This window comes from Chryseobacterium sp. YR221 (genome assembly GCF_900176315.1).
GTDB classification, from domain to species: Bacteria; Bacteroidota; Bacteroidia; order Flavobacteriales; family Weeksellaceae; genus Chryseobacterium; species Chryseobacterium rhizosphaerae.
The window spans coordinates 115,344-173,014 of sequence record NZ_FWXM01000007.1 but is presented as its reverse complement, the minus strand read 5'-3'; the positions used below and the strand labels follow the sequence as shown (position 1 = coordinate 173,014).

Genomic DNA, 57,671 nt, shown 5'->3' with positions numbered 1-57,671 from the left:
TCATTACTCGTTCTTCCGGAGGTATAAAAGGCTGCTTCATCCGGAGATTCCAGTGCATTGAGATGTCCTGCTATTTTTTTAAAAGCCTCATCCCAGCTTATCGGTTGGTAATGAGTAGCTCCTTCCGGCAAGTACATGGGATCCGTAAGTCTTCCCATCTTGCCGATCTCGTAGTCGTCCAGTTTTGCCAGATCAAATACAGAATTTTCTTTAAAGAATTCCGGGGTAACTCTTTTGGTTGTCGCTTCTTCTGCGAGAGCCTTAGCCCCATTTTCACAATATTCACCAAGAACCGAACGTTCATCATCCGGATCCGGCCAGGCGCAGCTGGGGCAGTCAAAACCACCCATCTGATTCATTTTAAATAAAGCCCTCATCCCTCGAATAGGGGCTTTTTCTTCAAATAAATCACTAAAAGCAGCTAATACTGCAGGAATTCCGGCAGCTGATTTTTCAACATGTGTAAGTTTTAGATCAAGTAATCTGTAAGGATTTTCTGCCTGAGGCTCATTCTTAATTTCCTTTTCTATTTTATTGTTATCATGTTCTTCCATCGCCTTTTATTTTTTTGGGTTAGCATTTCATATTTGGATTCGGATAATTATCACTCTGATCCTCTATGGTATTATCAAGGCATACAAAGTCTTTTTCTATCAGGAGCTGAACTTTTCCGCTCAATCCGTCGAAACCCACCCTATCTGTAGTAGCCAGTTCTTCTACCATAAAACCTGGAATTTTCATTACAATTCTATGCTCTACAAATGCAGCTGACAGCTGTTGTTCATCTGTTTTTTCAACAGTATATATAAATGGGTTGTCTATAAATTGTGTGGTGCTGGAGATTATTCCATTTTTGTGCAATTCCGTAACCTCCGATTGGGTAATTCGGAATCTCACGGAATTATCTTTTATTCTTATTTTCATATCAAATTTTTAATTTCAAAATTAGTCCCCGAGTGATAGATATTAAATCTGTTGTCCCGAAGGAACCCAAGTAAAGTGATATCAAACTCTTTTGCCAGATCTACTGCGAGACTGGAGGGAGCTCCTATTGCTGCAATAACCGGAATACCTGCCATTGCCGCTTTCTGAACCAGTTCAAAACTTGCCCTTCCACTTAACACTAAAATTTTATTTTTCAATGGCAGCTGGTCAGTGAACACAGCATATCCTATCAATTTATCCAGTGCATTATGCCTTCCTACATCTTCCCGCACGGCAAGAAGATTACCTTCCAGATCAAAAATGCCTGAAGCATGTATTCCCCCTGTGGCACTGAAGTTATCCTGAAAAGATTTTAGTTTCTCTGATAATTGATAGATGGTTTCCAGATTGAGGATAATTTTTTCTTTTTCCAGTTTATGGAAAGCACTTACGGTGCGTATTGATTCGATGGATCCTTTTCCACAAACTCCACAACTGGAGGTGGTATAGAAATTCCTGTCAGTTTTCATCAGCTGTGGAACAAATCCTTCTGCAAGTTCAACGATGATCACATTTTCACTGGTTCTGGAACATGCCTCCTGAGCATGCTGTACATTTCTGATCTGCTTTGGGTCTTCAATAATCCCTTCCGTATATAGAAAACCGGCTGCCAATTCCCTGTCATTTCCGGGAGTTCTCATGGTAACGGATAGGTTTTTCGTCTCCCTGTAGGATTCTGATCCGAATGAAATCCTGATTTCCAATGGTTCTTCCACTGAAATATCATCCGTATAGGGAAAACTTGTGTTATCCTTAACTTTGATAATCTCTATCTTCTGTACTGAATTATATTTCAAAGTATTGATTTTCATCTAACAAGAAGTATTATAGTAAATATACGAAATTTTATTCCTTACCATTACGGATGTGCAGAAACCCATTCATCTCCATCTTCAAAAATTTCTTTTTTCCAGATCGGAACTTTTTGTTTTAGGGTATCAATGATATACCGGCAGGCATCAAAAACTGCCTCACGATGTCCGTCATTGACAACAATGATCACTGCCGCATCACCGGGATATAGTATCCCTATGCGATGGTGAACCACTATATTGCGAACGGAAAACAGAGCAGCAGCTGCGTCGGCTATCTTTTGCATTTCCTTAATCGCCATAGTTTGATAACATTCAAACTCCAGGCGGACAACAGGCTTTTCTTTGGTCCTGTTACGAACGGTTCCTATAAAAGTGGCTGTTCCTCCGCTGCCCAGATCATGGGCAACCTCTAAACAGTCAGCTATATTCAGTGCCTGGTCGGTTATTTTTATATCAATCATACTTTTTATCCACCGCTTACGGGAGGGATCACTGCTATTTCGTTAGTACCTGTTATGATGCGGTCATCATCCGCATATTCTTCATCCACAGCAATAAAATAAGATTTCAGTTTTCTCAGCTGTGGAAAACGGTCTTCCAGAATATCTTTTAGCTGTCCGACATTCAAGTCTTCTGTGGTTTCTATTTCCATGTCCGGTGTTCCAAAAATATCTTTTGCTATTCCGAACGCCAATATATTAAGTTTCATTTTTAAGTGGGGTTTACCAGTATTTTATTAAAACATTTATTCCCGCTACCAGAACAAGCACAGCTGTCACTCTTTTTATAACTAAGGGGTTCCATTTGAGAGACATTCTGGAACCTATCTGTCCACCGATAAAAACGGCCAGACATAAACTCAGAATTCTAAAGAAGTCCATATCTACGGATAGTTTTGTGAGCTGTCCGAAAATTCCTGATATGGAATTAACCAATATAAAAAAACTGGAGGTGGCAGCAATTTTTCTTGGGGTATCCCACTTCAGCAGATTAAGCAGTGGGGAAAGAAAGATTCCTCCTCCTATACCTACCAAACCAGAAAGAAACCCGATTCCGCCTCCCAAAAAGCCATTCCGAATGACGGATGCCTGTGAATCCTGTGATATTTCAGCGTTATTCTTTGCATCTGTTTTTATCCATAACAATATGGCTGCTATAATCAGGGTGATCCCCAGGATCAGAAAAAAAGTTTCCTGACTGATCTTCAGTATGGCACCCAGATAGGCCATGGGTACACTCACAAGGGTAATGGGCAGTATTTTCCGCCAATCGGTCTGTTTATTTTTAATATAAATGTAAACTCCTCCCGTAACGACAATCACGTTGCATATAAGAGCTATCAGGCGTATCTCCTGATATGGAAGACCATACATTGCCAAAACAGCAAGATAACTTGACCCTCCTCCAAATCCTACTGATGAATAAACAAACGCTATCACCAGAAAGAACAAGATGATTTCCCAATGTCCCATAAAGTGTATCAATTATTGATCTTACAATAATACTGATTTTTACTCCTTGTTTTATGGCTTCTGATCAAAGACTATGCAGTAATTTGTGAAAAAAATATCACAAACTGTTTATTTAAAAAAAATACGGGTGCATCCACCCATTTTAATGCCTTTATTTTTTCCCAATTCTGGAACTTCCATGTCTTATTTAAAATTGGCTTTTCATTTTGAAGTTAGGCTTTTAATCTATAGATTTAGCGCTGCTAATATCCACTTGCTTTAAACCGTAAAGCTGAGTGGTCAATAAAACCATGATATCAAATTAAACAGCTATGACAAAAATAAAATGGTCTCTATTCATTATTACCATTATTACTGTATTTGCAAGTAGTCATTTACCCGGACAAATACCCTCTAAAGAAATCGATGCGCTGATTGCCAACTCGATGGAAAAATTCAATGTTGCAGGAGTCGCTGTAGCTATTGTAAAGGATGGAAAAATAGTTCACAAAAAAGGTTATGGGGTAAAATCTATAGATACAAAACTGCTTATTGATGAGCATACCAACTTTGAAATTGCATCTAACAGTAAAGCATTTACAACTGCTGCTTTATCAATTTTAGTAGATGAAGGAAAACTCTCCTGGAATGATAATGTCAAAAAATACATTCCGGAATTTAAAATGTATAACGACTATGTGACGGAAAATTTTACCATAGAAGATCTGTTATGTCACCGTAGCGGACTAGGTTTAGGAGCAGGTGATTTAATGATGTTTCCGGATGGTACAGACTTCACTATCAACGACGTGATAAAATCTTTCCAGTATTTCACACCTGTTTCAGGTTTCCGAACCCAGTTTAACTATGATAATCAATTGTATTTGGTGGCCGGTGAAATTATTGCAAGAATAAGTGGAATGACCTGGGAAACCTTTATCCAGAAGCGTATTTTGGAACCATTACAAATGCAGAATTCTCTCAGCTCTATAGCCCAGGTAAAGGATTTCAGTATGATGGCTTCACCACATTCCTCAGAATCAGGTACTATAAAAAAAATATCTTTATACGGACCAATGGTTAATGGTGCTGCCGGAGGAATAGTCTCCAACGTTGATGATATGTCTAAATGGATGCTTGTTCAGCTCAACCATGGTAAATATGGTTCCCATTTAGACAAACAGCTTTTTACTAAAGAAAGACAACATGAGATGTGGACGATCCATACCGTTGATCAAATAAATCCTAATCCAAGATACAATCAACACTTCAATGGATATGGTTTAGGCTGGAATTTATCAGATGTGAAGGGGAATCTCAGTGTTTCACACACGGGAGGCTTACCCGGAATGCTTTCTATCGTTACCATGATCCCTGATTTAAATTTAGGCATTGTTATTTTGACCAATACGGAAAATGGCGGCGCCGGTGTTTTCTCCTCTGTGAGCCAAACGATTATTGACAGCTATTTAGGGCTCAACGATTTCGGTTGGGTAGATAAGTATGCTGCTTATTTTGAGTCACAAAAAAAATCCGGAGATGAGGTTACTAAAAAAGTTTGGGAGACCGTAAGCAAAGCAAAAAATACGACAATAAAGAACGAAGATTTAATCGGATTGTATGAGGATAAATGGTTTGGAAAAATTGAGATTTTCCTAAAAGGAAGTCAATTGTGGTTCAAGTCTTATCGGTCACCAAAACTAAATGGACCTATGAGTTTTTATAAAGCCAATACTTTTGCAATTAAATGGGATTATAAAGATATGAACTGCGATGCATTGGCCCTGTTTAACTTAGATGAAGAAGGAAAAGCTCAAAATATAAAAATGAAGGGCATCTCTCCCAATATAGATTTTAGCTTCGACTTTCAGGATCTGAATTTCGAAAAAGTAAAAAAATAACAGATATACTGCTTATAAAATAATAATTCAAATCTAAAAAAAGCGGTAATCAAGCAATAGGGCTTATCTCCCAAAAATAGGATAAATATAAAATAAGGTGAGTTTAGCAACTCACCTTATTTTATTCTGGTCCAACTGGGCAGACATTTACATTAGTTTAATGACTGATTGGTATGCTGAATAAAATCATTCCACTGTTTATTCAGGTGGGCAACGGCAACCTTTTTTTCATTATCATTCATAGAAGAATAAGTAATGGAATTGAAAACCAATTTTTTCAGGGCTTTCACATCCAGCTCCCAATAGACAAAAGCAACCCAGAAATCATAGCTGAGTCCTTCATATCCATATACCGACGGATCATCACTGTTTATGGAACACTGTACTCCATTACTTAATAACACTCTTGCCGGATGATTCCTCAAGTCACTGACGTATCCTAAAATCTGGTTACTGATTGGGCTTACCTCAACCAGTTTATTCTGTTTTTTGATCAGCTCCATTGTCTTCGGAAAATAGATCAGGTTTAAACCGTGACCAATTCTTCGGTTATTCAACAATGAAGTATCAAAAACATTTTTATTAAAGACCGAATTACTTTCACCGGCATGGAGGAAAAGAGGCATTTCTACGCCATATTTTTTACTAAGTCCGTCCAATGCGGTCCAGTTTTTCTCAAAGAAAGAAATACTATGGCCTGCCGCTTCATCTGCAACAAGATCAAAACCGGAAATCATATCCGGAAATTCTTTTTTAAGTTCAAAAGCTGTTTCAAGCTGCTTTTCAATACTTTGAGGATCTAAAAACTTAAAACTTGAATAAATGAGCTTCAGGCTGAACTGAGGGTCTGATTTCTGTACTTCTTTAACGATATCCTGCAGGTCGGTAATCGATTTCTTTACAGGGTATTTTCCATGTTGGAAATCATAAAGTTCTTCAAAAACATATCGGATTTCCACATGCTGTACTTTATCTTTCGCCAGATCCTGGAAGCCTTTCAGATAATATTCTTTAAAGAAAGGACGGTAAGGCAACAGCAGATTGATGCGTTGAAAACGTTTTTCAAACTCAATCCAATAGTTGGTATAGGTACATAATTTATCCCGCTTCAGAGTGAGAAGCTCCAATAACTCTTTTTCAAAATGAGGATCCGAAAGAAGTTTTTTATCAAGACTGACGAATCCTTGGGGAACTTTCCCATTTTCAAAAAAAGCCAGCTGACCTACAATAAACTTATCATTATCTTTTTGGTCATAGACATAACATTCTTTATACTTTCTTGCCGCTGCAATCACCCATTTCATATCGGTAACTCCTCCACTGTGGGTATGCAGCAGACCACCTTTAGGCATCGTTTGAAAAACTTTATACAGCTTACTGTCTTCTATCAACGGTTTTAATTCGTTAAAAGAGCTGTTATATAAAGGGATCTTCTGTTTCTCTGTTTCGTTAAGGAATTGTTTTCGTAGTTCAAATAATTTTTTATCCAATGTAAGTTCAGCATCAGATAAGTGTATATCGGCATCAAAAGCCAGTGCTTTATTATCTTTTTCTAACAACATCCAGTTCTGCTCATAGGTGGATTTTTCAACCACCTTAGTTTGGCATCCGAACAAAGGAAATCCAAAAAGCAGGATATAAGTAGAATATTTTCTCATCATAATAGTAAGGGTTCACGTTACACAATTGATCACGAATATCAATTGTACAAATAAAATCATCATCAAAAATATAATTAATTTTACAAAAATACTCTCAATACCTCCTAAAAATGGGCTTAATTTTTATACCGACTCTTTTCATATCATCATTTCTTTTATGGTAATCATCGATATTTCAAGCTTTCATAGATCAATGGATTCTTTTAAAAATGCTGATCAAAATTTAATGCTTAGATTTATTCAATGAACATTTTTACAAAAAAAATAATAGGGGTACGCTCTTTCTCCATCCTGATATGTAGTGTATTAGGGTCGGCAGCCTTTTCGCAAACAAAATCCTACACTCCGGTTTCCCAGGAACTCTATCATACCATTATGGAAAGGGACAGCACACTTTTCAGTGCTGCCAACAGTGGAGATATTGACAAACTCAAAACCTTTTTCACCAAAGACCTTGAATTTTTCCATGATACCGGTGGATTGGCTGGATACGAAGAAACCGTTGATAATTTCCGAAGGGTTGCTAAAAACTATGCCTACACCAGGAGAGTACTTGTGCCGGGTACCGTAGAAGTATATCCTGTTAAAGATTACGGAGCTATTCAATCAGGAACACATCAGTTTTGTCGTCTGGAAAATGGAGTTTTAACCCATTGTGGAACGTTCAAATTTGTTCATATCTGGAAGCATACTGATGAAGGCTGGATGATCTCAAGAGTGGTAAGCTATGGACATTAAAGTATTTCCATTTTATTCTTCCATTAGACCCAACATATCCTGATTCCTTTATACAAACATCCTATCCTGAGCTTTTAATCCTCATCTCATTTAATGAAAAGAATTTCTGAATTTTAGCGGCGAAAGATTCGTTTTATTTTTAAACAGTTTTGTAAAAGACTGGGGATGCTCAAAACCTAAATCGTAAGCAATCTCACTTATGGATTCATCTGTTGTAGAGAGTTTTTCTTTCGCTTTTTCAATCAATTTATCCTGAATCAGTTGCTGTGTACTTTGCCCTGTAAGCGTGGTAAGCATCCGGCTCAGGTAATTGGGAGAAATATTCAGCTTTTGGGCGATATACTGCACGGTGGGTAATCCTTTTGAAACCGGGGCATTATCATTGAAATATTCATTCAACACCTCCTCCAGGCGATTAAGAACGTGATGGTTGGTAATTTTTCTGGTTATAAACTGACGTTCATAAAACCTTTCGGAATAATTGAGCAGGGTTTCTATATGTGAAATAATAATATTTTGACTGAACTTATCAAGAGTAGCCCGATATTCCTGTTCAATATTTTCTATAATTTCATTGATGGTTTTTTCCTCTTTTTTGGAAAGAAATAAAGCTTCATGTACTGAATAGTCAAAAAAATCATATTGCCTGATCTCTTTTGCCAGAGGGGTATTCCAAAGGAAATCAGGATGAATCAGCAGCATCCACCCGGATTGCTTTTCCTGAAGAGCGGGTTCAGTTTCAATCCGGAAGACCTGGTTGGGAGAAATAAAAAACATGGTGCCTTCATCAAAATCATATTCCTGCTGTCCATATTTCAATTGACCATTGATTCCTATTTTAAGAGAAATCATATAAAAATCAAATACCCAGTTGGCCTCACCAATATCTTCAGGCCGGATAACGGTACTATAATCAACCACACTCACCAGGGGATGTTCGGGATGAGGCAAACCTCTTGACCGGTGAAATTCAGTAATGGTTTTTATTCTTTTTGTAATCCGCTGTTCCATAAGGATAAAGTTACTAATTTGTGGTGATTTGCAGCAACATTGCAGTCTCAACCTTATCAATCATGTATTGAGACTGCCGGTGATGCGCTATGTACTATTCATTTTGATAGGCAGCAGCAAATTCTTTAGCAAAATCTGCCAGCTTTATTTTTCCTAAAACAGGTTTCTGTTGATAATAATCTTCGTATAATATACCACTCCCCTGTGCTGCCTGGGTTTCTACAAAACCTCTTGCCACCTGCTCATTGAATCCGATATTCACCCAATGATTGAATAATTCCTCATCCGGAATGATTTGCCATTGTAAATCCGGCTTAGCAATAGCCTCTCCCAAAGCTTTCGCAATTTCATTGGGAGATACCTCATCGCTGGCTACGTAACGAACACTTCTTCCTTCAAAGGGTTTTTCAATTTCTTCTGCAATAGTTTCTGCAATATCCAATGGGGAAACCCAGGGTTCTTTTTTATCGCCTCCCCAGTTGGAAACAATCGCTCCTTTGTTTCTGATGCCGGTAATCATGGAAAACAGATTGAAGTAAATACCCACCGGGCGAATAAATTTAATAGAAATAGCCTCCGCCAATTCTCTGAGTATCTGCTCTACATCATAATGAAAAACAATGATACCTGTTCCTTTGTCGGTATGTGCGCCAATACTGCTGAGATGTATGATTTTTTGAACACCGGATCGTTCAACAGCTTTTTTGTAGTTGTGCCCTATCCTACTGATCTCACCAATGAAATCAATACTCTTATCAAATAGATCTCCCACGGCCTCCATAGTTTCCATTAAATAAACAATATCTGCCCCTTCAAATGTTTTGGTCAGAAAATCTACATCAAACATATTTCCTACAGCAGCTTTTGCTCCCAGCATCTCAATAGCGGATACTCTTTCTGTAGTACTGGTGATAACGGTTACCGAATGTCCTTTTTGTACGAGCTCTTCTGTAAGTGGTTTTCCAATGTTCCCGATGGAACCTGTTAAAACAATATTCATTTTTATCTATTTTTTGTTGATGTAAAATTCTGAATACCGCTTAAAACAGACTTCGCTCAATCTCACTTCTTCTTAGCCAAAAACAAACTCATCTCATTCCCATAAAATAAACAAAAAGTCTACAAAAACAATAGACTTTTATTATTAAGATTTATTCACACCATATAAGAAGCTTAATAGAGACTTTATCTCGCATTTCAACGAAATAAATAACTTACTGATTTAAAATATATTACATTTAAAATCCATACTTCAAATACTTAAATCCTTATTACCCTACTAAATTAGTAGACTTATATGATATATCTCATATCCCCTATTGATAAGGGTTTACAAATAATTAAATAATTTTGACACAGTTAAAAAAAATAAACTTTATTCTCATGAATAAAAATTACTCCGATACTTACCTGTTCACCATCGTCGATAGGATGCCTGCCCAACATAACCGCAGTGCATATCTATGTCTTTCACAGCACGAACATACTTCTCAAAATATGTGTTTTGAATTTTCGATGTGTACAATGATGATGTCATAACTTCACATACACAATCTGATACTGTAGGGCCTTTTATTTCAAGGCCTAACTAACCCTGTACCCATTATAAGCTTTTCACTGAAACCTCCCCAAAAAGGGAGGCCGGGACTTCTTATTCCTTAACTGGAAGTACAGGCCGTCATATCCTACGATTTTAAACTTAAAGATGATAATATAATGAGAAAAAAACAATGCAAACTTGGTGTATTGGCTGTGCTTTTATTCGCAGAATATGGCTTTGCACAAAGTAAAGACAGCCTCTCCAAAGAAACCTCGATCAAAGAAGTGGTGGTGGTAGCCTTTGGAAAACAGAAAAAAGAAGAGATCACCGGATCTGTACAGTCCTTAAAAGCTAAAGACCTGTCTAACCTTCAAAACGGAAACATTCTTCAGGGAATTGGTGGAAAGGTCGCCGGTGTACAGGTAATCTCTTCAGGACAACCCGGCTCACAGCCAACTATAAGAATGAGAGGAATAGGTTCTATTAACGCCTCCAGTGATCCACTCATCGTTCTGGACGGTATCCCCTACAGCGGAAACCTCAACAGTATTGCAGCCTCAGATATTGAAAGTATTTCCTTTCTTGAAGATGCTTCTTCCAATGCTTTATACGGATCAAGAGGAGCCAACGGTGTTATTATTGTCAACACCAAAAGAGGCAAAACGAAGGGGTTACATATTGAAGCTGATGTGAGAACCGGGGTTAATTTCAGATCTATTGAAGATTATTCGGTTTATACCTCTCCACAGGATTATTATACCGCATACTATAACAGGGCGAGGATTGGAGAAGTGGCAAGACTCCAGCAACCGGGTGCTATACCTTCTGCTGCCAGTCCTCATGCTGCGGGATTGGCTGCTTTAAGCAAACTGGGATACAATGTTTACAACACTCCTTTTAATCAGCTGATTACAAAAGACGGTCAATTTAATCCGGATGCTCAGTTACTGTATCAGGATAACTGGAAAAAGCTGCTGTTTAAACCTGCCCTAAGAAGGGAAGCTACTGTAGGAATCAGTGCCAATGGTGATCAGGTAAAATCTTATACGTCCTTAAACTACCTGGATGATAAAGGCTATCTTATCTCCTCCGGATTTGAAAGGTTTGGGATAAGATCCAACCTGGACTATTCTATTACCTCAAAACTAAAATTAACGACAGCCCTTTCTTATACTTACAGCAAGCAGGATTTTGGAGAATCAGGTGGTTTTTCCAATCCTTTTCAGTTTGCCAGAAATATATCTCCTTTTTATCCTGTTTTCCTCAGAGATAATAATTATCAACAGCTCTACGACACTAATGGAAATGCTCTGTATGATTATGGTGACGGGCAAGGTCCTAACGGAGCTACAAGGTCTTATGCTGTGTTTGAAAATCCGGTGGGCAATCTCCAAAAGGATAAATCTCAAACCACCAGCAATATTACGAATATCAACCTGGGGTTAAACTATGAAATCATTAAAGGATTGGACTTTACTTATAATTTCGGAGCTTATCTTGAGAATGTCACCAACCTTCAGTTTGGAAATACAGAAGGAGGTACATCATCATCCGTGGGCGGTACTATTTCCAAAGGTTCAATTTTCAAATATACCCTGAATCATCAGCAGTTGCTTACCTATCAAAAGAAATTAGGCAATCATAGTTTCAACATCCTTGTAGGCCACGAATTAAACAAAATAAAAAATGAAGGATTTTCCGGATCAAAACAACAACTTTTATTACCGAATTCATTGTCTTTCGATAATGCCGTAAAAATAACAGACTTATCCGGGAATGGCTATGAGTATGCTGTAGAAGGGTATTTCTCCAGATTACTCTATAATTATGACGGTAAATATTTCTTTAATGCCAATGTACGAAGAGATGGCTCTTCTGTTTTTTCTCCGGAAAGCAGATGGGGAAATTTCTATGGATTGGGAGTAGCATGGAATGTGGCCAAAGAAAACTTTCTTAAAGATAATGCGCTGATCAATTCTTTAAAGTTAAAGGCTTCCTACGGACAGCAGGGAAATGACAACATCCTGTTAGACGGGACCAATAGGGATTATTATGCGTATCAGGATATCTATGGGATCAACAATTTTGGGGATGACAAGCCTGTGCTATCCCTCAAAAAGCAAGGAAACAAAGATTTAAAATGGGAAACTTCCAAGAATCTGAATGCCGGTGTTGAAATCTCCCTGTTGAAAAACAGGATTACCTTAAATGCTGATTATTTTGAAAGGAAAGTCTCAGATATGATTTATACGCTTCCTCTTCCTCCCTCCAATGCCGGATCTTATGTAAAATACGGAAATATAGGAGACATGACAAACAGAGGTGTACAGGCTAATATCAATGTGGATGTTCTTCGTACCGATGATTTCCAATGGAATATCTACGCCAATGCGACCCATTATAAAAATACAATTACCAGATTACCTGCTGAACAGAGAAGTACGGGTCTTGTCAGCGGCCTGTTTATTTTGGCGGAAGGCGGTGACAGATATACCTACTACCTTAAAGAGTTTGCCGGTGTAAACCCCAATAACGGGGATGCCTTATGGTACCGTACAGCCATCAACCCAACCACTCAAAAGGAAGAAAAAACCATAACCAATAATTATAAGGAGGCTACAGACTACAATACTGGAAAATCAGCTATTCCTAAAGTGTATGGTGGTTTTGGAACAGATGTAACTTATAAGAGATTGAACCTGTCTGTTAATTTTGCTTATCAGTTTGGCGGCTATGGGTATGATGATATTTACAGAAGCTTATTCCATTCGGATACCTATGCCTCTAACTACTCTACTGATCTGGATAAAACATGGACTCCTGAAAACCCCAGTGCAGCTTTACCAAGAGTGGACCTGACATCAACCAATCAGAATGGAAATTCAACACTCTATCTCATCAAATCAGATTACATCAGCCTTCAGGATGTTACGCTGTCTTATCAGCTGCCTGATGATTTTGCAGGACAGGCTGGTTTATCCGGTTTAAAAGTTTACCTCACAGGAAACAACCTCTACCTATGGTCCAAGAGAAAAGGATATGATCCCAGAACTTCATTAACCGGAGTTTCAGATTCATACAAATATTCTACATTATCAAGTGTCTCTCTCGGCTTTAAACTAACATTTTAAAAGAACTTATGAAAACAATAAAATACTTTATAACTGCTATAAGCATCGGATTGATAGCCCATAGCTGCTCCAGTGACCTTAATACGCTGCCGGAAGGCGATATATCCGGAGAGCAATTAAATAATGATTCATCAAGCCCTGAAAAAATATTGGGCGGAATCTATCTTGATCTCCGAAGCAATGGAGCCGGAGGAACGACCTCTCATTCCGATTTTGGGATTATGGGAATAAAAGCAGGTGCAGACCTGATGTCCAATGATGTTATACAGTCTACCAATCAGCATTTGGGAATGTTTTATAATTATGAGGCAACCAATGCCAGCAATTCTGCCTCAGAAATTGTATGGACCACTTTTTATGCAAGAATATTTGTAATCAATAAGCTTCTTGATGATCTGAAAAATGATACGGGTACCAAAAACAGAGCTATTAAAGGGCAACTGCTTGCATTAAGAGCCTATTCCTATCTTTATTTGGTACGTTTTTATGCTAACAGCTATAAAGAACATCAGTCGGAACCCGGCGTTCCTTTAGTCCTGACAAGCAGTAACCCAAGCCAGGGACTTCCAAGATCAACCGTTTCAGAAGTATATGGGCAAATTGTTAAAGATATTGAAGAGTCTATTGTCCTTCTGGATACTTTTGCCCGCCCTTCTAAAGCTCAGATTGATCAGAGGACAGCTAAGGCTATTGCTGCTGAAGTATTTTTGGAAACAGGAAATTATGCTAAATCTGCCCAATATGCTGAAGAAAGTAAACAGGGTATTGCCCTGATGACAGAAAACGACTATACCACTACCGGATTCTCTACTGTCAGCAATCCCGAAGCAATATGGGGATTCCACAATACCATATCCACTATGAGTATCGGGAATTATTATGCTTCTTTCTTCTCTATGTTTGATAATACCAATGAAGGCTATGCCGGAGCTGCGCAGATCCGTAAACTGATAGACAAACGTCTTTATGAAGCTATTCCGGAAACGGATTACCGGAAAAAAGTTTTCAACGGCAGTCAAAGTGCTTCATATACTTTTAATGGAAAAACCAAAAACTATCCTGCCTATGTAAGCTGGAAGTTTAAAGATCCTAGTCTTTTTGAGGGCGATTATATCTATATCAGAGCTTCCTCGCTTTACTATATAGAAGCTGAAGCCCTTGCCAGACAGGGAAGAGAAGCCGAGGCCAGACAGGTATTATTTGAGATTTCATCCAAAAGAGATAAGGCATATACCCTTTCTTCAAAAACAGGAAATGAACTGATCAGTGAAATTATCCTTCAAAAAAGAATAGAGCTTTGGGGAGAAGGCTACGCCTGGTTTGATATGAAAAGATTAAATACCCCATTAGAAAGGATATACCCGGGAACGAACCATACTTTCGGAAGGTTTAATCTATCACCGGACAAATTCAGGTTTCAAATCCCTAATAAAGAAATCAATAACAACCCACAGATCACCCAGAATCCGTAAATAAAGTCACATTCATATCAATCATATTTTGTATCTAGAACAGGTTTTTCCTGTTCATTAAAACGAATAGCACCATTTAATGAAAATGGTGCTATTCTATTATAATGATAAGTCTTCTTAATTTCCTACCTCTGATCAGTCAAACCTGATAAACATCTGATCAAAATTCATGGTCATTGTATTAAACTGACGGATCACGTCCTGTCCGATATTTCCGTAAACCGTTTCTTTATTAATTTTGGTTGTTAGCACACTTACATTCTCAAGAGGAATTTTCTTATCCAGGATATGAAAAGTATGACTGATCTTAAACCCGTCATATTCAATCTTACCTCCGGCTCCCCCCATGCTGATCTTAGTCACCTGATACTGCCTGTCAATATTTTTTTTATTCTCCTGATAAAAAGGGGCATACAAAATGGTATGGTCCGCTCCCGTATCGAATGAAAAATGTTTCCCATCGATAAAAATAAGGGGAGATAATCCGTCAATAGCCAGATTGGAGACTGTATTTATTTTCGTTTCTGTATCTGGCACTATAAAGTAATCGTCCTTAGTCAGCTGAACTTCTTTTAATGCTTCAATCACAGGAAAACCGAGGATACCATTGATCTGGTATTTGATTTGAGGAAAACTGAGTGCGCTATCTGCAAACACCAGAAATACAGCATTTTCAACGGTAATATTTCCAAGAACCAGTTTTTTGCAGACTGCAAGATCGGCTTTAACAGAAATACCGGTAATGGCATCTACATCAATAGCAGCCGGAATGATTTTCATATGTAAACGCTGGGCCGCTGAAGTTGAAATTGTAGAAATATTGGCACCCGTATCAAAAATAAAGTTCATGGTACCTTCTCCTATATCCACTTTCAGGTTTTTCAACCCTGCCGCATCTTTATCCATTTTCAAACGGGTTGAACCGTTCATGACAATTTTCTGACGGGGCTCATTTTCCAGCGCGGTCCAGATTTTCAGATTATTCTTCAGATCATCCTTTTCATCTTCTGTAAGTAACCTGTCATATTGTTGAAGAGTTCCCTGTACCGCTTTTTTAGCTCCGGCATAATCATACTGTTTCATACAGTTATCTTCTTTTATACGCCCTATTTTAAGCATCAGGGAATCCGGAAATGAAGACTTCAGCATTTCCAGCTTTGTAATTTTCAGGTTAGATTCTTCAGGTTTGTTAAATGCATTATCAAGTACTGCTTCTGTAAAATACTGATATTCCACAGGCAGTTTTTTCTTATGCGCAGCAAAAGATGTACGAGCTTCAAAAAAATTCTTTTGCTTCATTTGACCGTATATCATATCAAATGCAGAAGCAGGTGTCTGCCCGAACCCTGTAAAAGAAATACATAACAAAGCAAACAACATTGCTGTGCGTATTGTTTTTATCTTTCCGAATAATTCTGTTTTTAACAGCCTGCTTAATGTATTCTTCATTGTAATAGTGATCATGTATTGAGTTTTATCTGACTTGCTAATTTATTAAATCCGATCATGTTATAACGTAAAAATTCCTCTAAAATGATATTCAGACAGAATACAGAAAACTAATACCACGACAGTTACAACAAAGTAAATTGACGCTTACAACAAAATGAAAAGAATAAATCCGGAATACCTTTGCTGTATAACATTTAAATACCAAAACAATGCAAAACAGTAATTATCAGGGTACAATGCAAAAGCCTATTATTTCAGGGTTTAATGCACAGTCGACAGCAGAAGAAGTGATCAAAGGGATTGATCTTACGGGAAAGATCGCCATCGTTACCGGAGGAAATACAGGTATCGGTCTGGAAACGACTAAAATTTTGGCTGCAGCGGGAGCAACAGTTATTGTCCCTGCACGGAATATACAAAAGGCCGTAGAAAACCTGAAGGGAATTGAAAACGTAGAAATCGAGCCTATGGATCTCATAAACCCCTCGTCTATTGATGATTTTGCCCAAAAATTTCTCGCATCCGGAAGGTCTCTTCACCTGCTGATCAATAATGCAGGTATTATGTGGGTACCTTTACGTAAAGATGAACGAGGTATTGAGTCTCAGCTGGCTACAAATTACCTCGCTCAGTTTCAGTTAACAGCAAGGCTATGGCCGGCTCTTAAAAATGCCCAGGGAGCCAGAGTGGTTAATGTATCATCACAAGGACATCAGTTTGCTCCTTTCAACTTTGAAGATCCTAATTTCCTTACCCGTGAATATGAAACTCTTCAGGGATATGGGCAATCTAAAACAGCAGTGAATCTTTTTTCTCTTGAATTGGATAACCGGGCAAGATCAGCAGGAGTACGAGTATATTCTCTACATCCGGGATCAATTGCCGGTACAGAACTGGGAAGAGAAGCTCCCCTGGAACTTTTCCAAAAAATGGGATTGGCAGACGCTCACGGGAACATTCCTGAGGAAATACTCTCTACCTTAAAAACAATTCCTCAGGGTGCTGCCACAACAGTATGGTGTGCTACCAGCCCACAACTTAATGCTATCGGAGGAGTCTACTGTGAAGATACGGATATTGCCCCATTAGCCCTTGAAAATGCAATAACAAAAGGGGTAAAACCCTATTCTTTGGATCAATCCAGTGCCACCCGTTTATGGGATTGGAGTGAGAAAATAACAGGCATCCGTTTTCCCGTTGAATAAGGCAAAAAAGACACTGCAAAATGTATTATATTTATTAGTCTAAAAATATCATGAGCCATGGATCATATTTCAAAATACCTGACAAAGGAGATCAAATTATCCTGCTATGAGGATAAACTATTCAAGTCAGATCTTATGTTTGATGATCATATGCTGGTCTGGTTTATTTCAGGTGAAACCAAAATCATACAGGCAGACAAAACGTATTACTTCCATGCCGGTGATACTTTTTTAATTCCCCGAAATCAGTTGGCTACAGTTGTCAACTATCCTAAGGACGGGCTGCCTCATAAAACAGTCGTCCTCCATCTCTCGGTAGAACGCCTGAAGCATTATTATGAAAAAATTGATCTACCTAAACCCATACGGCCGGAGCAATGTATTTACAGTTTTAATAACCATCCGCTACTGAAAAGTTATTTAAACTCTCTGCTTCCTTATTTTGAAATGGAGGAAACCTTTCCTGAACATATTGCTTCCCTTAAAATAACCGAAGCAATAGCCATCCTCAGATCGGTAAATCCTGATGTAGATAAAGTTCTTGCCCATTTCGATGCCCCGGGAAAAATAGACCTTATCAATTTTATGGAACGGAACTTCATGTTCAATATGCCTTTGGAAAAACTTGGATACCTCACGGGTCGCAGTCTGTCTACTTTTAACCGGGATTTTAAAAGGCATTTTAACAATACTCCCCAGAAATGGCTGATTGCCAAAAGGCTTGAACTGGCCTATTACCAGCTGTCAGAAAAAAACAGAAAACCCAAAGACGTTTTCCTTGAAGTAGGATTTGAGGACCTCTCCCACTTTTCTTTTGCTTTTAAAAAGAAATATGGAATATCGCCAACACAGCTTAAGCCAGGCTTACCATAAAACTTATCTCTTCAGATGAATAGGACTGTTTTTATTTGAAGTCTTAATTTTTGCTGTTTTCCTGGCATTATAGAAATTAAATCCCAAAAAAGTATTTCTATTTGGGGATTTTTATTGTTAATGATAATTCGCATTCAACAGTTTGTATTTAAGTCTAGAAAATGGTTTTTCAATGAGGAATCTGTATAGCACCCCCCCTGCAATGCAGGCAAAAAAACAGATCATAAGGCTTATATTGTCTGAAGTTTGAATTCCCAAATTATCCAGGCCGCTTTGTACCATGTGGATAATTCCTTTATGTGAAAGATATATGGCATAAGATAAAGCAGCCAGCTGCGTGGTAGCATAGCATCTACACCGGGAAAGAAATGAAGATTCAGATACAGCAGACATTACCAGTATTCCGTAACTAACAGCCACCAAAGTAAATCCAAAGACAGAAGCTTCTTTTGAACCCTGCTCATTACAAACCCAGAATGAAACTCCCAGCAGTACCAATCCCAGGAAAAAAAGTTTATTTCCATGATGATGAACAAACCTCTTAAAAACCGATGAATGACGCATTAAATAACCGATAAGCACGCCTATTCCCAGACCATCTAACCGGGTATACGTAGGATAATAGATTTTCATATACCACAAACGCCAGAACTCCATAGAATTGCTATCAACGGAAACTAAAAACTGATTCCACATAAAGAATCTGAGTACCAGAGAAAAAGGGATCAGGAGAATAATTAAAAAAGCCAGATATTGAAACAGCTTGATCCGTTTTACCATCAAAAGAGACAAAGGAAGGAGAAGGTAAAACTGCTCTTCAATACACAATGACCATGCGTGGGAAAATGTACCCTGATCAATAACATTCAATCCAAAATTCTGGGTAAAGGAAATAAACTTCCATACAGGCGGCAGTGCTTCCCTCTCTCTGAAAAAAGGAAAAATGAAATACAGCAACAGCGTAACCCCATAAGGTGGAATAATCCTGAAAAAACGTTTAATATAAAATGTTTTCAGACTGATGGTCTGCTTATTTTCTATTTCTTTAAACAGCTGGCTTGCTATTAAAAAACCACTTAAAACAAAAAAAAGATCAACACCCGTCCAGCCGAATCGGCCAATACTGTCAATCCATGCCGGGTGCCTGAATGCCCGATAATGATACATTAAAACCAATACAATGGCCACGGATCTCAGGTGATCCAACCCATACAACCTTTCCGACTGTTCTTTCATTTCATTTTTTTGCAAATGTTATCAGATTCCGGAATACTTTTTACCGTGACATTTGGAAAACAGCTCAACTGATGTCAACAGTACAATAAGTCTTCTGAATATCAAATAAGGTTGTTCATCTCCAATTGATCGTCGTCAGCAACATTTTTCGTCAGCTCTACTTTAGATTTTATATTTTTGAAGATGAAAAATGAGTCAGAGGTTCATATCAGACGTACCCTATATTTCCAGCTGTTTTTTTGGACAGCTTTATTTCTGTTTGGAACCGCAAGAAATTACGGAGAATACGATGGATTATCTTCAGACATAATTATTTATAATTTCTGTCATTGGATTTTCCAGATTATTGCCGCTAATTTTATTTATTTTATCCTCATCAGGCATTTTTTTGATAAGAAAAAATACCTTGAATGTTCAGTATTTCTTATCATCAGCCTTTATCTCCTATCAGTCATCAACAGGTTCTTTATTGTTTATATTGCCGAGCCCTTTTTTATCAATGAAACCAAAGACAGTATTTTCAGTATTTTCACTGACCTGAAATACCTTTTAATTCATTATACTTTTCCGATCATCAGCGGGGCCTTCATTTTTATTTCAATGATGTTTTTTATCCGCTACAAAGATGAAAAAGAAAAAGCAGCCAACCTGCAGAAAGAGAAAGCTGAACTGGAATTGAAAGCCCTCAAATCCCAGCTAAACCCTCACTTTCTGTTTAATACACTGAACAATATCTATTCGCTCTCCCTCAGCCATTCTGAAAAGACTTCCCAGTCCATTAGCCAGCTTTCGGATATCTTAGATTATATTTTATACAAAGGACAGAAAAAATGGGTATCCGTTTCTGATGAACTGGATATTATTGAAGATTATATCGCTCTGGAAAGTCTCCGCTACCATACGGACAGGTTACAGATAAGCAAGCAGGTCCTATTAAATTCTTCCAATACCATCCCTCCGCTTTTATATCTCAGTTTAGTAGAAAATGCTTTTAAACATGGCGCAGGCAAAAACATCCAGCAGACAGAAATAAAAATAGAAATGGAAACCAACCCCCAACATTCAGTCTTTACAATTGAAAATACTTACCATGAAGATCAGACTGATAATGAGAAAGGAATTGGTCTTCAAAATATCAAAAAACAGCTTCGGCATCATTATGATGAAAATTTTACTTTCAGAATTTCCCGGGAAAACAATATTTTTAAAGTTGAAATAATAACTCCTTCACAATATGATTAACTGTATTATCGTAGATGATGAGCCTTTGGCAGCAAAGTTACTGGAAAATCACATTTCCAGAATCGATCATTTGAAACTGATCGGGAAAGCTGACAATGCAATGGAAGCCTATAAAATGATTCAGAGTCAATCTGTAGAGCTGATGTTTCTGGATATTCAGATGCCTCACCTAAACGGAATTGATTTTTTAAAGTCACTGTCTCAGAAACCGGCCACTATTTTCACCACAGCCTACCGTGATTTTGCCATTGAAGGTTTTGAGCTGGAAGCGGTAGATTATCTTCTTAAACCCATTACTTTTGAACGCTTTTTTAAATCGGTAGAACGTATTCTAAGAAATACAGCGGCTCCTCAGGAAGATTTCATCATATTCAGGACAGAAGGAATGCAGCGCAAAATTTTTCTTTCGGAAATCATTTATTTTGAGAGCCAGGGAAATGATATCAAGGTTGTTTTGGCCACAAAGGAGAGCTTTATTTCAAAGAATAAAATAACAGATTTACAAGCAACCCTCTCCTCCAAAGGTTTCGTAAGAATTCACAGATCATTTTTGATCAATATTGATTTCGTTAGTGCTTTCAACACCACCGAAGTGCTTCTTGGCAATCATCATATTCCTGTTGGAAGAAGCTATCGCCAGGAATTTGACGCTTTCATATTGGCAGTATCAAAAAACAGATTATTATAAGCTTATTGGTGAATTATCGGTTTCGCCAAAAATGCTATTTGCACCATCATTTCTTTTTTATCATCATAAAATTCAACACTTATTTTAAATAATTTTTAATTCAACATGCTGCAAACTCATTTCTAACCTGTTTTTCAATACATTACACCCTATAATTTCTGATCTGCTTTTTTCAGAGATTCAAACAGGAGTACATTCATAAAAAAGCAATAAATAAGTGATTTACAAACTATTACAAACAAACACCAATCCATAGCTCCCACAGGCAGTTCCTTATGAATATCAAAAAAAAGTGTTACTTTTGTTTAACGAATAAAAATTGTTATTTAACTTTTTTATTAGTAAGTTTATGTACACCAATTTGTAAAACATTAAAATTCAATTCATGAGAAAAATAATTCTACTTATTACATGCATGTTCAGCATTTCAGTTTTCTCACAAATTAAAGTGTTGAAAAATGAGAGTTTAGTGGAAATTGGTAAAGATAATTCCGTAGGTTTATATAAAAAGGAAGATAAGTTTACAATCAATTACCAGGACTTGAACACCAGCAACCTGAATACCATCCGATCCTTCTCATTCCAAAACCTGAATGGAGATGTATCAGGACTTTATAAACTTATCATGGAAGGCTTTATAACGGCTGTTCCTGATGAAAATATCATCCTGGAACTTCCTAATGATATTATTGAGCTTCACTATGAAAAAAACTACGGTCAGCCGACGGTCCAGTTTATTCAGATCATCAACAAAAACCGAAAGTATGTCGGAAAATCTCAGTTTTTAACCCAAAAACAGGTTGAGAAAATTTTCGGTAAAACGAATGGTAAATATGCATTATATGAAAGATCTGCTGTAAATTCAAAATCAGGTACCAATACAGCCTCTACAGCAACCCCGGCATCCACTGGTAATGGGAAGAAATCAAAAAAATAAATATTATTTAAAAATATTGTGAAACTCATTCCATCGAATGAGTTTTTTTATTTTATTTTTGCAGAAAGACATTCATTATTATGCCGCTTCAGATAATCAATTTGACTAAAAAGTTTGGGGAACAAACTGCCCTTAACAATATCAACATTTCTATTGATAAAAATGAGATCATCGGTCTTCTTGGTCCTAACGGTGCCGGAAAATCTACTTTGATGAAATCTATCGTTGGTGCATTGAAAATTGATGAAGGTGAAATTATTTTTAATGGTCAAAATATTTCTGAACATGCTATTGAAAGCAAGAAAAAAATAGGATTTCTTCCTGAAAACAATCCGCTTTACCTGGAAATGTATATCAAGGAATATCTTCAGTTTGTTGCAAACATTCATAAAATTTCTGAGGCCAGAGTTGATGAAGTGATTCAGCTTGTAGGGATCACTCCGGAAAAATCAAAAAAAATAGGTCAGCTATCTAAAGGATATAAGCAACGTGTAGGGCTGGCCCAGGCTATTATTCATCAGCCTGATTTGTTAATTTTGGATGAGCCAACCAATGGGCTTGACCCCAACCAGATTATTGAGATCAGAAATGTGGTAAAGGAAATCGGACAGCAAAAAACGGTTTTACTATCTACGCATATCATGCAGGAAGTGGAAGCTCTTTGTTCCCGTGTTATTCTGATTCATCAAGGGAATATCCTTCAGGACTGCTCTATTGATGAATTTAAGGGTAGATTTGACAGCCTGGAAGAGGCTTTTGCAAGCTATACCGCTCTATCCAACTAAAATTTACAGTTTTAGATAAGATAAATCTGCGAGAGAAATATCAACCACAAAAGTCACAAAAGATTTAGGCACTTAAGATTTAAAGTGGCTATGACACTGCTGAAAAGTACACCTAAGCTTAATGAAAAGCTTTGATTTTCTTGTGTATACAAATCTAGATTCCTTCAGAATTATAAATAACAGATTTTGTCTGTCCACTCATTTTGTCATTCCGTAGGAATCTAAGCATAGAATATTAGGATAATAAGAAATAAAAATCTGCTTGATCTGCTCAATCCGCGAGAGAACATATCAACCACAAATCGAAGATTATCTCCTTTCAGTCGATGAATGTTATTTCGACGTAGTCAAAAGTCACAAAATATTTATACACTTAAGATTTATAAAGTGACTATCACACACTTAAGCTTTTCAAAATCTACGATTTTCATAGTGAATATGATAATGGAAGCTTCTATATTCCCCTCCTCCGGAGGGGTGGCGAAAATTCAAAGAATTTTTGACGGGGTGGTTAATGATGTTAATTTGATTTTTGACCACAAACCGAAGATCCAATGTAATCAAAATTCGATGAAAGTCTCTGATTTCCTTGCGTATACGTGTTTAGATTCCTACGGAATAACAATACCATAGGTAGACTCTATTCTCTATCTCTTATCTTGTAGAAGTCTAAGCTTTCTAATTCTCTTTGCGATATCTAGCTCATCTTTTCAGTATTTTCGGATTTTTGAAGAGCATAAAGACGACACCATTCTATCCAATAACTTATCTTTATAAAAATGGCTTTATATTTGATGAAACTCTGATTAGTAACCAATAACCTTTAAAAATATGATTAAAAGCTTCTTATTAGGGACTTTCTGCCTGGCTCAGTTTTCTTTTGTATATGCAAAAGAAGTTCCGAATGAATCTAAAGATCACCGTGTAGCCTCTTATGCTACTTTTCAAAAAGTACCCAAAACGGTCATTATTAAAACAAAAAAATTTAAGATAAGAATTGACAAACAGCCCAATGGCAAGTATTTGTATCAGTCATGGAATGCAAATGCTAAAATCACGGCAAAACCAAGTATGATCATCAGTGATGGTGAACTGGTTCCTGACGGTACAGGAGGGAACTATTATATTGACTTTAACAATCAGGGGTACAGTTATCAGGTTTGGAGAAACTATCTTACCGATTCACCTAAAAAAGCACCCTACACCCTTACTGTAAATGACGAAAACGGTCGTGAAATTGTACGTGAGGACGGGCAGGTAGTTAAAAACTAAGAATAGATGCAACGTGGATTTCAATCCATAAAGCATGGTTGTATTTCTTTTACGTTGTATCATATAAAATCCTGCATGATGAATGCAGGATTTATTTTTATGTTCCTAATTTTTTGAGCTCCGTCTGATACTGGCTGGCTTCAAAACTTTCTGCAGCGGATTTATACCCAATATCAAAAATTTCCTCCAGCCTGTCTTTTCTACGCTCAAACATTCCGTACGTTGACAGCTTCTGTGAAGTAATAAACCAGTCACAATACTCAAACTTCACTTTTTCGATCCTATAGGAAAGAAGGTCATAAGAACGTGAAACAATGGCTTTAATTGATTTTAAATCATTAATATTGGTATCATGAGGCGGTGATACAAAAACTCCAATAAGCTTGTCGCATTCGTCCCTGATAATGTCTGCCGGAAAATTATTGAGCACTCCCCCGTCACAATACATTTCTTCATCAATGATATAAGGTGTTGTGATTCCGGGAATCGAACAAGAGGCAATAATAGCATCTACTATTTCAAAGTTTTCATCAAAAATTTTCTGCGTTCCGGAAACCAGCTCTGTGGCTACAATTTTCACTTCAATATCCAAATCCTTTAATTTCATATCGTGAAAAATAGGTTTAAGATAATTCCTGAAAATGACCGAAGAAACCAATCCTGGCTGGTTGAAGGTAAAATGTTTCCAGTTGAAAAAATAAATTGAATTGAAGAACTCGAGAATTTCTTCAGGTGTTTTGCCAACAGCATGCAGACATCCTACGATAGATCCTGCACTACAGCATGAAAGGATATCTACTTCTATGTTTTTTTCCTTCAAGAATTTTAATACTCCCGCATGGGCGATTCCTTTCGTACCACCTCCTGATAAAACAAGTCCTACTCTCTCAAAATTCATAGAATAAATGTAAGAAATCAGGCTGAGAAAATCAGATTAATTTTTATAAATATGTTGATTTTAAAATTATTTTAACAAATAACAGGTATTTCCGGTTTATAGGTTCATTTAATTTATTTGTATCGTTTTATTTTATCCCCTTTTCATTGTAAATAAAAACACTCCCATAAAATTTACGGGAGTGTTTTTATTTCAGATAAAATAATATTTTATTTCAACAGATATTCCTGCATAAATCTGATCATAGCAAGGCGTTGAAAATCGATGTTTTCTTTTTTTCTAAAGCCATGGCCTTCATTTTTTGCCTCCAGATACCATACGGTTTTTCCCTGAGCTTTCAGCTTATCCCTCATCTGAATAGCTTCTGATACAGGAACTCTTGGATCATTGGTTCCCTGAACGATAAACATAGGCTTTTTAATCTTATCAATATTATTTAAAGGAGCAATTTTGGTGAAGAATTCTGCCATTTTAGGGATTCTTTCATCACCGTATTCTACTCTTCTCAGATCTCTTCGGTATTCTTCAGTATTTTTAAGGAATGTATTGAAGTCAGAAATTCCTACTACATCCATGGAACATCTGATTCTGTCTGCATATTCATATGCTGTAGCCAACGTCATAAATCCTCCGTAGCTTCCTCCTGTGATCATAATCCTGTCCTTATCCAGTTCGGGTTGCGTTGCAATCCAATCTAATAAAGCCCCGATATCTTTCACAGAGTTCATTCTCAAATATCCGTTATCTGCTGCAATATAAGTCTTTCCGAAGCCTGAAGATCCTCTTACATTAGGTACAATCATTGCGATGCCCATTTCATTGGGGAAATAATTGGCCTGCCCAAGTGATGTAGCCATAGACTGTCCTTCCGGACCTCCGTGAATTGAAATCAGAACCGGTCTTTTCCCTGTAAACTTTGCTGGCGCAGGATAGTAGAATCCTGTAATTTTCATACCGTCAAAACTTTTCCATTCTATCAGTTTTGGAACAGCCATATCTGCAGGCTGCATTTCTCCCTGCTCACTTTCTGTCCATTTTTCAATATTTTGAGAAGCTATATCCATTTTATAGATATCTGATCCTGAATTAGCTGCCGACTGCGAGAAATACAGGGATTTTCCATCTCCTGAAAATTTCCCTCCACCGATAAGGCCAACCGGAATATCGCTTACAGGTGTATATTTCCTGTTATCTGTATTCATTAGATACAGTTTATTGATCCCACTCTCATTGGTAATGAAAGAAAGCCTGGATTTATCTTTAGAAAGATCATAATTTTCTACGTTCCATGGAATAGAAGTCGTCAGATAGCTGATCTTTTTTGTTTTTAGATTGAATACAGCCAGTCTGCTGAACTCATTATCTCTGTCTGTAATATAGTAGATTTCATCAGAATTTTTACCGAAAGAAGCATTAAGCTGAACTATTCCTTTTTCCTTTCTGTCTGTAACGGGTTCTAATTTTTTTGTTTCCGTATCGTAGATATACAGATAAGAATCATTGGCAGAAACATATTCTGTGATCAGCAGCTTCTTATGATCATCAGAAATATCACTGATTCCCCATCCACCACCTTTAAGTTCCAGAACAGGCTTGGTTTCTTCAGGTTTTAAGGGATTCATATAATAAATATCACGGTCACCCCCATTTCTTTTGGTGGAGGTAAAATAAAATCCTGAACCGTCTTTTTTCCAGGTAATACCACCATTTTGGGTTCTTCCTCCATCGGTAAGCAGTTTAGATTCCAATGTTTTGAGGTTTAATGTATAAAGCTGTCCGAATTCGTTTCCTCCCGTATCTTTTGAATAGACCAGGTATTCCCCTTTTGTGGGCTCATAAGAAGCAATATTAACAGGTTCATCAAAGAAGGTGATCTGTCTTCTGGCCCCCATAGGCATAGCAATTCTATACAGCTGATTGGTAGATGCAAAACGGGTAACGGCAATAATTTCATTTCCGTTCGGATGTATATCTGCCAGAGAGGCATTTCTGCTTTCAGAATATTTTTTAAGACTCTGGCCTAAACTTTTGGGAATTGGCAGAATATTTTGTGCAACAAGGTTTTCATTGGGAGCTACAAATTCATTTTTTTCCTGTGCAGAGAAGAGTGTTCCTGCTAAAGCAAAAGCGGCTATGATAGATTTATTCCTCATGTTAATTTTTTACCGAAATTAGGTATTTTTAATAGAAAAACCACAGACAAAATCTGTGGTTTTATATCATTAATAAAGAGTTTTGCTCTTTTTCTATGTCTTAAATGTGAATCACTTCACCGTAAGCTGCTGCTGCTGCTTCCATGATCGCCTCAGAAACAGTTGGGTGAGGGTGAATAGACTTGATGATCTCATGACCTGTAGTTTCAAGTTTTCTTGCTACCACAGCTTCAGCAACCATATCAGTTACTCCTTCACCAATCATATGACATCCTAACCATTCTCCGTATTTAGCGTCAAAAATAACTTTGATGAAACCATCTGTATTTCCGTTTGCAGTAGCTTTACCACTTGCAGAAAGAGGGAATTTACCTACTTTGATTTCATATCCTTTTTCTTTAGCCTGCTTTTCTGTAAGACCTACAGAAGCTACTTCAGGGTGACAGTAAGTACATCCAGGGATATTACCATAGTCGATTTTTTCAACGTGTAATCCTTTGATTTTCTCAACACAAGTAATTCCTTCTGCTGAAGCTACGTGAGCCAATGCCTGAGTTGGGATGATATCTCCAATCGCATAGTAACCCGGTACTGAAGTTTCGTACCATTCATTTACTAAAACTCTTCCTTTATCCGTTTGGATTCCTACTTCTTCTAAACCGATGTTTTCGATGTTCGCAGCAATACCTACAGCAGATAATAAGATATCAGCTTCCAAGGTAATAGTTCCGTTAGCTGTTTTTACAGTAGCTTTTACTCCTTCTCCACTTGTATCCACACTTTCTACAGAAGCGTTGGTCATGATTTCAATTCCTGTCTTCTTCAGAGATTTCTCTAAGTGCTTAGAGATTTCCTCGTCTTCTACAGGAACGATATTTGGCATAAATTCTACAACAGTTACTTTTGTTCCCATTGTATTATAGAAATCGGCAAATTCTACTCCAATTGCTCCAGAACCTACAACAATCATAGATTTTGGCTGCTCAGGAAGAGATAATGCCTGTCTGTATCCGATTACTTTTTTACCGTCTTGTGGCAAGTTTGGTAATTCTCTTGAACGAGCTCCTGTAGCAATGATAATATGGCTTCCTGAATATTCAGTTACTTTACCATCTTTATCTGTAACAGAAACTTTTTTACCCTTCTGAACAGTTGCTGTACCAAGAATTACGTCAATCTTGTTCTTTTTCATTAAGAATTCGATTCCTTTGCTCATTTTGCTGGCTACCCCACGGCTTCTCTGAATAACATTCGGGAACTCAAAGCTTGCTTCCACTTTATTCAATCCGTAATCTTCAGCATGGTTAATATAATGAAAAACCTGAGCAGATTTCAATAAAGCTTTAGTAGGAATACATCCCCAGTTAAGGCAAATCCCTCCTAAGTTTTCTTTCTCGATAATTGCGGTTTTGAAACCCAACTGTGCTGCTCTGATCGCAGTAACATATCCACCAGGACCACTTCCAATGACAATAATATCGTAATTCATTACTTTAAAAATTTTTATGCGAATTTAAGGAAAAATATTGGATGTTTCATGTTTCTGGAAATTGATCTGAAAATGCATTATCAAGCTTATTCTATTTAATTTTAAACAAAAAAAAGAGCACACAATAGCGCCCTTTTTCAATAAATCATATAGAGAATTACAAATTTCACAAAATCAAATATGTGAAATTTGACTTATCTTATTTTAATAAGTGCAAGAAATCCATATTATTTAAGACTTCTAAGCAATCGTTTCTCACTTTGATATCTTTTATTTAAAGCTTTTAATTGATCTCTTTTCATCTGTTTGGTCGCAAGTGGATGATTCAAAATCAATTTCTTTTCAGTATTGTATCTTTTATCAAGTTCACGCATTTTAGCATCTACCAGCTCAGTTTTTGATGGGTGTGGCGGAAGAGGCGGATGTTTTTGGGCACAAACATTCATTGATAAACCTAGTACCAGCAACGTGGAAATAAATAACTTATTCATGATATTTATATTTTTAAAATGATTCTAATAAATTAATTATGTTTAATTAAATTCATTTTGGTTTACCATAAAAATACACATATCGTACCATGATCAAAAATCACAATACAGAATTTGCAATCATTAAAATATATCAACAATAATTCCTTTACAATTAATTTCTATCATCATATAATAATATTATAAAAATATCTAATTATTTTGGGAAAGAAAATAGCAAATGAACAGCAAAAAAAACAAAAATGCTCTCCTATAGTATCGATTAGAGAGTATAAAAATGGATTAATCATTGCCAATGATTGTCTGCATTAGTCTTCTACCTATGACCTTACAAATTGAAGTTCCTTATGGACCTGAGTAAGAATAAGTCTAAAAAACACGATATCACTTATAAGAGAATTACCTTAATAAAATATTAAAATATTCAACATAAAATGTTTTACGTATGAATTTTTCATATTTTTGCAGAAACAATAAAAAAATAAATATGAAAAAATACATTTCGATTTTCTTATTCGGGGCACTTACGCTGAATGCACAGGTTGGTATTAATACCTCGACACCCAACAGTACTTTAGCAGTAAACGGATCTCTGAGAGCGGGCTACAAGGAAGTAACAACGACCACATATGCTATTACCGCTACTGATCATTATATTACCTACAACGGGACAGGTAATACCACTTTTACACTTCCGGTTATTGGAAGTGGAACAAGCAGCTATACTGGTAGGATTTATAAAATTAAAAATATTTCTACCTCTAACCTTACCATTCAACCTTCCGGAGGTAATACTTTGAGAATAGACAGTGTCCCTGTTCCTTCTTTTGTAGTACCGGTAGGAGCTTATGCGGAAGTAGTGAACAATGCGAATACCACTGGTGGAACGTGGGATCTCTCTTTTACGGTTCTTCCTAAGCCAAGCAACGTGGAGATTTACGGTTCTCAGTTGTCTATTCCTCCTCATGGAAACGGATCACCGGGAGTTGGAGACTGGACAAACCATGCCAATACTTCTTATGATACAGGATCAGGAACGGATCTATGGTGGATTATCAGTAAAACATCAGTAACCAATGCCCATACAGCTTCTTACTCCAATACAAGTAGAATGACTATTGTTTATGAATATCAGGGAGCACCCTTCAATGTAACCAATATGTACCCTATTCTTACAGCAGGAAATAATTCAAGTTTTCCTGATGTATTTACAGCATCATTTGTAAGTCTTGCTAATAACGGAACAAGCGGAAAAACCAGACTTACTGTATCTGTTGCCCGTATAGATTTTATTGGAGCTAATGGTACCAACAACAGTAACTGGACCGGTACCTTCTTACTGAACCTTCTGTTGGCCAGAAAATATTAAAGATTTTAAAATATTATACTTCATGAGAGCAGATCTATTCTGCTCTTTTTTATTTTGTATTTACTGCCTTATCTGAATGACAGCAGCATATTTTAATGTTGTCCGGTCTTGCGGAAGCTGTACTTTAATTGTATTTCCGTTTTTCTTCCATTGAACTTGAGAAGAAATACCCAGAATTTTCAGTGACTTTGGAGTGAATTGTTCTGGAATAGCAAAGGTAAGCTCTGATGGAGCCCGGTATTCTGACTGGGTATCCAGATGGAAAATATTTAAAGTATTGCCATCTTTGCTTCGGGTATAATAAAATTCCCCTTCATGATAAGGGGCTACGCTTCTTGTTGCAAACACCGCCGATTGGTTTTTCTCCATCCAACCGGAAATTTCTTTTAACCTTTCGTAAACCACGGTATCATAATCACCATCGGGGCCCGGTGCAATATTCATCAGATAATTTCCTCCCCGGGAAATAATTTTCACCAGGGTCTCAATGATTTTTTGAGTTGATTTATAATTGTCATTGGGAACATAGGAGAAAGAATCGCCCATAGTGATACAGCTTTCCCAAGGAACAGAAAGAGGCTGTTCCGGAACAGCCTGCTCGGGGGTTATATAATTCTCCCATTTTCCGGGAACGGTACGGTCTACCATAATAATCCCCGGTTGATTTTTACGGGCCATTGCACCTATTTTGTCCATGTCAATATCCTGTTCCACTTTGATAGTCCTCTGCCACTCTACCTTTGGATCTATTGTATTGAAAGGGCGGACCCAACCACCATCCAGCCAGAGAATATCAATTTTTCCGTATCCGGAAGTTATTTCATTCAGCTGATTAAAAGTAAAGTCCTTAAAGCTTTTCCATTTTTCAGGGTATTTCTTAGGGTCATAATTTACATTTCTGTCTTTCGGTGGAAAATAAGACCACCAATAGTCGTCTGAATGCCAGTCAGGTTTCGAAAAATAAGCTCCGATTTTAAAACCTTCTTTTCTGAATGTACTAAAAATTTCTTTTGTAATGTCTGCTTTCGGATTCTTCGAAAACGGGGTTTTTGCTGATGTTATTTTATAATCGGACTGTTTTGTATCAAACATGGCAAAGCCATCGTGGTGTTTTGTAGTAAAAACCACATATTTCATTCCTGCTTTTTTTGTGGCATCCGCCCATTTTTGAGGATTAAACATTACAGGATTGAAACTGGTCTGAAGGTTTTCGTAGTTTTTCACATACTCATAATACGATTTTCCATGTTTGGGTTTTCTCTGAGTCCAGGATTCATCTTCAGGACATAAGCTCCAGCTTTCGACAATTCCCCATTGACTGTAAGTTCCCCAATGCATAAACAAACCGAATTTCAGATCCTGCCATTCTTCTACATTTTTTGCAACAACAGGATCTACAGGCTTTTGATACCCTTCAGAAACATTATGGGCTTGAGATAAAAGCTTTGCAGTAATCAAAAATGAAGAAAGAACAATAACTTTTGTTTTTTGTCTGGCTGGCATATGGAAATCGTTTTGGCTAATTTAATTATCTTTCCATGAAATACAATATCAGGTTTTCAAAAGATGATCTATAGTTTCATCTATCCCGGGATAAGAAAATTCAAATCCTGTTTTACTCAGTTTTTCAGGATAAACGTTCCGGCTTTTGAGCAACAGCTCGGTCTCTGTTTTCAGCAGGATAGAGGCTATTTCCAGTTGCCAAACCGGTGCATTAAGTCCAAAAGGAATATTCAGCTGTTTTCTTAATTTTCTCATCATCTCTTCATTGGATACAGGATTTGGAGCGGTTACATTGACTGCTCCCTGAATATTTTCATTATTTATAATCCATTCCACAGCTTTACAGAAGTCATCAATATGAATCCAGCTTACCATTTGCTGACCTCGTCCCTGCTTGCCTCCCAAGCCCAACTTTGTAATCAGTTTTAATTTTGGAAAGGCCCCTCCGTTATTCCCCATAACAATAGAGGTACGGAGTGCTACTTTTCTGGTCTCTTCATTTTTAACGGTAAAGAACTCTTCTTCCCAACTCTTACAGATATTCATTGAGAAATCATCGCCTATCACTCCATTTTCCTCAGTATTCAAATGTTTTTCTGAATGTACATAGATGGTTGCAGAGCTTGCGTTCAGCCAGATTTTCGGCTTATCCAGGCAATTGTTTACGGCTTCCTGCAATACTTGAGTAGAGTCTATTCTGGAAGAGTAAATCTCCCGCTTATTTTTCTCAGTATAGCGGCAATCAACGGATTTTCCTGTAAGGTTGATCAGAACATCTGCTTTTTCAAGGCTATTTCTCCATTCCCCTACAGTTTTTGCATTCCAGTACAATTCATTTTTACGTTTGGGCTTTCGGGTTAAGATGAGTACCTGATCGCCTTTTTCAGTAAAATACTTTTCCAGGTTGTCGCCGAGAAATCCGGTTCCACCGGCTATGATAATTTTCATTTTCTGAGGTTTAAAAATTTGAGGTATAAGGTATTGGATTTTACAATGTTTATATGATGTCTTCTCCAATAAGTTTCTTTCACCCTATATATTTCTTCGTTTTCACTTTAATATCAGAACCTTCCGCAAGCATTACAGAAATAGGTCTCTGGAGGTTCAGGCATTCAAAATCCTGACCGTAGACTGTTCCGAAATCAATTTCCAGTTCATGATCTTTCACCTGATAAAACTCCCATTTTGGATGGCAGACTTCATATTCTGAAGTTGTATGATCTTTTTTGGTAAAACCATAATAATGTTCTGTGATAAATTCAAATTCAGAATCAGTCTCCATGGGTTGCGCTGTATTGTCCGCTGTAATCTGAATGGAATGCCAGTTTTTGTCTTTCCAGGAATATTTGATCAGCAGCTCATTGCCACTCTCACAAATCTTATTTTTCATAGGCATTGTATGATAATTTTCTTGATAAATAGAATTGGCTACGAAACTCAAAGCCGGTTTAGGGACTATTTCTTTGACAAAAACCACTCCTCTTTTCCAAATTCCGTTTTCATACTTCTTTACATAAAACCGAAGATTTACTTCTTCGAAATTTCTGTGAAAAGGAATAGGAAAGCCTAATAATTTTGTATTTAAAAACATAAAACCCACCAAGCTTACATAGCACTTCCCTTTATAAAAATCCAGCTCAGTCCCCTGAGGTAAATAGGTCAGCAATACGTCAGGATCGACTTCGTAATTAATGATGGCTAATTTCCGCCATTCGGCTTTTAAAAAATTCATAATCGTGTATTTTTTGATCGTTATATCTTTAATAAACTTGTAACCTATCCCGGATTAAATGGTTGTTCAGTCCCTCATTTCGGATTCTTCAGCGATGGTTTTTATTAACTCATTTCTTTCCAGAAGAAAGGTTTTGAGGTAGTGAGTGAGATAGATTGTATTCAACAGTTTTCCTATGATTCCGAATGGAGATTCAAATTCAAAACGATCTGTCATCAGGGTTTTTCCTTCTACATCTCTGAACATATGCTGATGCCGCATAGATTTAAAAGCGCCTTTCAGCATAATATCGGTGAACTGATGTGGTTTTTCCATACTGATGATCTTAGTGGTAAGGGTTTGATAGACCCCCAGATGTTTTGCTCTCCAGGTCACGGTTTCACTTTTTTCAATCAGGCCCGATGTCCGTCCTGCAATTGCTTTTTCATTGGATCTTGAAGTTGATTTTTGGTGCAGATCAATATCTCTTGCCAGATCAAAAACATGGTGTATATCAGCATCAATTAGTGTTTCTAAATATATGTCAGACATTTTCAAAAAGTTTGTTTTTTATGTAATTCCGGTAAGGTTTTATCTATTCTTTCTGCCAATTCCGGGAGTTTAATGGTGGGAACAGCGGGAAAAAGATGATGTTCCATATGATAAAACATACTGAAGGTCAGTTTGTTTTTCCAAAATCCCCGCTGAGTTCTTGCTACATTTGGATTTTCATGAGTGTCGTGATGAACTGTCCACACCGCAAAAAAGGCCATCAAAAGTTCACCAAAAAGCATGATCAGTAGGTGGTACATCAGAAAGTGGATTTGAAAATAAAATACGACAGATATAAAAACAGCTATTGAAAGCAGCTCTACCATCATATTTTTCACATACACTGTATTTGCTTTCTTTAAAGTAATCCAGTGAATCAAAAACATATGTTGGGGTCCGTATAAAATAGCTTCATACCATTTCATAGAAGCAGATTTTCCTTCATAATCTTCTTCAGACAGACAAAATTTATGATGTCTGATATGATTGAACTTTACCGCATGAATAGAAGCCATCATTAAAATACTGTTCAGGTACAGTGACAGCCATGTCAGCAACTTTCCGGTTCCCAATGAGTTGTGAAAACCGTTATGTACCTGCCTCAGTGCTGTCAGAAAATAAAATCCTGAAAACGGCAATGCGATCCCATAATACCCATGATACGCTAAAATCAGTGAAATAAAAAGCCATGGCAGGCTGATATTATTTTCAATCAACATTTCTTTAACAGAAAGTTTTTTAAGATCTTTCCATTCTACTTGTCTGATAAGTTCCAGGTGGTTCATTGTTTTTATTTTAAAGAGTTGTCAGAATAATGATACCCAACGCTATTGTTCTGAATAGAATCCAGGAAATAGTAGGAATATAATTGAGCTTTAGTATTTTACACCTTCTAAAATGCTCCAGAAACATGATAAAGACTACAATTCCGAAATAAATCATGTAAAAAACAGACTCAAAATCTGTCCACAAAGCCGGTATCAGGAGTAGGGTTCCGATTAAAGAAACCGTCATCATATTTCCCAGGTAATCCCAGATTTTATCTTTTAAATAGATTCTTAGAAAAACAGCCTGCCAGAAGATCTGCCCCAGGCAAACAGCAAACTCTCTTAAGAAATTACGGTCCAAGTTTACCCCCAGCTTTCCGGAAAACACACTTAAAATCCAAGCAGAGAAAACCGCAACAAACGCTATATACAATAGTCTGTATTTTAAGTTAAAGTCAGCAACACAGGCATCTTCCGCACCATTTTCTGCTGATGGAATAATCTGTTTTCTATTGTAAGAGACAAAAGAATAGAGTTTTTTGAAAAACCAATAAAGAGGTTGTAGTCTTGCTATCTTTTCCAACCGTGGGAAAGAATTTCCAATAATCAGAAGTAGACTGTCTAATCCATAGATCACTTCATTACTGTTATGGTCTACCAATGCAATTTCATTTTTTGCCCGATGGACATCTATCAGGTCTTTATTTCTTAATGAGATTTCTGTAAAAGCTTCTCTGCCGTTTTCATCAAGCATCCCTGATTTTGTGAAGCCCCGGGAATATAGATTACACATCGGACATTCATTGTCGTAGATTAACGTATGATTTTTTAAGGTCTTCATGGTCATTATTTGTAAAATTGATATGTTTTGTAGCAGTCGTACACATAAAGTCCTGCCATTACCGGGCTGTATAACAGTGCACCAATTAAAATATAGCCAAAGAAATTGGTAGAACTATTATCATGACTAAGTAGAACGATCATCAATAAGGAAATCCAAACCGGTAGTATTGCTATTCCATAAATGATATAGGCCATCGTTTTTTTTGATTTTATAAACAGCCTGATCAGGAAGCTTATCAGTTGTGAAATGCCAACTACGAAATAAAATGCCATAAATCCCCAATAATTCATTCCTGCAATTGAAATAACAATTCCCGCTATAATAAAGAATACTTGGATGTAGTAATCATTTTTTGTAAATTCTTTCATGGTCATTATTTTTAATGGGTTCCTCTTTTTCTGAAATACAAAATCAGAAATAAATGAATGATAAAGTTTTTCATAATTATTATTTATTTAAAACTTTCAGTAATTTTTGAAAGTTTATCTGAAATAAAAAAGGATTTTCATCCTCTTTCTATTTCAATAAATTAGTAATTTTTCCTACCAGCCAATGATCATCGCTTTTTATCGCCAGATCCATAATATTGTTGATCTTTCCGGTGACAGAGCTGAAATCTTCCATTAACTTGATGAATTCTTTTGCCCCTTCCGTATCCTTATCTTCAATATTCTTCAGTTCCTCAAGGAAAGAAATGACAGGTTCAATTTCTCTTTTTCTGCGCTCCTTGGTAATTTGTTTGAACAGGTACCATACATCTTTTTCTGCTACGAAATATTCTTTCCGGTCTCCCTTAATAAATTCCTTTCTTACAATCCCCCAGTCCATTAAAGCCCGCAGATTCATATTGGCATTTCCTCTTGAAATTTCCAGCTGCTCCATTACCTCATCTGTAGACAAAGGTTTATCACTTGCCAACAGTAAGGCATGTACCTGTGCCATGGTACGGTTAATTCCCCAATTGGTAGCAAAGGTTCCCCAGGTTTGAATATATTTTTCTTTTGCTTCTGAAAGTTGCATTGTGTTTAGCTTTTCAATTTCTATTACAAATCTAATTATATTTTTTGAATTTTCAATAATTTTTGAAAACTAATTTTAAAATAAAACAGACATCCTTTGTAGATGCCTGTTCCGTTTTATAAAAATTAAAATTAAGGTTCAATGCTTGCCGTTATTCCTTGATTCCAATACTTTGCTTCTGGCATATAATAGAGATAAACATTGCTTGATTTCCCGGTATACGTTCCTGCAAACTCTACTTTAAGGTCCAGATTGATTGTCTTTATTTCCTGCGCATTAAAATGTTCCCAGTACAATACAAGATAATTATCAAAGATCTCATAGTAAGAAACCTGTTTTTTATCAATCAGATCTTTAAGTAAAGCATTTTGCAGGCTAAGCCCTGCAGGAATACCAATTTTGGCTATGGTCATTGGCAACTGTCCGTTTATTTTATTTTTAATAGCAATGGTCATTCTGTTTGTCTCTCCTACTTTAGACACTCCTGATTTTAGTTTTGTTTCCATTATAAGAGGAACATCTTTGCTTACCGGAGCCTGCAGTGTATGATATTGATATTCCAGCTTGTAAGTCAGTCCATTTTGAGACGGATAATAAATATGGATATTATTTTCTCCTGTCTTATATGCTGATGAGAAACTCATATTAGGCAAGGCTTGAGCTTTATTAATCGTGATGACCGGTTTTTCAGTTCCGTATAATTTTTCATTTTTGGACAAAAACTCAGACATTGCCTGCATTGCCAGCGTTGTTGCCTGAGTAGAACCAAACCCAAAATATCCATTAAAGCCCATAAGCTGATCTGCAGCTTCCGCAATTTTCAACTGGTTCAGTTTTTCATCTTTTTGAAGCGCCATCATATACAATGAAAGAGTTTCTGCATCAGCAGAACGTCCCCATGAACCTGTAAATGTAATTCTGGATTTTGCATTCTTTGTTTCATACTGTTGATCCAGAATCTTCATCAGATCATCATATTCCTTTTGTTTTCCAAGGTTTGCAGAAGCATTGGCAAGTAAAACAAGTTGGTAAGAATCTTTAGTGGCCAAAGCCCTTTTCATCATTACGTTAAAGGAATCTTCAATTTCGTTTTTAAAGCCTAGTTTAGATAAAGCATATACAACATACATATTTCTTGACCACGAGGATTCTGTATAGGTATTCTTTGATTCATACCATCTTCTTACTTCAAATAATCCGTTTGCATTTTTCCTGGATAAAATAAATGAAGAAAGTCCCTGAATCATCTTAGCATCTGGATATACATATTTTTTTAAATCTGTAAATTCTAATAGGGCAAATGCAGAAAGCGCTACATCTGATTCAGTATCGTTGAAATACCCGAAACCTCCGTCTTTATTTTTATAGCTCAGCATTTTTTGGAAACCTTTTTTCAGGTTCTTCATGACAAGATTCTCTGTAACGATATCGATTTTTTTAGTCGACTTTAAATAATCAAGAATAAAAATATTGGGATAGACCGTTGAAGAAAGCTGTTCAAAGCATCCATAGGGTTCTTTCTTTAACCCTTCTATATCCTCAAACATCTGCAGAGCCCTATTTTCAAATATATAATAAGAAGAGTACAAACTTCCGTTAATATACTCTGGAATATTTATTTTTATCTCTTCTTTTTTATTATTGATAACTGAAAAATGATAGGGAAACCCCTTCTCTTCCACTTTAAATGGAAGAATCATTGACTCTCTAAAATTTTCGGACCTTACAGTAAACTGGATATCAGAATTCACCAACTCATCGGTTTGTATTGTAACAAATAACCTTCCTGATTCCAATGGTTTGAGGGTAATAAGAGTATCAGCCTTCACCAGCTTTACATAATTGGGCACCATCACATCCATAGACATTATGCGAGTCTCCGGCGAGTTATTTTTAATAATGACAGGAATGGTCATCATATCTGTTCTTGTGAGATATTGCGGAATTTTAGCATCTATTGAAATAATGCTCTGCGCAGCATAGGTGCTTTCATCTCTTCCCAAAAGTCCTGTTGCAGAAATACCCTCTGCCATAATCCTAAAAGTAGAATTGGCGTCTGAATTATAAAATTCCACTTTTGCTTTTCCATTTTTATCCGTTTCCACAACCGGATTCCAGTAAAGAGCTTCTCTGTAATCAAATCGGTAGGATGTATTAGTTGTTTTATATTCAGGATAGACAAATTCTCTAGATGAAGCATATGAAATAAATCTTCCATGTGGCAAAGCTTCCACAGCAATGTATGATTTCGGGGTGATATCAAAATTGATTTCTGAATTACTGTTTCTGGACGAGCTAATAATCACTACTCCATTTGCGGCTCTACTACCATAAATAGCTGTAGCAGCAGCATCTTTGAGAATGACTATACTGTTGATGTCATTCGGGTTTATGGTAGTATTAAAGTTTTCTACAGGAGCTCCATCAACAATAAATAATGGATTTTTATTGGGAATGGAAGCAGCTCCTCTAATGTTGATCTGGGGTCCCGCCCCTGCCTGTTCTGAAGATTTTACAATTATACCTGCTACTTTTCCACTCAATAATGAAGTTATATTGGGATTCTGAAGTTCCGTAGAGGATAGTATTGTTGTAGAAGTAGCTAAAGCTTTATCTTTATTGACATTATAGCCTACAACGACTACTTCTTCAATCTTTTTATTCTGAATGGTATCAGTTCTTGAGCGCCCTGGTTTATTTAACTGTTGTTTATTAGTTCTGTTTTCTTTTATTGTTTCTTCCCTTCTTTCTCCTTCATTTATGATTTCTTCCACATCTATATTGGTAAGTTTCTGTTTTGCTAAAGGATTAATATCCAGATTATAAGACAACACCCTAATCTTCAGCTTATGTTTAGGCTGTAAAGATTTGGCAATAATTTTATAGGAACTACCTGCATTTAAATCTGAAAAATAAAACTTCCCATTTTCTGCTACGGCCTGCTTAAGAATTTTTTTATCATATATATCCAAAAGAAAAACTTCTGCCTTCACAGGGGTTTTGTTTTCATCTTCTACTACTCCATAGACTGTATTTTTCTTTTCAGGAAGGTATTTGTATTTATTGTTTTTTATGATTTCCGGGATAAGCTCAAAATATCTGTAACCATTCGTTAACATAACAAGATCCAAACTTTTATCTGCTTTTTCTTCTTTTTTATCGAAATAGAACTGTGGCTTTTCAATTTTCCCTTTCAACTCAGCGTCCATCAGAAGCCATGAAATGATATGATTCTGCTTATCGTCGGCATACGTCCAAAGTTTATCATCTACTACACTCAACCCAAGATTCGCAGGAATTGGTCTGCTGTTCTCATCTGTTGTTTCAATCTCCAGAATTACTTTTTCTCTGGGTAGATAATGTTTCTTTACAGGTTTAATTTTTATATTCAGCTGATTCTCTTTATTGGTAAAAACAATACGTTCTGCAATAGGAATATTGCTTTCCATAACGGTGAACCTGCAGATTCCTATCGGGAAATCTTTTTCTGCAATTTCAAGTGAGTTGATTCCTTTTTTTAATGCGAAAACTTTGTTATACACTTCTTTTCCACGGAAGCTTCCTTTCAAAACAATCGTTTTTTCCTCTGTTGAAATAATCGTAAAAGTCAGGTTTTTGTTTTTATTTTGAATGTTTAAAACAAGTCCATCATTTTTTGCCACCGGAAAATTAAAAGTCTGGGATATATTTTCCGGCTTTAAAACTTTTGCATAGTAGGTGTCTCCTTTTTTAGGGGTAAAACGGAAACTTCCCATTCCAAAATTATAAGCCGAAATTTCTTTTATCTTTTCATGCTTTTGATTGTAAACAGCTAGAACAGCGTCTACAGGTTTTTCAAACTCATTCAAAATTTTAAAGGCGATATTTTGTTCTATTCCATTAATAAAAGTTCCTCCTTCAGGTAAAAATTTCACATCCAGATTATTCAGAACAATGGGAATATTTCTCGAAATAGATTCTGTAAACCCATCAAAATTCACTTTAATATTCAAAAGAGCATCGGAGGATTCCAAAACTTCAGGGAGTTTAAACGTTAATTGCTTTTTACCTTCTTTATTGGTGATAAGTTTCCCTTCTGAAATGGTTTCTCCATTGTGCATTACCATATAGTCTGCCTCATAAAAAGGAATTGGAAGGTTGTTCAGGCTTCTCATTGAAAAATCGGCTGTCACTTCATCTCCAGGACCATATCCTTTTTTAGGAAAATCAAGTTTCATTAAAATCCTTGGAGATACAATTTTCTGTAAAGTAATTTCTTTCTCAAAAGCATTTTTTACTTCCTCATTCTGCATCCAGTTGGTAAAGGCTCTGACTGTATATTCCCCACCTTTCATATCTTCATCAAAATAAAAATAGCCCTGGGCGTATCCATTGGTAATTTCATATTTTAATTTTTTTAAAACGCTGCCTGCCGGATCAATGATTTCAAAATTAACAATCCTACTTTCTTCTACCGGAAGGTTATTGCTCCCCTTTACAACGTAGATTTTAAAATACATGCCTTCACCAGGTTTATAAAAAACATGATTGGTCTGAATGTAGGTTTTTTCTTTTTCAAAATCCTGAAATGGCTGCTGTGCTCTCATAAAAACAGTTGAAAACAGTACACTCAACAAGATGATATAGGGTGATATAAATTTGAAATTCATAGGTTAAAATTTGAGTGAAACAATACAGCCAAATGTTTTAAAAGAAGGAAGGTTGAAAAAGTCCAAACCTCTTCCGTTATCCATATCATAAAAATTCTGATTAGGATCTACTCCTTTATTGGCCTGCCAAAGCATCAGATTATTCACGTAAAAAGTAAGCTTAACATTCTGTTTCCCATAGTTTATCGGAAAACTGGAAGACAGTGAAATATTGCTGATCCTTATATAATCTGCATTTTGAATATAGTTTTCCGCCACTCCCAAGTAACCATATCTGGTCCATCTGTTTTCCTGAACATTACGGCCAGGATCATAGAAATCTACAGGAATTTGATTGGAATTTCCATTAGCCTGTACTCCTTGAAAAACATATTTTTTTATGTTTCTTTCATCTCCTGAATCGTAAGAACGACCGTAATAATCTAGAACAGCCTGTGTTCCATTCCAGAGCTGACCGCCTTTTTTCCACTCCCAATTGATGTCCAAAGAAAGTCTTTTGTAGAAAAAACTATGACTGAACTTCATAACGAAATCCGGTGTAGAATCTGCAATAATTTTCATTCCTGCTGCCTTTTTGGGGAATCCATACTCATCAATAATTAATTGTCCGGCCGCATTCCTTTCAAAATAGCTTCCCATTACAACACCCAACACCTGTCCTTCTGTCAATGTTTTATAAATGTCTTTAAACCCCGAAACGGCCATATTCTGATATCCGGGGGCTATGCGGTTTACAACATCTTTATATTTGAAAAATGAAACTTTGTGCATCATATAAACATCATACCCCAAACGTAACCGGTCAAAAGCAAAATTGAGTTCATATCCGCTGTAAGTATGATCTGCCATATTTTTCAGTTTCAGCTGATTGTTTTCAAATACAGGAAATACATCATCGATAGTTTTTTTGTTGAAATACTCTCCTTCAATACTTATATTATAGCTAAAGTTCAGTTTACCTCCTAATTTCCATTCTCTGGTATTAATATTGGATAAATCTTTAAACCTTTCTGCTTCCTGTGCAGGGAAATATTGATTATAATTTTCTGCCTTCAGTAACGTTGTAGCATATGATGCATATGACCTTGTAATTTCAGGCTCAGAGCTTAATTGGGTATAGCTTCCAAACAACTTAAAACTATAATTAATCCAATTAAAGATTTCACTGAATTTCAAATAGAAATTAGCTTTGGGAAGCCAGTAGTTATTTTTAATAGATGTATTGGAAATATAAAATGAATTTCCAAGATTAAAACCTGCATCAAAATCATAATCACGGATGTCCATATTATAGTTAAAAATATAATCTTGTGAAGTTCTCTGATAAAGAGAATTTCGATCAGTCAGGCTATTATAAACATCTGATTTTCTATCATTTAAAATAAAATTCAGGTTGAATGTATTTTTAAAATCATCATATCCCAATATATAGGTTCCCAGCACGTTAGAATAGTATAAACTGTTATTCTGCATCCTTTCATTAAGTAATCCGTTGTTGAAACCATATGTAGAAGGTTTATAATGATCCCGGTTCTGGATACTATTGTTTTCATAAGACTGGCTAAGATTTAATCTAAAATCTCCCCATGTTTTAGCAATATTAAGGCTGAATTGTCTTTGAAGGCTTTGATAGCGGTATTTACTATCCTGTTCAAAAAGGAATGATGGATTGTCAGCATATATACTGTAACTTCTCTGTGAACCGTTATTCAATACAACCTGTTGCTCATTTGAAAAAGAAACCGGTGCTAACAGTGAATTCTGATATGCTCTGTTGAACAGTCCTATTCTATTGGTATTGGTTGCTTTATCTTCTTCGTAATTAAAAGCAAGATTTACAGCATATCCACCAAAAATTGTATTCAGCTTTGCTTTAAATGTATTGGCAATATCAAACTGATCTATGAAATACATCTGGTTTTTTTGCTGCCCCAAATTGAATGAAAGCCGGATTTTTTCATTATTTCCTTCTTTTATAAAAGCACTTATATTCAATTGATTATTGTAACCTACTGTTGTTTTAAAAAGACCGTTATTATATTTTTTTGCATGAGGAAGTCCATTAGCCCATGGAATCAACTTTCCATTCTGATCGTATTCATAAGCTAATCCGCTAAATCCCAAAGTGGAAATATCCGGTCCAAAGCTAAACATTTCGTTGGTCTCAGGTCCATTCCAAATAAGACTTCCATTTTCTGATCTTCCCTGCACATATTTATCTTGAATTCTGGGAACAGCATTTCTGCTTTTAATATCAAGAGAGCTAGTAAAGCTTCCATTCAGAACCACCGTTCTCTGATTAAGACCTTTTAGGGTATAAAGACTATCACTTTTTTGCCTTAACCTTCTTATGTTGTAAAAATTATTGTTGGATTTTTTACTTAAAAATGTTTTAGCCTTTTCAATACTGAACTCATCTTCAGCTTCTTTTGAAACCATACTATCATAGGCTTTGCTGTATGTATTCTCTACACTTTTTTTCTCCGTCTGGCCTTCAAGAATAGCTTTTAATTCTCTAACCTCATAAGAAGAAATAACATGAGTACTTTCCCCCTGATTCCATACGAGCGTGTCGTAAGGTTTTGCAGCAATGATTGCAAAGCCTTCTTCATCAGTCAGTTCATAAGTACCGTTGTTCTTATTATAGACTTTTAGAAAGCTCTGTGTTTTATTTTTAGACGTTAAAAATTTTCCGGAATAATATAATTTTGAATTTTGTGCCTGTAATAGGCCAACCGTAAAGGGTAATAACAGCAGATAATTCTTTTTCATCGATTATTAGTATGCTTAAAAATATGAAAAAAGAAACTTCCGAGGAAATTTCTTTTTTCATGGATTACTTTTGAATTGTCTTATAAATCTCTATCAACCTTATAAATTCGCTTCTATATCCCTCTTCATCTTTACTTTTCCCTTCTTTGGCTAAACTCTCAATTGCATGTAAGTCTTTTCCTTTAATCAGTTTGGAATCTCTTAGTACCAATCCAAACCATGCTACAGAAGAAGCAAACTTAAAATCCGGACTAGCTGAAGAGATGTTACGGTCAGAATTTTTAACAACCTGACTGATCTCCTGACTCTTTTCTTCATCCGGTTTTTTATACCTGAATTTGATCGTAGCCAACTCTTCTCCAAATTTCTTTGAAGAAATAGTCTGTGTATATTTTAATCCACTCTCTTTAGGAAGAAAATCAGATGTTACATTGGCAGGAATGATCTCATACAAAGCGGTAACCGTATGCCCACTTCCCAGTTCTCCGGCATCTATTTTATCATTCACAAAGTCTTCATTTCTCAGCTTTCTGTTTTCGTAGCCGATCAATCGGTAGGATTTTACAAACTCCGGATTAAATTCAATCTGAATTTTTACATCTTTGGCAATGGCATACATACTTCCTTCAAATTCTCTTCCCAAAAACTTATTGGCTTCCTGCATATTGTCGATATAGGCATAATTTCCATTTCCTTTATCTGCTAAGGTTTCCAGGGTATTATCTTTATAGTTGCCCATTCCAAAGCCTAAACAGGTAAGAAAAACTCCGGATTTTCTTTTCTCTTCAATAAGCGTCTGAAGATCTGCCGTAGATGATTCTCCAACATTAAAATCTCCATCGGTTGCAATGATCACACGGTTATTTCCGTCTTTTACAAAGTTTTCCTGAGCTAGTTTATAGGCTAATTCAATTCCTTCCCCTCCTGCTGTACTTCCCCCAGCCTGTAATCTATCCAAAGCCTGAATAATTTTATCTTTTTCCCCAGCTGATGTAGGAGGTAAGACCATTCCGGCACTTCCTGCGTATACTACAATTCCTACTTTATCTTTAGGTCTGAGCTGATTCAGCAGTACCTTAAAAGATGATTTCAGTAGCGGCAGCTTATTCTGTTCATCCATTGATCCGGAGACATCGATAAGAAAAACCAGATTGGAAGCAGGTAAACGATCCATTGGAATATTTTTCCCCTGAAGTCCTATTTTCAACAATTGATGATCAGGGTTCCATGGTGCTTTATTATATTCCGTATTAATAGAAAAAGGATCTGCATTTTTAGGTTGTGGATAACCATATGTAAAATAATTGATCATCTCTTCTACCCGTACTGCATTTTTATTGACAGCCTCTCCATTATTGATCATTCTTCTGACATTGGAATATGAAGCATTATCGACGTCTATAGAAAATGTAGATAATGGCTGACTTTGGGTCAGTTCAAACGGATTCTCTATAAAAGCATCATAGCTTTCATCATTGGCTACAGGAGAAATCTGTTTCTGTTTATTGATTTCTTCCTGAAGTTTTTCTATTCTTTTTCTTTCCCTTCTTGAAAGTTTTTTGGTGGTAACCACAATGATTCCATTAGCGGCTTTGCTTCCGTATAATGCTGTGGCTGCTGCATCTTTTAATACGGCTACGTTTTCAATTTTACTGGGTTCCAACGCTTTGAAATCATCAGCATCAGCAATTTTTCCATTCACAATGTACAAAGGATCTTTTCCGGGAGCAACAGATGCCGCCCCCTTGATGTTTACCTGATTGTTTGTTGATGATCCTATCTGTATTCCTGCAACTCTTCCCTGTAAAGTACTGACAACAGAGGTTTGAGGAGCAATACTGTTTGAAGTAATAACACTCGATGCTGATGCCGTGGAAGCTTTAGACCTTTTAACCCCCATTGCAGTCAGTACAACCTCCTCAATTGGCTGGGTATATTCGCCAGCGTTTTTATTTTGGGTATAATAACCATCTGGTGGATATACCCCTTTTCTTCTGTCTGAAACTTCAATATTTTTGGCATTTTGCACATAATATTCATTTGCTGCCACCTGGATTTTAGGAATTGATGGTATGGGTGGAGCAGGCACAGGTAACGGCATCGCCACATCAAAAGGCTGCCCCGGAACCGGATCTGTATGAACAGCTATTTTTTCTACAGCAGGTTCAGCATTATTTTTATCTTTCTGAATGTTCATCTTTGTTATACTGTCGATTTGGGCAATATTAGTACTGGCAACAGATTCATTTGAAGTGCTGATATCTGCTATTGACTGCTGTACAGACTCTGATGCATCTTTTGTATTCAGAAAGTATAAAGCTCCTAACCCTATGACCAGACTGGCGGCAACTCCGTAAGGGAACCAAATAGGGATCGTCCTTTTTTTCTCTTCTTTATGGTCTAATTTCTCTTCAATTTTTCCCCAGACTTTTTCAAAACCAGGAAAAACCGTAGGTTCTTCTGAAAGCTTCGAAGCTTCATTGAATTGTTGATCTATATGATTATTTTCCATTGTTGTAAAAGTTTAAATGTTTTGATTCACCAAGAGTTCCTGTAATTTTTTTCTCGCAAAATTGAGCTGAGATTTGGATGTTCCTTCACTTATGGAAAGCATTGTGGCAATTTCTTTGTGAGGATAGCCTTCAATGGCAAAAAGATTAAAGATTGCTCTGCATCCTTCGGGAAGAAAACTAAGCAGGCTCATAATATCTTTTTCAAAAGAAATATTTTCAGCCGTTCCTTCTGAAGAATGGCTAAAGTTGTCTTCTAAAGAAATAAACATGACTTTATTGGTTCTTAGTTTCTGCAGACATTCATTCACTGCAATTTTCCTTGCCCAGGCTTCAAAGGTTTCAGGATTCTGAAGCTGGTCAATCTTTGTGAAGATCTTGTAAAAGGTATCTGCCAATACTTCTTCAATATCTTCATCATTTTTCAGATAGCGTCTGCAGACAGCGTACAGTCTGCCCGCCATTTTCTCGTAAACCTTCCGCTGGGCATTGCGGTCATTACGCTGGCATTCTAATAATAATTTTCGTTCCATAGTCAGGAGTTATATCAGGATAGATGCAGAAATTTTTGAGTAGGTTGGAAACATGGTAAACTTTTTCCTAAAATAGAGTAAATATATGAATAGGCAAAGACCGCTGAGAAAGCAGAAAAGCGGATCCGGGGAAGCTCTAAAATGAATGTACTGATTAATCCTGAATCTGTTTTTCATTCTGAATCATAAAATTTATTCTTAGCTTTTTCACTTTTTTTAGTTTTTTATGAAAAATTTTTCATTTTACATTTAACTTTTCCCTCTGTAACAAATCTCTATTATCAACGACTATTAATACAAATAATCTTTTTATAGTAATGAAAAATGCGAAAATCGCATCATTGCTTTTTGTTTTGTCTGCAGGAAGTATGATGTTTGCCCAAGATGACTTAATCAATAAGTTAAAAAATAACCACTCACAAAATGCTAATTTTCAGTTCACAACGCTAAAAGACGTTGGTGCTACTTCTGTAAAGAACCAGGGTTCATCAGGAACTTGCTGGAGCTACTCAGGAAATTCTTTCCTTGAATCTGAAATGCAGAGAATGGGCAAAAAGCCTGTAGATCTTGCTGAAATTTTCACGGCCAGAAATTCTTATCATGATAAAGCGAAGTTATATGTTTTAAATAACGGAGCTATCAGTTGGGGTGACGGTGGAGAACTTCACGATGTAATCAATATGTACAAAAAGTATGGAGCTGTTCCTCAAGATGTTTATTCTGGATTAAAAGCCGGACAAACAGTGAACAACTTCAAAGAAATGCAAGGAAAAATAAAGCCGGTATTGGATAGTCTGGTTCAGGCTTCTTCAAAAGGAAAGCTTTCTGATAACTGGATGGATTCTGTGGATGCTATTCTTGATGAATATTTAGGAAAAGTACCTGCTAATTTTACGTATGAAGGGAAAAACTACACTCCCAAAACATTCGCAAAAGAAGTGGTAGGAATTAATCCCGAAGATTATGTAGAATTATCATCTTACAAAGATTATCCTTATTATCAGAAATTCGTAGTTCCAATTCCTGATAACTGGAGCCATGATTCTGACTGGAATGTTCCGATGAAAGATTTTACAGCTATTATCGACAATGCTGTGAATAAAGGATATTCTATCGGGTGGGCAACTGATGTTTCTGAGCCTTATTTTTCTTACAAAAATGGGGTAGCTTATGTTCCTGATATGGACTTAGAGCAAATTACGGCTGAAAATAAGCAGACGTTGTTTACAGAGCCTAAAAAGGATAAAACAATTACTGAAGATATGCGTCAGAAAGCTCTAAACAACCTTTCTACAACAGATGATCACGGTATGCATATCGTAGGTTTAGCCAAAGACCAGACCGGTAAAGAATATTATATGGTAAAAAATTCTTGGGGAGTTACCAATGACTTTGCAGGATACCTTTATGTATCAAGACCTTATGTTGAATACAAATCAACTGCTATTTTGGTTCACAAAAATGCAATTCCAAAAAGTATTTTGAAGCAGTTGAAACCAACAAAAAATATTGGTTTATAGGAAATCACTTCTGCCGCTATAAGGCAGTTTTAGATATTTAAATCTGTTAAAAACCCGCTCCCGGAAAATCCGGGAGCGGGTTTGTTTTATCCTGACTTCTCATACCCAGTATTTTTTGTGCAGGATCCTATACAAACAGGATAACATATATTAATTTATTTCACAACATATTGCAAAATCCATCCAACATAAAACTGCTGCATATTTTGGAAAGCTAATGGACTGGATTTACGAATCTGCCGTTACGGCATGGAGATACCAGAACTAGAATCAAAACCGGCTTTCAGAAATTCTGAAAGCCGGTTCTTTAATAAATAGGTGAAAAAATTAAATATAAAATAAAGTGAATTATGATGATAAACTGAATGGTGAATCGTCAATTTTGCTTCGCAGTGAATAAAATATGCTGTTAAAAATTGACAGCGAAACTCATCCCCTATTCACCACTCCATTTAAAATAATACGCCCATACTTTCTGCTGAGAAATCAAGAAGTTCTGCTGTATTTCCTTCTTTGATTTTATTGACCCATTGATGATCCTGTAAAATTGCTCTTCCTACCGCCACCAGATCAAATTCTTCATGATCAAGTCTTCTGATCAGTTCTGTAAGGTCAGTTTTTTCTGTCCCCTGACCGGCAAAAGCATTAAGGAAGTCTCCGTTTAATCCCACAGAACCTACCGTAATGGTTGGCTGACCGGTAATTTTCTTAGCCCATCCTGCAAAATTTAAATCAGAACCTTCAAATTCTGGTTCCCAAAAACGGCGTTGCGAACAATGGAAAATATCTACTCCAGCTTCTTTTAAAGGTAATAACCAGTCTTCCATTTCATTGGGAGTAAATGCTAACCTTGTTTTATAATCCTGTTGCTTCCATTGTGAAAGACGGATGATAATCGTAAAGTCCTCTCCCACTGCTGCTCTGATGGCTTTTACTACCTCCACGGCAAATCGGCTTCTTTCTTTTAATGTTTTACCGCCATATTCGTCTGTTCTGGTATTGGTTACTTCCCAAAAAAACTGATCGATAAGGTAGCCATGTGCTCCATGAATTTCAAGACAGTCGAAACCAAGATCTTTTGCAGATTTCGCTGATGCCGCAAATTGGGCAATAGTATCCTGAATATCTTCAATGGTCATTGTAGAAGCTTTTTCCATAGAAACCAGCGGGTAATCTTCAGACATTCTTGTGTCCCCTACATGCCAGATCTGTGGACCCATCTTACCTCCATTCTGATGTACGGTATCAATGACGTTTTTCCATCCGTTTAGGGCTTCATTGCCGTAAAAATCCGGGATATTCTGTAAGTTTTTCGATCCGGGTCTGTTGATGACAGTTCCTTCAGAAAGGATCAATCCAACTTCTGAAGCTGCCCTTCTCCCATAGTAGTCTGCTATATTCTGTGTAGGAACTCCATTATCAGATTGTGCTCTGGTCATAGGAGCCATTACAATTCTATTTTTAAGCTGTAAATTCTTATATTGAAACGGTTTAAATAATGACGATGTGCTCATTTTTAAATATTGTTTTATAATTGTTACACAAAGTAACTAATAATAGTTCATTTTTGTATCTCTTATTAAAAAAATAGTGGTAACTTCGCAGTAACTTACATTAGTAACATCAAAGTAACATATGGAATCTCAATTCTATATGTGCTTAAAAAATAAATATCTCCCTATGAAAAAGAATGAATTAATGCAATACAGCTGCCCTTTGGGTAAGGCAATGGCCGCATTGGGAAGCAAATGGAAACCCATTATTGTACTGGTGATCAAAGACCGGAAATTACGCTTTGGAGAGCTTGCTGTACGTATTAATGTTATTTCAAGAAAGGTTCTGACTGACCAGTTACGGGAAATGGAAAGTGATGGTCTGGTGATCCGTGAAGAATTTAAAGAACTTCCTCCAAGGGTAGAATATTCTCTTACGGAAAAAGGACTGGCTTTACTGCCTATTCTATACCTGCTTGAGGAATGGGAAGCAAAATACCAGGTTAAAGGACTACAAACAAAAGATTGTAGTATACTGAATAAAGAAAGTAAAAAGGCTGTCAATGTTTGACAGCCTTTTGTTTTATTTCCAACTCGGATATATTCGGATTTCTTTAAAGGAGAAAAATTTGGCTTACCTTACTTCTTAGCGTTATTTTTTCATCAATAATGACAGGATAAAAAATGTAATCAGAAACATCACAAACTGAATCAATAATACAGGAATTACATAATCCGGCTCGGCAAATCTATATATAAAACTGAAAAATGTGACCGGGAATGTAAATAGCAAAGCATAAAATGACCATTCTCCATATAAAGGATCGCTCCCTGCAATTGAGGACACTGCCAAAGTTCCTGTACCAACGTATAAGATAGAAATTATTAATGCTGTTTTTCTGGTTTTTAAAAATGATTGGATCTCTTTCATCATTTATTGCGTATTATCAAATTGGTTTCTGTTCTAATAAACAAATATATAAGATAATGCAACATAAAGCACAGCCGGATAATACGTACATTTGGTCTGTAGCAATAATTTTTAAGACAAACTATATTTTCAGATGGCAGACGGGATACAGATTTTGAAAGACTTTGTTGAGAATACAATTTCTGAAAAAGATTTTGAACAACAGCTTTATACCAATCCGGATTTAGAAAAAATTCTTTCAGACCCTAGCATTACTTGGCAAGGAACTTATTTACAGGATACCAATCCATTTTTATATTTAGCAGAACAGGATTATAAGAGTTCTGTCGGAAAATTAAACGCCCATGGGACCGTAAAGCTATTTCTTTCAAAAATAGGAGTTGAATTCACTTCTTCAACCCAATACTCCTATGAGTATAATCTGATTCTAAGTACAAGTCCCAAATATATCGATGCAGAACCAGACTTTATTGAAAAATACATTTTACCGGAAGATAAAACCCTTTCAAAAACTGATCAAAAGCTGTACATGAAACAACGGTATGCTGAGCTTTTTAAATATCAGACGAAACCTCCTCAATGGATACAAAATCCCAATTGGCCGATTAAAAACAACAAACCTTTATTCTTTTTAGGACAAATAGCCATTAAGAACGGTGATATATTCCACGATAACGGAGGTGTCTATCTCTTTGCTGATCCTGAAACTGGAGCTATTGAGACGGTGACGCAATTTTATTAATATATAGAGTTCTTATCCGGGATACTTTCAAAAGGGTAAGTATAACACGAAAAAGTAAGTATATAGCTATTGATATGTTTATAGTTCAAATTTGTATAAAATTTCCATTATGAATTATAAAGAAATAGCTAAAGAAACCATTGGCCACCTGTATAAAGCGCACACCAGTATCCGAAAATCCGGTATTGACGAAAAGCTTATTGCTCTGGTAGAATTACGGATATCCCAGATTAACGGATGTCCCTATTGCTGTAGTTACCATGCTAACGAGCTCCTCCGCTTTGGCTTTGAACAAGATGTTATTAATAAGCTTCCGGGCTGGAAACACACCTATGCATTTGATGCTAAGCAAAAGCTTGTTTTAAGCTGGGCAGAGGCTGTCATTCACCATACCAATGATTGGCATGAGATCAAAGAAAAATTGGCCGAACATTTTACAGAGCGGGAAGTTGTAGAGCTGACAGCAAGTATCACTTTAATGAATACGCTGAATACGCTGCGAATCACTCTGGCTGAAGCAGATTAAAATTTCAGATCTACTTTTTATGATTATGATAAAAAACGGCGAGCTTTCAGAATTCTGAAAGCTCGCCGTTTTATTATTTTAAATCCCAATTAGAATATCGCAGGATATTTCTGAGGATTTGTTTCATTGAACATAGCATAGATCTTTTCTACCATATCATCTGTAGACGGCTTACTGAAGTAATCTCCATCACTTGCATATGCTGGTCTGTGATCGTTGGCAGAAATCGTTAACGGATCTGAATCCAGGTATCTGAATGCTTTCTGCTTTTCTAAGATCTGCTGTAGGATAAATCCTGTTGTTCCCCCTTCCACATCTTCGTCAATAACTACTAATCTGTTTGTTTTCTTAACACTTTCAGCAATTTCGTGAGATAAATCGAAAGGAATTAATGACTGGATATCAATAACCTCTGCAGAGATTCCTAATTTCTCTAATTCATTAGCGGCTTCAGAAACTACTCTCCAGGTAGAACCATAAGTTACCAATGTAACGTCTTTCCCTTCTTTAGTAACCTCAATTTTACCTACAGGAACAGTGAATTCACCTAAGTTATCAGGCTGCTTTTCTTTTAATCTGTATCCGTTCAGACATTCTACAATAATTGCAGGCTCATCCGTCTGAAGCATCGTGTTGTAAAACCCTGCAGCTTTTGTTAAGTTTCTTGGAACTAATACCAGGATTCCTTTTGAAAGGTTCAGAATCCCCGCCATTGGAGAACCTGAGTGCCAGATTCCTTCTAATCTGTGGCCTCTTGTTCTGATGATTACAGGAGCTTTCTGCCCCCCTTTTGTTCTATATTGTACGGTAGCCAAATCATCACTCATTCCCTGTAAACAGTAAAGAACATAGTCTAAGTACTGGATTTCGGCAATAGGTCTTAATCCTCTCATTGCCATACCAATCCCCTGTCCAAGGATGGTAGCTTCACGAATTCCGGTATCTGCTACACGCAATTCGCCATACTTTTCCTGCATTCCTTCAAGCCCTTGGTTAACGTCACCGATATTTCCGGCATCTTCACCAAATACTAAAGTTTCAGGATATTTTGTAAAAATTTTATCAAAGTTATTTCTTACCACTACTCTTCCGTCTACATCTTCAGAGCTATCCGAGTATACCGGCTTTATTTCCTTTACATTTTCAGCCTTCCATTGAGACTGAGAGTACAGGTGAGAAGAATAATTGTCTTTTTCAATTTCAAAAACTTCATTGTACTTCTGCATCAGTTGATTTCTTTCTGCAGAATGAGTTCCTCTTGTTGCCAGTAAAGATTTTCTGATTAAGTGGAAAACATCTTTTTTAGCTTTAGAAACCAGCTTGTTGAATTGAGAAATATAAGCTTCAACTTCAGTATTCTGACCTTTAAGATTTTCCACTAAAGGCAAGATAGACTGCACCAAATCTGTAATTGTTTTCTGATAGCTGTCCCAAGCCACTTTCTGACCTGCTTTTGCTATTTTTTTAGCTTCATCATCAATAGCATCCAGTTCTTCAACGGTAGCAATGACTTCGTCTTTTCCTTCAATTTCAATAGAATAGTTCAAAATCCATTCTTTGAATTTTACCAGTCCGTCAAACTGCGTTTCCCAAACAAGACGCTCTTCATTTTTATATCTTTCGTGAGATCCAGATGTAGAATGTCCCTGAGGCTGAGTAACTTCCACTACATGCACTACTACGGGAACACTTTCTGTTCTTGCAAAATGTTCTGCTCTTGCATAAGCATCTAATAAGGCAGGATAATCCCAAGCTTTTACCTGGATGATTTCACAACCCTGGTTGTCTCCTTCTTTTCTCTGGAAACCACTTAACATTTCACTGATATCTGCTTTAGCTCTCTGATTTTTTGTAGGAACTGAAATTCCGTAACCATCATCCCAGATAGATACGATCATAGGAACCTGAAGTGCACATGCAGCATTCAATGTTTCCCAAAAATGACCTTCTGCTGTAGAGGCATCACCAATGGTTCCAAAAGCAACCTCATTCCCTCCTTTCGAGAATTTTTCAGAACCTTCAAAGGTTACGCTTTTATAGATTTTAGAAGCCTGAGCCAATCCTAACAATCTAGGCATTTGTCCTGCAGTGGGAGAAATATCAGAAGAAATATTTTTCTGTGCTGTAAGGTCTTTCCAACTTCCGTCTTCATGTAAACTTCTTGTTGCAAAGTGTCCGTTCATTTGTCTTCCTGCTGAAGCCGGCTCTCTTTCTACGCTGGTGTCAGCATATAATTGTGCAAAGAAGCTTTCTACTGTTAAAGCATCTACTGCTAATGCAAAAGTCTGATCCCTGTAATATCCTGAACGGAAGTCACCATTTCTGAAAACTTTCGCCATTGCCAACTGAGGAAGTTCTTTACCATCTCCAAAAATTCCGAATTTAGCTTTTCCTGTGAGAACTTCTCTTCTTCCGAGATAAGACATTTCACGAGAGATCCTTCCTAACTTGTAATCTCCAAGTATCTGATTTTTAAAATCTTGAAAGGATATTTGCTGTGTTTCAATATAGGTTGTTTGCATAGCTAAGTAAAAAAGTTTTTTATTCTTCAAGTATTTTGCTAATATACACTTTTTAAATTAATTTTAATTTTTAATAATCTTTTTTAAAAATTTGATAATAAAAAAAATTGTGCTTTATTTTGAAAAAAATTGTAAAGATGGAAAAAAAGTCACCTCATATTCTTAATGCATCGAGCAATCTTTTAGGATTCTCACTGATCATTATTACTTCACTGAAAATCAGTAAAATCAGTCGCAATACATATTTGGACGAATTTGCAGGGCTAGCTTGCCTACTTTTCGCATGCAGTTGCTTTTTCTCTTTTCTGGCTATCAGAACAAAAGCAGAAAAGAAGGAAAGCAAGTTTGAGACTATTGCGGATTATTTATTTTTATTCGCCTTATTTTGTATAGTTCTAGCTGTTATTATTGTAACCATGAAAATACTTTAATTAATATTATCCTATTTATCGCTTTAAAATCTGTTTAAAATTACTAATTAAATAAATAAAGATTAAAATTAATAAATAAAAAACACCTAAACAAGCAAGCAAGTCACTACATAATGATATATTTGTTTTTTCACTATCATATTTGTAATTTCACTCCTGCATATCTCAAAAAAAAAAACAGATGAAAATTACATTATTGGCGTTGGTAAATGCTTTGGCATTACCTACGCTTACAATTGCACAGGTAGGGATCAATACAAGTAATCCCCAGGCTGCCTTCCACGTGGATGCAGCAAAAGATAATCCGACAACCGGAAGTCCTTCTGTACTGCAGCAGGCTAATGATTTTGTTGTAACGGGAACAGGAAATATAGGTATTGGAACTACTGTACCTACGGACAAACTGGATGTTAGTTCAGGAAATGTCAGAATTCGAAATATTAACTCCAATATTGGGGTGGGAGGAAACGACAGGGTTGTAGTAGCCGATGCAAACGGAGTATTAAAGACCATCAATTTTACGGATTATTCGTTATTTCATGCCCGTCTTACGGCCAGCCAAAGTCTTACGACGCTTTCTATTACCACATTACTGTTTTCTACTCCATTAGCAACTTCGCCATTTTATTCCTATAATACAAGTACGGGAATTTTGACGTTCAACCAGCCAGGAAATTACCTGATTACCCTGCAGGCCAGTTTCTCAAATGCGGCAGCCGGAACCCAGCTACTTCTGGGAGTACGTCCTGTTCCTGATGCCAATTATCTGGGAAGGGGAAGTCATTATAATGCTACAGCAACTTCCGGAACCGTAGGAGAGCTCATGAATTATACCATCATGCTGGTCATTCCAACTGCCGGTTATCAAATCCGTTTTACAGCTGCACCTAATCAAAACTGTACAGTTCTGGCGACGGAAACCGGAAGTACCGGAAGTGGAAATGTAACCAACGTAACGATTCAGAAAATTTAAAAGAAAAAATCGGAATGCGATAAGCACTCCGATTTTTTATTATGTATTTTTATTCTTAAAATTTCCTTTCAATAACATAGCTCAGCATACTATGTAAAGAGTTTCGCGCTTCAGAGTCCGGAAACTCATTAAGAATATCTTTAGCCTTTTGCTGAAATTCTGTCATGATTTTTACTGCGTATTCTAATCCTCCGGAACTTTTAACAAATTCTATAAGCTCTTTTACTCTTTTAGGATTATTGTTATAACGTTTTATGGTATCAAAGTAATATTTCTTATCCTTTTCACTGGCTGTTTCCAGAGCATGAATCAAAGGAAGCGTCATTTTCTGCTCTTTAATATCAATTCCTACAGGTTTTCCAATTACATTAGAGCTTAAATAATCAAAAAGGTCATCCTTAATCTGAAAGGCCATCCCGGTGTAAGTACCGAAATCCTGCATTTTTTTGGCAAGTATTTCGTCCGCATTATTGGAAAGCACTCCAATTTCACAGCAGGCAGCAATTAAAGTCGCTGTTTTCTGACGGATAATTTCATAATAAACATCTTCTGTAATATCAAGCTTTCTGGCTTTTTCAAGCTGCAAAAGCTCTCCTTCGGACATTTCACGGATTGTTCTGGAAATGACACCCAGTAAATCGTAATCCTTATGGTCTGTAGATAATAATACTGATTTTGACAAAAGGTAATCCCCCACTAAAACAGCAATTTTATTTTTCCATAAAGCATTAATAGAAAAGAAATTACGACGTTTGAAACTTTCATCCACTACATCATCATGTACCAGGGTAGCCGTGTGAATCAGCTCAATCATAGAAGCTCCACGGTAGGTCTTTTCATTAACATTACCCACCAGTTTAGCACAAAGAAATACAAAC

General features: G+C 36.5%; 49 protein-coding genes (2 of these 49 cut by a window edge). 18 read left to right on the top strand and 31 right to left on the bottom strand.

What is annotated here, in order from left to right:
• The 6 genes in view from B8967_RS19505 to B8967_RS19480 are tightly spaced (at most 47 nt apart) and all read right to left on the bottom strand, a layout consistent with a single transcriptional unit that may run on beyond the window.
• Window positions 1–554, bottom strand: partial view of an FdhF/YdeP family oxidoreductase gene (locus B8967_RS19505; protein WP_084087355.1) — the 5' end (the start) only. It extends 1,840 nt beyond the left edge of the window; 554 of the gene's 2,394 nt are visible here — the first part of the coding sequence; the start codon lies at window positions 552–554; the stop codon falls past the left edge of the window.
• A 19-nt stretch (window positions 555–573) separates the two neighbouring features.
• A complete protein-coding gene (locus tag B8967_RS19500; protein WP_084087353.1) occupies window positions 574–924 on the bottom strand; it encodes a DUF7009 family protein in 351 nt (116 codons plus the stop codon).
• A complete protein-coding gene (gene fdhD / locus B8967_RS19495; RefSeq protein WP_084087352.1) occupies window positions 921–1,796 on the bottom strand; it encodes a formate dehydrogenase accessory sulfurtransferase FdhD in 876 nt (291 codons plus the stop codon). The genes B8967_RS19500 and fdhD overlap by 4 nt, the downstream gene beginning before the upstream one ends.
• 47 nt (window positions 1,797–1,843) lie before the next feature.
• Window positions 1,844–2,260, bottom strand: coding sequence for a molybdenum cofactor biosynthesis protein MoaE (locus B8967_RS19490; protein WP_084087350.1), 417 nt, complete (start codon window positions 2,258–2,260; stop codon window positions 1,844–1,846).
• A gap of 5 nt (window positions 2,261–2,265) precedes the next feature.
• Window positions 2,266–2,508, bottom strand: a complete 243-nt coding sequence (locus B8967_RS19485) for a MoaD/ThiS family protein (RefSeq protein WP_084087348.1) — start codon at window positions 2,506–2,508, stop codon at window positions 2,266–2,268.
• A 13-nt stretch (window positions 2,509–2,521) separates the two neighbouring features.
• Complete coding sequence (locus B8967_RS19480) at window positions 2,522–3,271, bottom strand: sulfite exporter TauE/SafE family protein (RefSeq protein WP_084087346.1); 750 nt, start codon at window positions 3,269–3,271, stop codon at window positions 2,522–2,524.
• A gap of 311 nt (window positions 3,272–3,582) precedes the next feature.
• On the opposite strand from B8967_RS19480, the gene B8967_RS19475 reads away from it, so the two are divergent.
• On the top strand, window positions 3,583–5,151 hold the full coding sequence (locus tag B8967_RS19475; protein WP_084087344.1) for a serine hydrolase: 1,569 nt from the start codon (window positions 3,583–3,585) through the stop codon (window positions 5,149–5,151).
• 152 nt (window positions 5,152–5,303) lie between these two features.
• Here the strand turns inward: B8967_RS19475 and B8967_RS19470 are convergent, their stop codons facing one another.
• Complete coding sequence (locus B8967_RS19470) at window positions 5,304–6,812, bottom strand: amidohydrolase family protein (RefSeq protein ID WP_084087343.1); 1,509 nt, start codon at window positions 6,810–6,812, stop codon at window positions 5,304–5,306.
• A gap of 243 nt (window positions 6,813–7,055) precedes the next feature.
• On the opposite strand from B8967_RS19470, the gene B8967_RS19460 reads away from it, so the two are divergent.
• Window positions 7,056–7,550 (top strand): nuclear transport factor 2 family protein, encoded by a 495-nt coding sequence (locus B8967_RS19460; RefSeq protein ID WP_084087339.1) that lies wholly within the window; start codon window positions 7,056–7,058, stop codon window positions 7,548–7,550.
• A 90-nt stretch (window positions 7,551–7,640) separates the two neighbouring features.
• Here B8967_RS19460 and B8967_RS19455 read toward each other — a convergent pair whose 3' ends face one another.
• A complete protein-coding gene (locus tag B8967_RS19455; protein WP_084087337.1) occupies window positions 7,641–8,561 on the bottom strand; it encodes an AraC family transcriptional regulator in 921 nt (306 codons plus the stop codon).
• A 94-nt stretch (window positions 8,562–8,655) separates the two neighbouring features.
• A complete protein-coding gene (locus B8967_RS19450) occupies window positions 8,656–9,561 on the bottom strand; it encodes an SDR family oxidoreductase (protein WP_084087335.1) in 906 nt (301 codons plus the stop codon).
• Between the two features lie 716 nt (window positions 9,562–10,277).
• Here B8967_RS19450 and B8967_RS19445 point away from each other — a divergent pair.
• On the top strand, window positions 10,278–13,232 hold the full coding sequence (locus tag B8967_RS19445) for a SusC/RagA family TonB-linked outer membrane protein (protein ID WP_084087333.1): 2,955 nt from the start codon (window positions 10,278–10,280) through the stop codon (window positions 13,230–13,232).
• An 8-nt stretch (window positions 13,233–13,240) separates the two neighbouring features.
• Window positions 13,241–14,704 (top strand): RagB/SusD family nutrient uptake outer membrane protein, encoded by a 1,464-nt coding sequence (locus tag B8967_RS19440; protein ID WP_047486498.1) that lies wholly within the window; start codon window positions 13,241–13,243, stop codon window positions 14,702–14,704.
• Between the two features lie 135 nt (window positions 14,705–14,839).
• Here B8967_RS19440 and B8967_RS19435 read toward each other — a convergent pair whose 3' ends face one another.
• A complete protein-coding gene (locus B8967_RS19435) occupies window positions 14,840–16,168 on the bottom strand; it encodes a retropepsin-like aspartic protease (RefSeq protein ID WP_084087331.1) in 1,329 nt (442 codons plus the stop codon).
• A gap of 197 nt (window positions 16,169–16,365) precedes the next feature.
• Here B8967_RS19435 and B8967_RS19430 point away from each other — a divergent pair, with 197 nt between their 5' ends.
• Together B8967_RS19430 and B8967_RS19425 are read left to right on the top strand one after the other, a co-directional pair.
• Window positions 16,366–17,361 carry an SDR family NAD(P)-dependent oxidoreductase gene (locus B8967_RS19430; protein WP_084087329.1) on the top strand — a complete coding sequence of 332 codons (996 nt, stop codon included), beginning with the start codon at window positions 16,366–16,368 and terminating at the stop codon, window positions 17,359–17,361.
• A 57-nt stretch (window positions 17,362–17,418) separates the two neighbouring features.
• A complete protein-coding gene (locus B8967_RS19425; RefSeq protein WP_047486504.1) occupies window positions 17,419–18,234 on the top strand; it encodes a helix-turn-helix domain-containing protein in 816 nt (271 codons plus the stop codon).
• Window positions 18,235–18,351: 117 nt separating this feature from the next.
• Here B8967_RS19425 and B8967_RS19420 read toward each other — a convergent pair whose 3' ends face one another.
• Window positions 18,352–19,470, bottom strand: a complete 1,119-nt coding sequence (locus tag B8967_RS19420) for an acyltransferase family protein (protein WP_084087327.1) — start codon at window positions 19,468–19,470, stop codon at window positions 18,352–18,354.
• A gap of 183 nt (window positions 19,471–19,653) precedes the next feature.
• Between B8967_RS19420 and B8967_RS19415 the strand changes: the two genes are divergently transcribed.
• The 5 genes from B8967_RS19415 (at window position 19,654) to B8967_RS19390 (ending at window position 24,394) form a co-directional block, all read left to right on the top strand.
• Window positions 19,654–20,712: a sensor histidine kinase gene (locus B8967_RS19415; RefSeq protein WP_084087325.1), complete on the top strand. Its 1,059-nt coding sequence runs from the start codon at window positions 19,654–19,656 to the stop codon at window positions 20,710–20,712.
• On the top strand, window positions 20,705–21,400 hold the full coding sequence (locus B8967_RS19410; RefSeq protein ID WP_084087323.1) for a LytR/AlgR family response regulator transcription factor: 696 nt from the start codon (window positions 20,705–20,707) through the stop codon (window positions 21,398–21,400). Before B8967_RS19415 ends, B8967_RS19410 begins: the two co-directional genes overlap by 8 nt.
• Window positions 21,401–21,785: 385 nt before the next feature.
• A complete protein-coding gene (locus tag B8967_RS19405) occupies window positions 21,786–22,337 on the top strand; it encodes a hypothetical protein (RefSeq protein WP_047486510.1) in 552 nt (183 codons plus the stop codon).
• A gap of 80 nt (window positions 22,338–22,417) precedes the next feature.
• On the top strand, window positions 22,418–23,122 hold the full coding sequence (locus tag B8967_RS19400) for an ABC transporter ATP-binding protein (protein WP_047486512.1): 705 nt from the start codon (window positions 22,418–22,420) through the stop codon (window positions 23,120–23,122).
• Window positions 23,123–23,953: 831 nt separating this feature from the next.
• Window positions 23,954–24,394, top strand: a complete 441-nt coding sequence (locus B8967_RS19390) for a hypothetical protein (protein ID WP_084087319.1) — start codon at window positions 23,954–23,956, stop codon at window positions 24,392–24,394.
• 97 nt (window positions 24,395–24,491) lie between these two features.
• Here the strand turns inward: B8967_RS19390 and B8967_RS19385 are convergent, their stop codons facing one another.
• From B8967_RS19385 to B8967_RS19370, 4 genes are all read right to left on the bottom strand, one after another.
• A complete protein-coding gene (locus B8967_RS19385) occupies window positions 24,492–25,292 on the bottom strand; it encodes a patatin-like phospholipase family protein (RefSeq protein ID WP_084087317.1) in 801 nt (266 codons plus the stop codon).
• Window positions 25,293–25,501: 209 nt separating this feature from the next.
• Window positions 25,502–27,445 (bottom strand): S9 family peptidase, encoded by a 1,944-nt coding sequence (locus tag B8967_RS19380; RefSeq protein ID WP_084087315.1) that lies wholly within the window; start codon window positions 27,443–27,445, stop codon window positions 25,502–25,504.
• Window positions 27,446–27,545: 100 nt separating this feature from the next.
• Window positions 27,546–28,934: a dihydrolipoyl dehydrogenase gene (gene lpdA, locus B8967_RS19375; RefSeq protein WP_047486518.1), complete on the bottom strand. Its 1,389-nt coding sequence runs from the start codon at window positions 28,932–28,934 to the stop codon at window positions 27,546–27,548.
• A 227-nt stretch (window positions 28,935–29,161) separates the two neighbouring features.
• Window positions 29,162–29,425 carry a hypothetical protein gene (locus B8967_RS19370; protein WP_179140089.1) on the bottom strand — a complete coding sequence of 88 codons (264 nt, stop codon included), beginning with the start codon at window positions 29,423–29,425 and terminating at the stop codon, window positions 29,162–29,164.
• 487 nt (window positions 29,426–29,912) lie between these two features.
• Here B8967_RS19370 and B8967_RS19365 point away from each other — a divergent pair, with 487 nt between their 5' ends.
• On the top strand, window positions 29,913–30,794 hold the full coding sequence (locus tag B8967_RS19365) for a hypothetical protein (protein ID WP_084087311.1): 882 nt from the start codon (window positions 29,913–29,915) through the stop codon (window positions 30,792–30,794).
• Between the two features lie 60 nt (window positions 30,795–30,854).
• Here B8967_RS19365 and B8967_RS19360 read toward each other — a convergent pair whose 3' ends face one another.
• From B8967_RS19360 to B8967_RS19305, 12 genes are all read right to left on the bottom strand, one after another.
• A complete protein-coding gene (locus B8967_RS19360; protein ID WP_084087309.1) occupies window positions 30,855–32,297 on the bottom strand; it encodes an alpha-L-fucosidase in 1,443 nt (480 codons plus the stop codon).
• Between the two features lie 48 nt (window positions 32,298–32,345).
• Window positions 32,346–33,245 carry a TIGR01777 family oxidoreductase gene (locus B8967_RS19355; RefSeq protein WP_084087307.1) on the bottom strand — a complete coding sequence of 300 codons (900 nt, stop codon included), beginning with the start codon at window positions 33,243–33,245 and terminating at the stop codon, window positions 32,346–32,348.
• Window positions 33,246–33,324: 79 nt separating this feature from the next.
• Window positions 33,325–34,029 (bottom strand): YqjF family protein, encoded by a 705-nt coding sequence (locus B8967_RS19350; protein ID WP_084087305.1) that lies wholly within the window; start codon window positions 34,027–34,029, stop codon window positions 33,325–33,327.
• Between the two features lie 66 nt (window positions 34,030–34,095).
• Window positions 34,096–34,560: an SRPBCC family protein gene (locus B8967_RS19345; RefSeq protein ID WP_084087304.1), complete on the bottom strand. Its 465-nt coding sequence runs from the start codon at window positions 34,558–34,560 to the stop codon at window positions 34,096–34,098.
• 2 nt (window positions 34,561–34,562) lie between these two features.
• The gene (locus B8967_RS19340) at window positions 34,563–35,345 is read right to left on the bottom strand and encodes a fatty acid desaturase (RefSeq protein ID WP_084087302.1); all 783 of its coding nucleotides are present in this window, start codon (window positions 35,343–35,345) and stop codon (window positions 34,563–34,565) included.
• A gap of 10 nt (window positions 35,346–35,355) precedes the next feature.
• The gene (locus tag B8967_RS19335; protein ID WP_143330558.1) at window positions 35,356–36,168 is read right to left on the bottom strand and encodes a DCC1-like thiol-disulfide oxidoreductase family protein; all 813 of its coding nucleotides are present in this window, start codon (window positions 36,166–36,168) and stop codon (window positions 35,356–35,358) included.
• 5 nt (window positions 36,169–36,173) lie between these two features.
• Complete coding sequence (locus B8967_RS19330) at window positions 36,174–36,539, bottom strand: hypothetical protein (protein ID WP_115917400.1); 366 nt, start codon at window positions 36,537–36,539, stop codon at window positions 36,174–36,176.
• A gap of 148 nt (window positions 36,540–36,687) precedes the next feature.
• Window positions 36,688–37,191 (bottom strand): GbsR/MarR family transcriptional regulator, encoded by a 504-nt coding sequence (locus B8967_RS19325; RefSeq protein ID WP_084087296.1) that lies wholly within the window; start codon window positions 37,189–37,191, stop codon window positions 36,688–36,690.
• Window positions 37,192–37,322: 131 nt separating this feature from the next.
• Window positions 37,323–41,840, bottom strand: coding sequence for a TonB-dependent receptor plug domain-containing protein (locus tag B8967_RS19320; RefSeq protein ID WP_084087294.1), 4,518 nt, complete (start codon window positions 41,838–41,840; stop codon window positions 37,323–37,325).
• A gap of 3 nt (window positions 41,841–41,843) precedes the next feature.
• Entirely contained in the window at window positions 41,844–44,612 is a 2,769-nt protein-coding gene (locus B8967_RS19315) for a hypothetical protein (protein ID WP_084087293.1), read from the bottom strand.
• 64 nt (window positions 44,613–44,676) lie between these two features.
• Window positions 44,677–47,124, bottom strand: coding sequence for a vWA domain-containing protein (locus B8967_RS19310; RefSeq protein WP_084087291.1), 2,448 nt, complete (start codon window positions 47,122–47,124; stop codon window positions 44,677–44,679).
• Window positions 47,125–47,136: 12 nt separating this feature from the next.
• Window positions 47,137–47,655 (bottom strand): RNA polymerase sigma factor, encoded by a 519-nt coding sequence (locus B8967_RS19305; protein WP_084087289.1) that lies wholly within the window; start codon window positions 47,653–47,655, stop codon window positions 47,137–47,139.
• A 317-nt stretch (window positions 47,656–47,972) separates the two neighbouring features.
• Between B8967_RS19305 and B8967_RS19300 the strand changes: the two genes are divergently transcribed.
• Window positions 47,973–49,175: a C1 family peptidase gene (locus B8967_RS19300; protein WP_047486539.1), complete on the top strand. Its 1,203-nt coding sequence runs from the start codon at window positions 47,973–47,975 to the stop codon at window positions 49,173–49,175.
• A 452-nt stretch (window positions 49,176–49,627) separates the two neighbouring features.
• On the opposite strand, the gene B8967_RS19295 is transcribed toward B8967_RS19300, so the two are convergent.
• Window positions 49,628–50,689: an NADH:flavin oxidoreductase gene (locus B8967_RS19295; RefSeq protein ID WP_047486540.1), complete on the bottom strand. Its 1,062-nt coding sequence runs from the start codon at window positions 50,687–50,689 to the stop codon at window positions 49,628–49,630.
• A gap of 166 nt (window positions 50,690–50,855) precedes the next feature.
• Here B8967_RS19295 and B8967_RS19290 point away from each other — a divergent pair, with 166 nt between their 5' ends.
• On the top strand, window positions 50,856–51,239 hold the full coding sequence (locus tag B8967_RS19290; protein ID WP_047487133.1) for a winged helix-turn-helix transcriptional regulator: 384 nt from the start codon (window positions 50,856–50,858) through the stop codon (window positions 51,237–51,239).
• A gap of 81 nt (window positions 51,240–51,320) precedes the next feature.
• On the opposite strand, the gene B8967_RS19285 is transcribed toward B8967_RS19290, so the two are convergent.
• On the bottom strand, window positions 51,321–51,602 hold the full coding sequence (locus B8967_RS19285) for a hypothetical protein (RefSeq protein WP_084087287.1): 282 nt from the start codon (window positions 51,600–51,602) through the stop codon (window positions 51,321–51,323).
• Between the two features lie 130 nt (window positions 51,603–51,732).
• Between B8967_RS19285 and B8967_RS19280 the strand changes: the two genes are divergently transcribed.
• Together B8967_RS19280 and B8967_RS19275 are read left to right on the top strand one after the other, a co-directional pair.
• Complete coding sequence (locus tag B8967_RS19280; RefSeq protein ID WP_084087286.1) at window positions 51,733–52,341, top strand: hypothetical protein; 609 nt, start codon at window positions 51,733–51,735, stop codon at window positions 52,339–52,341.
• A gap of 109 nt (window positions 52,342–52,450) precedes the next feature.
• Window positions 52,451–52,867 carry a carboxymuconolactone decarboxylase family protein gene (locus tag B8967_RS19275; protein ID WP_084087284.1) on the top strand — a complete coding sequence of 139 codons (417 nt, stop codon included), beginning with the start codon at window positions 52,451–52,453 and terminating at the stop codon, window positions 52,865–52,867.
• Window positions 52,868–52,956: 89 nt separating this feature from the next.
• Here the strand turns inward: B8967_RS19275 and B8967_RS19270 are convergent, their stop codons facing one another.
• Window positions 52,957–55,389 (bottom strand): alpha-ketoacid dehydrogenase subunit alpha/beta, encoded by a 2,433-nt coding sequence (locus B8967_RS19270; protein ID WP_084087282.1) that lies wholly within the window; start codon window positions 55,387–55,389, stop codon window positions 52,957–52,959.
• A gap of 137 nt (window positions 55,390–55,526) precedes the next feature.
• Here B8967_RS19270 and B8967_RS19265 point away from each other — a divergent pair, with 137 nt between their 5' ends.
• Together B8967_RS19265 and B8967_RS19260 are read left to right on the top strand one after the other, a co-directional pair.
• On the top strand, window positions 55,527–55,820 hold the full coding sequence (locus B8967_RS19265) for a hypothetical protein (protein WP_047486547.1): 294 nt from the start codon (window positions 55,527–55,529) through the stop codon (window positions 55,818–55,820).
• A 181-nt stretch (window positions 55,821–56,001) separates the two neighbouring features.
• The gene (locus tag B8967_RS19260; protein WP_084087280.1) at window positions 56,002–56,793 is read left to right on the top strand and encodes a hypothetical protein; all 792 of its coding nucleotides are present in this window, start codon (window positions 56,002–56,004) and stop codon (window positions 56,791–56,793) included.
• 55 nt (window positions 56,794–56,848) lie between these two features.
• On the opposite strand, the gene B8967_RS19255 is transcribed toward B8967_RS19260, so the two are convergent.
• On the bottom strand, window positions 56,849–57,671 hold the 3' portion of the coding sequence (locus tag B8967_RS19255; protein WP_084087278.1) for a polyprenyl synthetase family protein. It continues 155 nt past the right edge of the window; only the last 823 of its 978 coding nucleotides appear in the window; its start codon lies beyond the right edge, outside the window — the gene reads right to left on this strand; the stop codon is at window positions 56,849–56,851.

Coding starts and splice junctions, on each gene's coding strand:
- B8967_RS19500 (WP_084087353.1), bottom strand. CDS start 924: ATGAAAATAAGAATAAAAGATAATTCCGTGAGATTCCGAATTACCCAA.
- fdhD (WP_084087352.1), bottom strand. CDS start 1,796: ATGAAAATCAATACTTTGAAATATAATTCAGTACAGAAGATAGAGATT.
- B8967_RS19490 (WP_084087350.1), bottom strand. CDS start 2,260: ATGATTGATATAAAAATAACCGACCAGGCACTGAATATAGCTGACTGT.
- B8967_RS19485 (WP_084087348.1), bottom strand. CDS start 2,508: ATGAAACTTAATATATTGGCGTTCGGAATAGCAAAAGATATTTTTGGA.
- B8967_RS19480 (WP_084087346.1), bottom strand. CDS start 3,271: ATGGGACATTGGGAAATCATCTTGTTCTTTCTGGTGATAGCGTTTGTT.
- B8967_RS19475 (WP_084087344.1), top strand. CDS start 3,583: ATGACAAAAATAAAATGGTCTCTATTCATTATTACCATTATTACTGTA.
- B8967_RS19470 (WP_084087343.1), bottom strand. CDS start 6,812: ATGATGAGAAAATATTCTACTTATATCCTGCTTTTTGGATTTCCTTTG.
- B8967_RS19460 (WP_084087339.1), top strand. CDS start 7,056: ATGAACATTTTTACAAAAAAAATAATAGGGGTACGCTCTTTCTCCATC.
- B8967_RS19455 (WP_084087337.1), bottom strand. CDS start 8,561: ATGGAACAGCGGATTACAAAAAGAATAAAAACCATTACTGAATTTCAC.
- B8967_RS19450 (WP_084087335.1), bottom strand. CDS start 9,561: ATGAATATTGTTTTAACAGGTTCCATCGGGAACATTGGAAAACCACTT.
- B8967_RS19445 (WP_084087333.1), top strand. CDS start 10,278: ATGAGAAAAAAACAATGCAAACTTGGTGTATTGGCTGTGCTTTTATTC.
- B8967_RS19440 (WP_047486498.1), top strand. CDS start 13,241: ATGAAAACAATAAAATACTTTATAACTGCTATAAGCATCGGATTGATA.
- B8967_RS19435 (WP_084087331.1), bottom strand. CDS start 16,168: ATGATCACTATTACAATGAAGAATACATTAAGCAGGCTGTTAAAAACA.
- B8967_RS19430 (WP_084087329.1), top strand. CDS start 16,366: ATGCAAAACAGTAATTATCAGGGTACAATGCAAAAGCCTATTATTTCA.
- B8967_RS19425 (WP_047486504.1), top strand. CDS start 17,419: ATGGATCATATTTCAAAATACCTGACAAAGGAGATCAAATTATCCTGC.
- B8967_RS19420 (WP_084087327.1), bottom strand. CDS start 19,470: ATGAAAGAACAGTCGGAAAGGTTGTATGGGTTGGATCACCTGAGATCC.
- B8967_RS19415 (WP_084087325.1), top strand. CDS start 19,654: ATGAAAAATGAGTCAGAGGTTCATATCAGACGTACCCTATATTTCCAG.
- B8967_RS19410 (WP_084087323.1), top strand. CDS start 20,705: ATGATTAACTGTATTATCGTAGATGATGAGCCTTTGGCAGCAAAGTTA.
- B8967_RS19405 (WP_047486510.1), top strand. CDS start 21,786: ATGAGAAAAATAATTCTACTTATTACATGCATGTTCAGCATTTCAGTT.
- B8967_RS19400 (WP_047486512.1), top strand. CDS start 22,418: ATGCCGCTTCAGATAATCAATTTGACTAAAAAGTTTGGGGAACAAACT.
- B8967_RS19390 (WP_084087319.1), top strand. CDS start 23,954: ATGATTAAAAGCTTCTTATTAGGGACTTTCTGCCTGGCTCAGTTTTCT.
- B8967_RS19385 (WP_084087317.1), bottom strand. CDS start 25,292: ATGAATTTTGAGAGAGTAGGACTTGTTTTATCAGGAGGTGGTACGAAA.
- B8967_RS19380 (WP_084087315.1), bottom strand. CDS start 27,445: ATGAGGAATAAATCTATCATAGCCGCTTTTGCTTTAGCAGGAACACTC.
- lpdA (WP_047486518.1), bottom strand. CDS start 28,934: ATGAATTACGATATTATTGTCATTGGAAGTGGTCCTGGTGGATATGTT.
- B8967_RS19370 (WP_179140089.1), bottom strand. CDS start 29,425: ATGAATAAGTTATTTATTTCCACGTTGCTGGTACTAGGTTTATCAATG.
- B8967_RS19365 (WP_084087311.1), top strand. CDS start 29,913: ATGAAAAAATACATTTCGATTTTCTTATTCGGGGCACTTACGCTGAAT.
- B8967_RS19360 (WP_084087309.1), bottom strand. CDS start 32,297: ATGCCAGCCAGACAAAAAACAAAAGTTATTGTTCTTTCTTCATTTTTG.
- B8967_RS19355 (WP_084087307.1), bottom strand. CDS start 33,245: ATGAAAATTATCATAGCCGGTGGAACCGGATTTCTCGGCGACAACCTG.
- B8967_RS19350 (WP_084087305.1), bottom strand. CDS start 34,029: ATGAATTTTTTAAAAGCCGAATGGCGGAAATTAGCCATCATTAATTAC.
- B8967_RS19345 (WP_084087304.1), bottom strand. CDS start 34,560: ATGTCTGACATATATTTAGAAACACTAATTGATGCTGATATACACCAT.
- B8967_RS19340 (WP_084087302.1), bottom strand. CDS start 35,345: ATGAACCACCTGGAACTTATCAGACAAGTAGAATGGAAAGATCTTAAA.
- B8967_RS19335 (WP_143330558.1), bottom strand. CDS start 36,168: ATGAAGACCTTAAAAAATCATACGTTAATCTACGACAATGAATGTCCG.
- B8967_RS19330 (WP_115917400.1), bottom strand. CDS start 36,539: ATGAAAGAATTTACAAAAAATGATTACTACATCCAAGTATTCTTTATT.
- B8967_RS19325 (WP_084087296.1), bottom strand. CDS start 37,191: ATGCAACTTTCAGAAGCAAAAGAAAAATATATTCAAACCTGGGGAACC.
- B8967_RS19320 (WP_084087294.1), bottom strand. CDS start 41,840: ATGAATTTCAAATTTATATCACCCTATATCATCTTGTTGAGTGTACTG.
- B8967_RS19315 (WP_084087293.1), bottom strand. CDS start 44,612: ATGAAAAAGAATTATCTGCTGTTATTACCCTTTACGGTTGGCCTATTA.
- B8967_RS19310 (WP_084087291.1), bottom strand. CDS start 47,124: ATGGAAAATAATCATATAGATCAACAATTCAATGAAGCTTCGAAGCTT.
- B8967_RS19305 (WP_084087289.1), bottom strand. CDS start 47,655: ATGGAACGAAAATTATTATTAGAATGCCAGCGTAATGACCGCAATGCC.
- B8967_RS19300 (WP_047486539.1), top strand. CDS start 47,973: ATGAAAAATGCGAAAATCGCATCATTGCTTTTTGTTTTGTCTGCAGGA.
- B8967_RS19295 (WP_047486540.1), bottom strand. CDS start 50,689: ATGAGCACATCGTCATTATTTAAACCGTTTCAATATAAGAATTTACAG.
- B8967_RS19290 (WP_047487133.1), top strand. CDS start 50,856: ATGAAAAAGAATGAATTAATGCAATACAGCTGCCCTTTGGGTAAGGCA.
- B8967_RS19285 (WP_084087287.1), bottom strand. CDS start 51,602: ATGATGAAAGAGATCCAATCATTTTTAAAAACCAGAAAAACAGCATTA.
- B8967_RS19280 (WP_084087286.1), top strand. CDS start 51,733: ATGGCAGACGGGATACAGATTTTGAAAGACTTTGTTGAGAATACAATT.
- B8967_RS19275 (WP_084087284.1), top strand. CDS start 52,451: ATGAATTATAAAGAAATAGCTAAAGAAACCATTGGCCACCTGTATAAA.
- B8967_RS19270 (WP_084087282.1), bottom strand. CDS start 55,389: ATGCAAACAACCTATATTGAAACACAGCAAATATCCTTTCAAGATTTT.
- B8967_RS19265 (WP_047486547.1), top strand. CDS start 55,527: ATGGAAAAAAAGTCACCTCATATTCTTAATGCATCGAGCAATCTTTTA.
- B8967_RS19260 (WP_084087280.1), top strand. CDS start 56,002: ATGAAAATTACATTATTGGCGTTGGTAAATGCTTTGGCATTACCTACG.